Source organism: Streptomyces sp. NPDC088812, assembly GCF_044750285.1.
In the GTDB taxonomy this organism is placed as follows: Bacteria; Actinomycetota; Actinomycetes; order Streptomycetales; family Streptomycetaceae; genus Streptomyces.
Map to the genome: position 1 here is coordinate 144,175 of NZ_JBIVJP010000017.1, position 56,525 is coordinate 200,699.

The following is a 56,525-nucleotide window of genomic DNA, read 5'->3' on the forward strand; positions in this document are numbered from 1 at the left end:
GTGAGGTCACCGGCGGGCCCGGCGAGGGCGTACGGGCGGTGGTCCCGAGCTCTCCCGCACCACCAGCTCGGGTACCGGGGCGGGGTGCGGGGTGCGGGGCCCGGACTCCTCCATCAGGCCGTGCAGCCGGGCGAAGGCGGCCCGTCCGAGACCGGTGAAGTCCAGGCGCACGGTCGTCAGCGACGGGGTCAGGCAGGCGGAGTGCGGCGCGTCGTCGAAGCCGGCCACGCTGACCTCGCCGGGTACGGACCGGCCGGACTCGTGCAGGGCGCGGAGCACGCCGAGCGCGAGGTCGTCGTTGCCGCACAGGACCGCCGTCACGGCCGGGTCCCGCGCAAGGCGCAGGCCCGCGGCGCGCCCGTCCGCCGGCCCCCAGCCGCCCCGCACCGGGCGGGGCTCGGGCGCTCCGGCCTCCCTGAGCGCCGCGCGCCAGCCGGCGGTGCGGGCGCCGGTGCGCCGGGTGCCGGAGGGGAGCGCCACGTAGTGGACGGTCTCGTGGCCGAGAGAGAGCAGATGGCGGGTGGCGAGGTGGGCGGCCTCGCGGTCGTCGGTCCACACCCGGCAGAGGCCGCCGGCCGGTGGACGCGCGGGGGTCTCGACCACGCCTACGGCCGGCAGGCCGGCGGGGAGGGCGGCGAGGGCCCGGATCCCGGCCGGGTCGTAGGCGATCACGATCAGTCCGCCGCCCGTGTCAGCGGCCCGCCGCACCGCGGAGGCGACGGCGGAGTCCTCCTCCGACGCGAGCACGGAGACGCCCACCGTGTAGGAAACGGCGCGGGCGGCCTCCTCGATGCCTTCGAGGAGCGAGGCGTGGCCGTAGGGGGTGGTGCGGGCGGTGAGGACGGTCACGGCCCGGCTGCGTCCGCTGGCCAGGGCGAGCGCGGTGGCGTTGCGCCGGAATCCGAGCGTGCCGATCGCCGCGGCGACCCGTTCCCGGGTGGCCGGGCTGACGCTGGGGTGGCCGTTGATCACCCGGGAGACGGTCTGGTAGGAGACACCGGCGGCGGCCGCGACGTCCCTGATGCTCGCCGGGCGCCTTGTGTGACCGGTCACATGCATGCCAGGATTGTGACCGGTCACATGGAGGGCCGTCAAGGCACATGACGGACGCGGGGGCCGCGGTCGGGAGTGGAGTTCCCGCGGCCGGCTTCGAGGGGGGACACGTTGACCGGTACGGCGGGCGGCGGAATCCGGAGCGAGGGGGACCAGGGCGGCGGGTCCGGCCGAGGCGCCGGCTCTCAGGGGGGCAGGCCCGCTCGGGGCGATCACTCCCCGGCGGCCGGTCCCGGCCAGGGACAGGGCTCCCGGGCGCCCGGCTTCCGCTGGGGCCACGACGCCCTGGAGGTGAGGTTCGCGACCGCCCCCGACGGCACGCTGCGCCTGACGCGGCTGGCCCGCCCCGGCGACGCGTCGGGGCCCGTCCCCCTCGAACAGTCACTCCCCCTGGTCGAGTTGACCGCGCTCGGCCATGGCAGCGGCTGGTCCGGGCCGCGTTTCACGGGCAGCGCCCTCGGTACCCGGTTGCGTCACCGGGGTCACCGCGCCGCCCGGCACGCGGACCGGGACCGGCTGACCGTCGAACTCCACGACTCCGGCACCGGGTTGACCGCGTTCGTCGAGCTGACGTCCCCCCGCGGGCTGCCCGTGCTGCGCTCCCGCGTCCGGCTCCGCAACGACGGGACCCAGCCCCTGGTCGTCCAGTCCGTCAGCAGCCTGCTGCTCGGCGGCCTGCCCTCCCCCGGCGCCCTGGACCTGCTGCTGGCCCGCAACGACTGGCTCGCGGAGGCGCGTTGGCGCACCGAGCCGCTGCGCTCCGCCGTCGCCGGCATCGGCGCCGACGCCCACCAGCACGACAGCCGGGCCGCCCGTGTCCTCACCGGCCGCGGCAGCTGGCCCACCGACGGCCATCTGCCGATGGGGGCGCTGACCGAGCGGGGCGGCGGCCGGACGTGGCTGTGGCAGGTCGAGTCGCCGGCCGGCTGGCGCTGGGACCTGGGCGAACGCGCCCACGGCACGTACCTGGCGCTGAACGGTCCCACGGACGCGGAGCACCAGTGGCGCGTCCGGCTCACACCGGGCGCGGAGTTCACCACGGTGTCCGGCGTCCTGGCCCTCGGCTCCGGCTTCGACGGGGCGATGGCCGCGCTGACCGCGTACCGCCGGGCCGTCCGCCGCCCGCACCCGGACCACACGGCGCTCCCCGTCGTCTTCAACGACTACATGAACACGCTGATGGGCGATCCGACGACGGCGAAGCTGCTGCCGCTGGTCGACGCGGCGGCCGGGGCGGGCGCGGAGTACTTCTGCGTGGACGCCGGCTGGTACGACGACTCGGCGGACGGCGGCTGGTGGGACGCCGTCGGCGAGTGGCTGCCCTCGCGGCGCCGCTTCCCCGGCGGACTCGGGGTCGTCCTGGACCGGATCCGGGAGCGGGGCATGGTTCCCGGACTGTGGCTGGAGCCGGAGGTCGTCGGCGTGCGCAGTCCGGTCGCGTCCGCGCTGCCGGCGGACGCCTTCTTCCAGCGGGACGGGGTCCGCCTCGTCGAGCAGGGCCGTCACCAGCTGGACCTGCGGCACCCGGCGGCCCGCGCCCACCTCGACCGGACGGTGGACCGGATCGTCGGCGACTGGGGCGTGGGCTACCTCAAGCTGGACTACAACATCGTGGTCGACCCGGGCACCTGCGCCCCGGGCGACCTCTCCCCGGGCGCCGGACTGCTGGGCCATGCCCGCGCGTACCTGGACTGGCTGTCCCACGTGCTGGACCGCCATCCCGGGCTGGTGGTCGAGAACTGCGCCTCGGGCGGACTGCGCATGGACGGCGCCACCCTGGCCGTCGCCCAGCTCCAGTCCACCAGCGACCAGCAGGACCCCTTGCGCTACCCGGCCGTCGCCGCCGCCGCGCCGACCGCGGTCCCGCCCGAGCAGGGCGCCGTCTGGGCCTACCCGCAGCCCGAGTACGACGACGACCTGATCGCCTTCACGCTGGGTGGCGCCCTGCTCGGCCGCGTCCACCTGTCGGGCCGTCTGGACCGGATGTCGGAACGTCAGCTCACGCTGGTCCGGGACGCGGTGAGCACGTACAAGGCGATCCGCGGCGATCTGGCCCACGCCGTGCCCTTCTGGCCGCTCGGTCTGCCGGGCTGGACGGACCCCTGGCCGGTCCTGGGGATGCGCGGGGCCGACGGCCGCACGTCGTACGTGTCGGTGTGGCGCCGCGGCGGGGGGACCGCCCGGCGGATCCCTGTCCGGCACCTGGCGGGCCGGCAGGTCCGCGTGGAGGTGCTGCACCCGTGCACCACGACCGCCGGTTCGGCGGTCTGGGACGGGGAGGCACTACGGGTGTCACTGCCGCGCACCCCCGCCGTGCTGCTGGTGCGCCTCACCGCGGAGACTTAGGGAACTCCTGGCGGATCTCCGCGGCGAACCGGCGGCCGTCGCCCGCTCAGGCCCAGGCCGTCACCGGCACGAACGAGCTGTCCTGCCGGAACAGGTCCGTGCCGTCCGCCCGTTCCACCCGCAGCTGGTAGTCGTAGTGGCGCAGGTAGTGGCCGGGGTAGTTGTACGACTCGAAGCGCACGGAGCCGCTCGCGGTGCCCGTGCGGGCGACGAACGTGGCGTCCTGGGCGAAGGTGGTCGTGCCGTCGTGGGCGTCGAAGCGGGCGCGGAAGGCGTAGTGGCGCAGGTAGTTGCCGGCCGCGTCGCGGAAGGAGCAGCCGTTCGCGTCGGCCAGGCCGGGCACGACGGTGAAGGTGGCGTTCTGCTTCTCGGCGGCCGTGCTGGAGGCGCTCACGACCGGCAGGTTGAGCAGGGCGGACTGCGCCTGCCAGTAGCGGGTGGTGTAGTTGGCCGACCGGAAGGAGCGGGTGACGTTCTTCGTGACGCTCACCCCGCCGGACACCGTCTCCTTGAGGACGGTGAAGTGGCGTGCGGTGCCCGAGACGGCCGGCAGGGCCTCGGGGGTGCTCCAGGTGGCGAAGGTGTCGTAGCTGTCGCTGTAGTAGTAGGTGCCGTCGCCGTAGCCGTCGAAGAAGATCCGCCAGGCTCCGTTGTCGAGCTGGACGAGCGCGGGGCCCTCGCGGTAGCTGCCCCAGCCCGCCCAGTCGCCTGTGCGGGAGATCGTGTAGGGGCCGGTGAGGCCGGCGGCGGTGGCGTACTCGATGTACTTGGTCGTCTCGTTCTTGGTGAAGGCGTGGTACGTCGAGCCGATCCGCACGACGTAGGTGTCGATGTGGTTCTCGCCGATGCCGGCCAGGGCGACCGGCGCGCTCCACGCGGTGAGGGCGGAGTCGGTGGCCCTCAGCAGGTACGGGGTGAAGATCCACTCGTCGTCGGTGGTCGAGCAGGACACGATGACGTTGACGCTGCCGTCGCCGTCGACGAACCACTCCGGCGCCCAGGCACGGGAGAGGCCGGCGATCGGCACGGTGTGGTCGTACAGGAACGTCCACGTGACCCGGTCGGTGCTGCGGGCGAAGCCGATGGTGGTGCTGACGTCCTGCCAGGTGTGGGTGGTGTAGGTGAGGTAGTAGGCGCCGTCGGTGTGCTTGAGGACGCTGGCGTCCCGGATGCGGTTGGCCGGCGGGGTGTAGGCGGAGGACTTCACGAGCCGGAAGTCGGTGGCGTCGTCGGACTGGTAGACGTTCACGGTGCCGTCGTCGCTGTCGAGGAACGGCACGATGGTGTAGCGGGTGGCCGAGCCGCCGGGCGGGGCCGCGGCGAGGGCGGTGCCGAGCAGGCCGGGCGTCTCGCCCAGGACGAGCGCGGTGGCGGGCACGGCGGCCATCGCGCGCAGCAGGGTGCGGCGGGACGGAGCGGGCGGAGGGGTGGTCATGGACGGCTCTCCCAACGGCTCGTGAGTTCGACATGCCGAACCAAGTTCGGAAAATCGGTCAGAAGGTAGGGGTGAGGACCCCACCCGTCAATGCCTTGCGCAGGAACACGCGGGCGTCCCGCGAAAGGCCCGCCCCGCCACCGGACCCGACACCCTCCAGGGCCGCCCCGCCACCGAACCCGGCACCGCGGCCGCCCCGCCACCGAACCCGGCACCGCCCGAAGGTCGCCGCGCCACCGACCCGGCACCGCTCACGGACGGCTCCCGCCACCGTCCGACGGCCGCCCCGCCACCGAACCCGGCACCACCCGAAGGCCGCCGCGCCGCCGACCCGGCACCGCTCACGGACGGCTCCCGCCACCGTCCGACGGCCGCCGCGCCACCGAACCCGACACCCTCCAGGGCCGCCCCGCAACCGAACCCGGCACCGCCCGAAGGCCGCCGCGCCGTCGAACCCGCCGCCACCCGAAGGCCGCCGCGCCGTCGAACCCGCCGCCGCCCGAGGGTCGTTCCGTCGGCCGCCGCCAGAGGTTACCGTTCGGTAGACGACGTGCTCCCGGAGGTGTCCCGCATGACGCTCGGCCGTTCCGCAGGTCTTACGGACACCGCCCGTGCGCTGGCCGACAGGGAGGTGTCGGCCCGCGACCTGGCCGAACGGGCCCTGGCGCGGATCGAGGCGACCCAGGACGTCCTCAACGCCTTCCGCGTCGTACGGACCGAGGCCGCGCTCGCCGAGGCCGACGCGGCGGACCGGGAGCTGGCCGCGGGAGCGCGCAGGCCCCTGCTGGGCGTGCCGGTCGCCGTCAAGGACGACATGGACGTCGCGGGCGAGCCGACCGCCTTCGGCTGCCGGGGCACCCACCCGGTGGTCGCCGAGGACGGCGAGGCCGTCCGCCGGCTGCGCGCGGCCGGTGCCGTGATCGTCGGCAAGACCAACACCTGCGAACTCGGCCAGTGGCCGTTCACCGAGGGCCCGGCCTTCGGCGCGACCCGCAACCCCTGGAGCACGGATCACACCCCCGGCGGTTCCTCCGGCGGCTCGGCGGCCGCGGTCGCGGCGGGTCTGGTGCCGGCGGCGCTCGGCTCCGACGGCGCCGGTTCGGTGCGCATCCCGGCCTCCTGGACCCACCTCGTCGGCGTCAAACCGCAGCGCGGCCGCATCTCGACCTGGCCGCGCGGCGAGTCCTTCCAGGGCATCACCGTCAACGGCACGCTCGCCCGCACGGTGGCCGACGCGGCCCTGCTGCTGGACGCCGCAAGCGGCAACCACGCGCTCGATCCGCACCGGCCGCCCGCCGTGGAGGCCTCGGCCGCCGTCGGCCGCGACCCCGGCCGGCTGCGGATCGCCCTAGCCCTGAAGCCCCCGTTCACCGGCGTCCCCGCCCGGCTGCGGCCCGAGGTGCGTGCCCGGATCGTCGAGCTCGCCGACCGGCTGGCCGGTCTCGGGCACGCCGTCGAGGAGGCCGACCCGCCGTACGGGCGGATCGGGCTGACGTTCGTGCCCCGGGCGACCGCAGGTATCGCCGAGTGGGTCGCCGAGGCGCCCTTCCCCGCGCTGCTCGATCGGCGCACCCACGGCGCGGCCCGGCTGGGCCGACTCCTGGGCGGGGCCCCGCTGCGGGCGGCCCGGCGCGCGGAGGCGGCCCTGCACGGCCGTATCGGAGCGTTCTTCGGGACGTACGACGTGGTCCTCGCGCCGACCACGGCCGCTCCCCCGCCCCGGATCGGGGCCATGCTGCAGCTCGGCGGGTTCGCCACCGACCGCGCGATGATCGCCGCGTGCCCGTACGCCTGGCCGTGGAACGTCCTCGGGTGGCCCGGTGTCAACGTGCCCGCCGGCTTCGCGCCCGGCGGACTGCCGGTGGGGGCGCAGTTGCTCGGACCGGCGCACAGCGAGCCGCTGCTCCTGTCCCTCGCCGCACAACTGGAGGCGGAGCTGCGCTGGCACGAGCTGTGGCCGCCGCAGCCGGAACCGGAGCGAGTCACGACGGCCGGATGAGCGCGGGCGGCGCGCGTGGGGCGCGCGGGCGGCCTGGGCGTGCACCGAGGCGACCGTGACGCGCCGTCACCGTCCAGGAACCGTCACCGTCGAGGGCCCGTGTCCTCCCGGACGCCGTCACCATTCCGGTGCCCTCTAAGGTGCCACCGTGACCGCGTTTACCGAAGAGAACGTCCCGGGCCGTTCCGGCCCCTCCGCCACCGCCGAGGCCGACCCTCGTGAGATCGGCCGGGTGCGCACGGAGTACTCCCCCGCGCACGACGGGGACCCCGACCCCGGTGAGATCGTCTGGACCTGGGTGCCCTTCGAGGAGAACGACGGGCGGGGCAAGGACCGCCCGGTGCTCGTCGTCGCCCGGGAGGCGGCCGGGACCTTCCTGGCCGTCCAGCTGTCCAGCAAGCGGCACGACGGCAGCCGCGACTGGGTGCCGATCGGCAGCGGCCCCTGGGACCGGTCCGGACGGGACTCCTGGGTGGACGTCGACCGGGTGCTGCGGCTGCACGAGGACGGAATGCGCCGGGAGGCCTGCGCCCTGGACCGCATGCGGTTCAACCTGGTCCGCCACCGCCTGCACGAACGCTACGGCTGGACCTGACGGACTACGGCCGGCCTGACGGACTACGGCCGGCCCTGACGGAACTACGGCCGGCCCTGACGGAACTACGGCTGAAGCCGACACCTACAGCTGAGGCTGGCACGCCACGGCCGGCCCTGACACGCTACGGCCGGCCCTCGAAGGCCCCCTCGAAGGCCCTTTCGAAGGCGCCTCGCACGACAGCGCCCGGGGTCCGGTCCAGCACGCCGAACACCACGTGCGCGAACGTCCGGCCGAACCGCCCGCCCGGCCCCAGCAGTGCCCGGAACGCCCCCGCCACCTGCGCCGGGTCGTTGCGGAACACCCCGCAGCCCCAGGCACCCAGCACCAGCCGCCGGTAGCCGTGCGCGGCGGCCGCCTCCAGCACGCGCTCGGCGCGCACGGCCAGGGCGCGCGGCAGCTCCGCGGCGCGTTCCGGCGCCGTCCGCAGCACCACCCCGGCGTTCGGCGCGGCCGCCGTCAGGAAGCCGGCGGGGAACGGCTCGTCGAGGAAGCGGCCCCGGTCGTCGCGGAAGACGGGCACGGCCGGCGCGTGGATCACCCGATCGGAGTAGAACGGGTCCCGGTGGGCGCGGTGGTGGTCGTAGAAGGCGCGGGCCTCGACCAGGCACGTGTACAGCGCGGAGGCCCGGCACAGGGCCTCCTCCTGCGCCTGGGCGCCGTTGAGGTAGCCGCCGCCCGGGTTCCGGGCGGAGGCGAAGTTCAGCACCGCGACCGGGCCGTCCGGCGCGAGCCGGCGGGCCGCCTCGGTGCTGCTCTCACCGGTGACCTCGACGAACGGGTCCACGTCGGGGGCACCGGGCACCGGGACCGGGTCCGGCCCCAGCATCCGCGTCCCGGCGCGGGCCGCAGCGACCGCCGCCGCCAGGGACACCTCGCGCCCGTCCGGCGCGCGGTACCCGCCCGCCGCGACGATCCGCTCGTTCTCGCGGGCGACACCGCGCAGGCGCGCGCTCACGGCGCCACCCCCGTGGGCGCCGTGAGCCCGCGCCGTGCGGCCTCCCCCGTGCCGTGCGTCGCGCCCGTCGTCCGCGGGTGCGACTCCCCCGTCGTGCTCATGGACGCATCGTGAGTGATGCTGGTCGTACGGCGCAACGGAGTTTCCCCGCTGCGCCGACGGCGCGGAACCGGCGCTTCCCGGTCCCGATCGTGCCGTTGTGCACCCTTGTGTGAATCCGGCAGAGAGGCTTGGGTGGGACGAACGATGCCGGTCCGGCCCCACCGACGCCGGACCGGTGACATGGTGGAATCTCAGGAGGATCCCGACATGTCCGACACTTCAAGCGATCCGTCCGCGGGTGGCTGTACGGACCCCCGTACAGCCCTCACCGAAGCCGAGGTGGAGGCCCTGGTCAGGGGCATCTGCTTCAAGACCGGCCCGCCGCGCACCGTCGGGGCCGAACTGGAATGGCTCGTCCACGAGCTGCGTGCGCCGCAGCTCCCCGTGACACCCGAACGACTCGAGGCGGCCTACGCCGCCCTGCGGAACGTCCCCCTGAGGTCGGCCCTCACCGTCGAACCCGGTGGCCAGCTGGAGCTCAGCTCGCCGCCCGCCGCCTCCCTGATGGAGTGCGTCGACACCCTCTCCGCCGACTTGGACGCCGTCCGCCCGGTCCTGCGCGAGGCGGGACTCGCCCTCTCCGGGCTGGGAACCGACCCCTGGCACGCGCCCCGCCGGTTCCTGCGCGAACCCCGCTACGACGCCATGGAGACGTGCCTCGACCGGACCGGACCGGCCGGGCGGGCCATGATGTGCACCTCGGCCTCCGTGCAGGTCTGCCTGGACGCCGGTTACGAGGAGCCCGGCCCGCTGGGGCTGGGCCGCCGCTGGTGGCTGGCGCACACCCTGGGCGCGGTGCTCGTCGCCGCCTTCGCCAACTCCCCGCTGCTGCGGGGCGCCCCGACCGGCTGGCGCTCCACCCGGCAGCTGCTGTGGATGGAGATAGGCGCCGGGCGGGCGGGCGCGCCCGCCCCGGACACCGAGCCCCGCGGGGCCTGGGCCCGGCACGTCCTGGACGCGCCGGTGATGTGCGTACGGCGCGAGGAGGGGCCCTGGGAGGTGCCCGACGAGATGACGTTCCGGGAGTGGACCCGGACCGGATCGCCCACCCGGGCCGACCTCGACTACCACGTCTCCACGCTGTTCCCGCCGGTCAGACCGCGCGGCCACCTGGAGCTGCGCATGATCGACGCGCAGCCCGGCGACCACGGCTGGATCGTGCCGGTCGCCGTGACGACGGCGCTGTTCGACGACCCGCAGGCCGCCGAGAGCGCCTACCGCACGGTCAAGCCGCTGGCGGAACGGGCGCTGTCCCGGCCCGCCCCGCACAATCCGCTGTGGCTCGACGCGGCCCGCTCCGGGCTGACCGACGGCGAGCTGCACGAGGCGGCCCTCGCCTGCTTCGCGGCGGCCCTGGAGGCCCTGCCCCGGATCGGCGCGACCACCGCCGTCACGGAGGCCGTCACCGCCTTCCGGGACCGCTACGTCCTGCCGGGCCGCTGCCCCGCCGACGACCAGCTGGACCGCCCGCGCGGCACGGACCTCGCCGGGTCCGGGCCCGGCCCGGCCGGGGAAGCCACCACCGCGCACGGGAAGGACATCCGCTCATGACCGACACCGCCCTGGACGGGACCGGCCACGGTCCCGTCCACGACGCCGCCGCGCTCCGCGACCGGGCGCTCACCTCGCTCACCGCGGCCCGTGCCCGCACCACACTGCTGACCAGCTGCGTCGAGGACCCCGACCTCACCGCCCAGCACTCCCCGCTGATGTCCCCACTGGTGTGGGACCTCGCGCACATCGGCAACCAGGAGGAGCTGTGGCTCCTGCGCGCGGTGGCCGGCCGCGAGGCGATGCGCCCCGAGATCGACGGCCTGTACGACGCGTTCGAGCACCCGCGCGCCGAACGGCCCTCGCTGCCGCTGCTGCCGCCCGACGAGGCCCGCCGGTACGCGGCGGAGGTGCGGGGGCGTGCCCTGGACGTCCTGGAGTCGGCCGACTTCCACGGCACCCGGCTGACGGAGGCCGGCTTCGCCTTCGGCATGATCGCCCAGCACGAACAGCAGCACGACGAGACCATGCTGATCACCCATCAGCTGCGCCGGGGTCCGCAGGCCCTCACCGCCCCCGACCCGGCCCCGGCCCCGCTGTTCACCGGCCCGTCCGAAGTCCTCGTCCCCGGCGGCCCGTTCACCATGGGAACGTCCGAGGAGCCGTGGGCGCTGGACAACGAACGCCCGGCCCACGCCCGTGAGGTCGCGCCCTTCTTCATCGACACCGTCCCGGTGACGAACGCCGCCTACCAGGCGTTCATCGACGACGGCGGGTACCACGACGCACGCTGGTGGACCCGGGAGGGGTGGGCGCACGTGCGCCGGTACTCCCTGGAGGCCCCGCTGTTCTGGCGGCGTGACGGCGGGCAGTGGCTGCGCCGCCGCTTCGGCGTCACCGAGGCCGTACCGCCCGACGAACCGGTGCTGCACGTGTGCTGGTACGAGGCCGACGCCTACGCCCGCTGGGCGGGGCGGCGGCTGCCCACCGAGGCCGAGTGGGAGAAGGCGGCCCGGTACGACCCGGTGACCGGCCGCTCGACGCGCTACCCGTGGGGCGACGCCGATCCCGCGCCCGAGCACGCCAACCTGGGCCAGCGGCACCTGCGTCCGGCCCCCGCCGGCAGCTACCCGGCCGGTGCGTCGCCGCTGGGGGTGCGGCAGCTGATCGGCGACGTGTGGGAGTGGACCGCGAGCGACTTCCTGCCCTACCCGGGTTTCCGGGCGTTCCCGTACAAGGAGTACTCGGAGGTGTTCTTCGGGTCCGACCACAAGGTGCTGCGCGGCGGTTCGTTCGCGGTGGACCCGGTGGCCTGCCGGGGCACCTTCCGCAACTGGGACCACCCGGTCCGGCGGCAGATATTCTCCGGTTTCCGCACCGCCCGGTCGGGGGGCGTCTGATGTGCCGTCATGTGGCGTGCGTGGGCCCCGTGGAGCCGCTCGGCCGGCTCCTCGTGGAGCCCCCGCACGCCCTGTACCGCCAGTCGTGGGCGCCCCGGCGGCAGCGGCACGGCACCGTCAACGCCGACGGGTTCGGGGTCGGCTGGTACGCCGAGGGCGATCCGGCGCCGGCCCGCTACCGCCGGGCCGGCCCCATCTGGGCGGACCTGTCCTTCGCCGACCTGACCCGCGCCGTGCGCTCCGGCGCGCTGCTGGCCGCCGTCCGGGACGCGACGCTGGCCGGAGCGGACGCCGAGGCCGCGGCGGCGCCGTTCGCCGCGGGGCCCTGGCTGTTCAGCCACAACGGGGCGGTCCCGGGATGGCCCGGCTCCCTCACCCCCCTGGTCCGGGGCCTGTCCGCGGCCGACGTGCTGTCGATGGAGGCGCGCAACGACTCGGCGTTCGTGTGGGCGCTGGTCCTCGCCCGGCTGCGCGCCGGGGACACCGAGGGGCAGGCGCTGGCGGACACCGTGCAGGAGGTCGCCGCGGCGGCCCCCGGCTCCCGCCTCAACCTGCTGCTCACCAACGGCACGACGATCACGGCCACGGCCTGGGGCGACAGCCTCTGGTACCTGGCCGGGTCCGGCCGCGCGGTCGTGGCCTCCGAGCCCCATGACGACGATCCCCGCTGGCAGGAGGTCCCCGACCGCACCCTGCTCACCGCGAGCCGCACCGAGGTCCTGCTCACCCCGCTCAAGGACCCGGACACGGACGCGGCGCCCTCCCCCACCCCCGGCTCCGCTCGACCGGGGGGACCCCCATCACCGGAGGAGACCTGCCCGTGAGCCCGTTCCAGATCACCCGCACCCTCCCCGAGGACGCCACCGGCGCCGCGCTGCGCGCCGATGTCCGCGACGGCCTCACCGCCACCCCGAAGACCCTGCCGCCGAAGTGGTTCTACGACGCGCGCGGCAGCGAACTGTTCGAGCGGATCACCGAGTTGCCCGAGTACTACCCGACGCGGGCCGAGCGCGAGATCCTCGTCGACCGCTCGGCCGAGATCGCCGCGGCGGCCGACGCCCGCACCCTCGTCGAACTGGGCTCGGGCTCCTCGGAGAAGACCCGCCATCTGATCGCCGCACTGGACGGCCTGCACACGTACGTTCCCGTCGACGTCAGCGAGAGCGCCCTCGGCCGGGCCGGACACGCCCTGATCGCCGAACGGCCCGGCCTCGGGGTGCACGCCCTCATCGCCGACTTCACCGCCCCGCTGACGCTGCCCGCCACACCGGGCCCGCGTCTGCTGGCGTTCCTCGGCGGCACCATCGGCAACCTGCCGCCCGGCGAACGGGCGGTCTTCCTCACCTCGGTCCGCGCCCTGCTGGCACCGGGCGACGCGCTGCTGCTCGGTACCGACCTGGTGAAGGACGAGCGGGTGCTGGTGCGGGCCTACGACGACGCGGCCGGGGTGACGGCCGAGTTCAACAAGAACGTCCTGGCCGTGGTCAACCGCGAACTGGGCGCCGACTTCGACCCCGATGCCTTCGACCACGTCGCCCTCTGGGACGCCGGGAACGAGTGGATCGAGATGCGGCTGCGGGCCCGTACCGCGCAGACCGTCAAGGTCCCCGCGCTCGACCTCGCCGTCGACTTCGCCGCGGGCGAGGAACTGCGCACCGAGGTGTCGGCCAAGTTCCGGAAGGAGGGAGTGCGGGCCGAACTGCTCGCCGCGGGGCTGGAGTTGACCCACTGGTGGACGGACGGCGCGGGGCGCTTCGCGCTGTCGCTCAGCGTGGTGCGCTGAGGGTGCTCCGCCGGCCGGGCGGCACCGGACACGTACGCTCCGGTGGCCGCCAGGCCTTCCCGACCCGCCTGGCCCGGACCGCCGGGTCCGCCCGCCCCTCCCGGCCCTCCCGGCCCTCCCGGCCCTCCCGGACCGCCGGGTTCGCCCGACCCGCCTGCCCGGACCGCCGGGTCCGCCTGGCCCTCCCGATCCTCCCGACCCTCCCGACCCTCCCGACCCTCCCGACCAGCCTGGCCGCCGTGGCCCGCCGACCCTCCGAACCCACCCAGCCCTCCCGGCCCGCCCCGCCCGGAAGACCGTCGAGGCGTTCCGGCCGGGGCGCGGGGGCCGCGGGCCCCGGGCACGAATGCCTCGGGTCCCGGGGTGTTCATCGGCGGGTGGCGGGCCGGGAAGCCGTACGACGCCGGATGCGCGGAGATCTTCGGCAGCCGCAGGGGTTCGGGGTGGCGGATCAGTTCACCGAGGATGCCGTGGCCCTCCGGATAGTGGCCGATCCCGGCGATCTGCTCGTCGGTGACGCCGACGGTGAGGAACTCCGACAGCCGCCTGCCGTCCGGCGTGATCACGCCCAGCGCCGCGTACTCGGCGTCGACCAGCGCCGCCGCGGCCTGGACGATGCCGCGCAGGGCCTGTTCGAGGTCGAGCTCACGTCCGACCGAGAGCACCGCCTCCAACAGGCTGTGCACCCGGTCGCGGGTGCCGCGCGCGGCGTCCAGGCCCTGTTCTCCCGACGCTGCCACGAAGTGACAAGTAACTCAGCGTGTCGTTAGGGCCTTGGCTGCTGTGCGGGGTTCAGGAACTTCGCTGCCGGTGAGGGCGGTGAAGTCGGCGTGGGCCTGCTCGACGGCTTCGGGGTACGCCTCGCGTTTGGCGTACTCGGCCAGCGCCCGGTAGATGCTGGCCACCGAGGGGTTCTGTCCCTTGCGCTTGCCGGTGGGGATGATCAGGTCGGGCTGGATCTGCTCGACGGACTCGCCGCCCGCGCGGCGCCGCAGCACGGTGTGGAGCATGTCGTCGGTGATGACCGGCGGCCGGCCGCCGTGCTTGCCCTTGCGGGCCGCGGTGTCGAGCCCCTCCAGGGTCGACTCGCGGATGTTCTCCCGCTCGGTCTCCGCCATCGCGGCGAAGAACGCGAACAGCAGCTTCCCCGGCCCGGTCGGGTCGTAGATGCCAGGCAGCGGACCGGCGAGCATCTCCAGGACCAGGCCGTGCGCGGTGAGGTGGTCGGCGAGCGCGGTGAGCTCGGCGGCGTCGCGGCCCAGCCGCTTCATCTCGTACACGGTGAAGATGACCCGGCAGTGCGGGGCGTGTGCCTTGACCTCCCGCGCCGTCCGCAGCGCCTCCTCGAACTTGGGCCGCACGCGGACCCGGGTGCTGATCTTCTCGCTGAAGATCTTGTCCCTCGGGATGCCGTGGTTGCTGAGCGCGTCGAGCTGGGAGTCGAGTTCCTGCCCGAGCGTTGAGCAGCGGGCGTATCCGATGCGGATGTCCGCGCTCGGCAGGTCCGGGTCGATGGGAGCCGGGGGCGGGGTGCCCGGGCGCCACGGCCGGCCCGGGCCGCGGTCGGCCGGGGTGGGCACCCGCAGTACCTTCTTCAGCCGGGGCACCATCGTGAAGCGGCGAGTGTGGTACGCGGCGGCGACCGCGCCGCCGCGCGAGCGGCACGGCGAGCCGGGCTGCGCGTCACACTTCGGACAGGCGTGCTGTTCGACGTCGTCGGCGTCTGACCGGTCGGCCGGGGCGAGCTGCTGAGGGTCTGTCATGGGCCCGGATTTTCGCACAATGCAAATCTCAGAAGGGGGTCCGTCCCACTTTTGAATGAGAACGGGTTCTGGGAACGGAACGGGGGCCGGACGGGCTCCGACAGTCAATTGTTGATCTTGCTCGCGCAAAGGACCGTTTATGCGAGATCAGGCTGTCCATGAACGGTCTGGAACGTCCCCGCCGCAGTGAACGCGTTGGTGATCGGCGCGATGAGCGAGGTGAAGCGGCGGGCACCCGCGGTGCCGATCGGCGCCCATAGCGCGGCGCAGTGCTCGTCCGTTTCCACTTCGATGCGCTCGCGTGCCGCACTGCCGGCGTCGGTGACAACGCCGTGGGAATCGAGCCAGCCGCGCGCAACGAGGCGTGCCGTCGCCGCGCTCCACTCCTCGTCGTCCCACTGACGGGTCGCTCGCGCGAGAGCTGTCGGGAGGCGGCCGGTCGCGGTGTGCAGAACGAGGCAGTCGCATGGCCCGAGGCCGTTGTCGGCGAGTACGACGAGATGGGCGTCGCCGCGCCACTCGCGCGCCACCGTGATCTGCTGCCACAGTGCGACAAGAGGATCGGATGGAAGCGCGACCGAGGCGTTCGCGGCGGCGAGCACCTTGCCAGCGTAGTCGGCACCGGCGATGACCGGATCGATCAGCGAGCGCGCCTCGGCGAGGTGGTCGTCCGTGAGATGTACGTTGACACGCCGCATCGCCCGTCCGGCGGCCAGGAAGCGGGCGGCCTGCCACCGCTCTGGCGGCGCGGCGTCCCACACGCCCGCCATGGCCCGCACCGCCCGTGGGCTGAAGTTGTAGAAGGCCGCGAGCGTGACGTGCCACGGGACCGCGCCCATCGCGGCCGACCGGAAGGCCAGATATGCCGGCCCGCGGTCGGTCACGCCGAGCCCGGCCGCCTCCTCGGCGCTCTCGGGGGCAAGGTAGATGAACAGGTGGGCGGCGCTGACGGCGCGGCTGACGTCACGGACGGCGCTCAGGTCCATTGGGCCGTCGCCGGTGCGGGCGGAGTCGGGAAGGGCGTCGAGGTGCATCACGGTGGTGCCTTTCGGGAGTCGGGCGGCGCTGTCAGGCGGGTGTTTCGGCAGTGGCGATCAACACGGCGCGTCCGAGGGTGTGACCGGCCATGGTGAAGCCGAGGACGGCCGGTGTGGCGTCGGCCGGAACGCCTGTGGCGGGGATGTCGAGGGCGTGTACCACGATGAAGTAACGGTGTGGGCCGTGTCCGGCTGGCGGGGCGGCGCCGATGTAGTGGGCCACGCGGGCATCGTTGGGCAACTGGTAGGCGCCCTCGGGGAGCTGTGAGCCGGTATCGTCGCCGGTGCCCTCGGGGAGCTCGGTGACGTTGGCGGGGATGTCGGCGACCGCCCAGTGCCAGAACCCGGACCCAGTGGGGGCGTCGGGGTCGTAGACGGTGACGGCATAGCTCTTGGTGCCGTCCGGGGCGCCGCTCCAGGACAGCTGCGGGGATATGTCCTTCCCGCCGGGCAGGCCGGAGGAGTACTGCTCGGCCGGCCACGCGGCGCCGTCGGTGACGGTAGTGCTGGTGACGGTGACGGAGGCCGCCCGGGGGAGGCGGGCGAAGGGGTCGTTGGCAGGCACAGCGGTAGTCCTTTCCGGACGAGAACGTCTTCATCGACTACTGATCGACCGTAACACAGATAATCGATTATCTAGGGGATCGTCTAGGATGGGCACATGACTCAGATGGCGCACTCCTCGACCCCGCCGGGGAAGCAGATGCTTTCCGAGCAGGTCTACGCACACCTGCGGGACGCGATCATGCGCGGGGACCACTCCCCTGGCGCCCCCCTCAAGCCGCAGGATCTTGCCAAGGAGCAGGGCGTGAGCCTGGCCGTGGTGCGCGAGGCGCTTGTGCGGGTGGTCGGCGAGGGGCTCGCCGACCGGCTGCCCAACCGCGGTTTCGCAGTCCCGTCCTTCTCCGACCGCCGCTGGCAGGAGATCGCGGAAGCCCGCCGGACCGTCGAACCGGTCGTACTGCGCATGTCCATCGAGCGCGGCGATGTCGACTGGGAGGCCCGTGTGCGGGCCGCTCACCATCGTCTGGTGCGCACTCCGGCGTACGAACCGGAGGCGGGCGAGTACTACACCGCCGCCTGGGCCGAGGCACACCGGGTTTTCCACCGGACGCTGCTGGAGGGCTGCGGCAACCCCGTGCTGCTGGACACCTTCGACCGGATGTGGACCGCGAGCGAACTGGCGCGCCGCTGGTCGGCGCACCGCAATCCGGGCCGGGACGGCGTCGAGGAGCACCGCCGACTGGAGGAGGCGGTGCTGGCCCGCGACGCCGAAACCGCAGCCGCGGTCCTGGTCCAGCACCTCACCTTGACCGCGGCTGCTCTGGCCGGCGATTCAGGTCAGGCCACCTAGGCTTACGCCACAACAGCGAGGTCGAGGTGGGAATCCATGTCCAGCTCGAACCGGCCGTAGGGGTTCACATGCGTCCAGAACAACGGTGACAGGGCCCGCCGGTCGGCGTCGGTGAGCCGCCTCTGCCACCTCTCCTCGCTCAGGATGTCCTGGAGGAGCAGGGTGTTGACGTGCACCAGCGCGGACTGGAGCAGGTGCAGGGCGAGCATGGAGACCTCCTGGGACTCCTTGTCGGAGCCGGTCAGGTCGCCGTCCTTGCCGTAGAAGAGGTCATGGTTGGCGGAGTTCCAGTTCTCCACGACCTGGAGCCCGTCGTTGATCTCACGCCGCAGCACCGCGTCGGCGAGATAGTCGCAGATGAACGCCGTACGTACCGCGCGGCCCAGTTCCTCGATCGCCCGGTACGTCGGATGCTTGGGCCCGCCGCGGGTGAAGCGCCGCAGGACCTGCTCGGCCTCTGCGGTGCCCAGGCGCAGGGCGGTGGTGTACTTCACGATCTGGTCGTACTGCTGGCGGATCAGGTCCCAGCAGTCGATCGTCTTGGTCGACAGCACCGGCGCCAGGTTCGGCCACTTCTCGTCTTGTCCGGCCGCCGGCCGGTACAGGCGTGCCGAGCCGACGTTCTTCAGCCTGGGGAGCAGGTTGAAGCCGAGCATGTGGGCGAAGGCGAAGGCGACGATGGAGGCGCCGTGCGTGTCGGTGTACTGCCGGTCGATCTCCACGTCCGTGCAGTGCCGCAGCACGCCCTCGATCATCGCGGCGACCTCGGAGGCCGAGCAGGACTTGAGCTGGCTGTAGACGCACAGCGACTTCTTCTCGACGTGCCAGTAGATCATCACGCCGGGACCGCGGTAGCGCTGGTGCCACTCGGTCATGAAGTTCGTGGACCGGGAGCCGAACTTCTTGGAGTCGCTGGCACAGGCGGTGCCCTCGCCCCACCACGCCTGATCGCGGGCGGCGAAGGTGGCGTTGACCAGCCGTACCAGCGCCGCGCGCAGGTTGGTCCGGTTGACGAACAGGTGCCGCACGCGGCGCAGGACGGCCTCGCTCTCGCCGTGCTTGCCGGTGACCGCGACCCGCTTGATGCCCATGTTCGTGCCCAGCGCGAACAGCACCAGCAGCAGCCGGCGCCGCAGCACCGCCTTCGGGACCGCCTCCCTGGTGGCGACCGAGCTGAACTCGCCGGTGAAGCCGGTGGCGAACTCGGCCTCCTTGAGGATGTCGATCAGGTCGATGGTGCCCCAGCGGCGCTCGATCTCCGCCTTCAGCGCGACAAGGTTCTCCGGCTCCTCCTGCTTGCCCAGCGGCGAGACCTTGATCCACGGCTCGCCGTGCCGCTTGACGATGTCCACCCCGCCCGTGGTGCACAGCTCCAGCGCCGCATCGAAGCGGGTCAGGGCCTCCCGCAGCCGCTTCTGGAGGGCCTCGATGAACTTCTCCGGGCCCTGCGGCTGGCGGATCGCGTCGTAGTGCACATCGCGGTTGTCCTCGAAGTCCGGCGGCAGATCGTCCTCCGGGTTCCGCCACCGGTCCGCCACCGGCACCCAGATCTCCCGCCGCCGCAGCGCGTCCCGCAGCGCCACGAGCACGCACAGCTCGTACGGGATGCGCTCGACCCGGCCGCGCTCGTCCACCACCGCCTTGCGCCACTCCTCGCGCACCACCCCGCCCAGCGGAATCTTCTCCGCCTCGTCGAAGAAAGCGCCCTCCTTGGCGATGGGCTGATCCAGGTACCGCTTGAGCAGGTCGATCGCGTCCATCACCGGCCGGTAGGCGGTGTTGTTGCACTTCAGATCCAGGGCCTTCAGCAGCGGCGAGAGCATCCGCCGCCAGTGGCCCGAGTACGACGACCGCAGCACCGTACGCACCCGGGCCCGGTAACGCGCCTCGTTCGCCGCGGCCTCCGCCGCCAGCGCCTTCAGCGTGGATTCCCCGGCCACCGGATAGATCACCTTTCGGACCGTGCCGCCCGGCTCCGCGACCGCCGCCTCCGCCAGCCGCAGCAGGATGCCCTCCTTGCCGCGGACCCGCTTGAGCTCCTTGTTGAACTCGCCCTCGACCTTCTTCTCCGCCCGTGTGTTGATCTTCTGGACGAGCTGAATGAACAGCTCCACCAGCGAGTCGGTGATCTCCGTCTCCCTCACATGGCACAGCGTGGCCAGCAGCGTGTAGCGCACCGGGCCGGCCGCCGCCCGCAGGTCCGAGGGGTACTCCTTCGATGCCCGTGCCCGCCAGGCGGCCACCAGTTTCTCCGACACGTCCCCGAACAGCTCCGACGGCAACTCCAGCGCCCGCACCCGCTGGAGCTTGTTCACCTCCGCCAGCAGGCTGTCCAGCCCCAGCGCACCCGGGTCCGCTTTCAGCTCGGTGAAGAACGTGCCCCCGCCGCCCGCGCTCTCGTCCGTGCCGGCGTCCTCGGCGATCAGGTCGTCCAGCCGCGAGCGGGTCGCCGCCGACAGCCGGCCCACGGTGGCGGCGCAGAACCGCTCCCGGTCGTCATGACCGGACCAACCTCCCCGAGCAGGCCCCTCGATGAGCCCAGAAGATCCAAAATTCTGACAAGCAGACCTCGGATCCGCTACAAAGAGCTACTTGTCACTTCGTGGCAGCTTCGGGAGAACAAGGCCGTCCAGGCGGGCCTGGAGCTCCCCCAGCAACTCGTCCAGTCTCAGCTGCGGCAGCCGCACGCGTGCCGTCCGGGACTCGTCGGAGCGTGTCACTGGTCGTCCTCCACGTCCCGTTCGCCGTGCGTGCCGACGGCCGGCCGTCCCGTCCACGCGCCGCGGTGACGGTCCACGGGAGGAGGCGGTGCGACCGGAGACCGGCCGGCCCCAACCGTGGCCGCGGTCGGCGTCCGGATCCGGGGAGACGGCCTGCCGGGGGGGCGGCGGTCGGTGGGTGCAGCCCCCTCCGTTGTCGTACCGGCCGCCGCCCGCGGCCAGATCGCCGTTCGCCCGACGATGGAACGCCCCTCCTCGATCGGTCAGGCCGCCGGGACGGCCAGCACGTCGTGCCGTTCCTCGCCCAGCACCACCTTGAGGGCGCCGGTCTCGGCGGCACGGGCGAAGACGTCGTAGGCCTCCTCCATCCGGTCCAGGGGGAAGGTGTGGGTGACCAGCTCCGGGGTGGGCAGCCGGCCGGCGGCCGCCAGCCGCAGCAGGGTGGGCGTCGAGGACGTGTCGACGAGTCCGGTGGTGATCGTCACGTTCTTGATCCACAGGTCTTCGAGGTGCAGGGTGACGGGCTTGCCGTGGACGCCCACGTTGGCCACGCGGCCACCGGGCCGCACCATGCGCGTGCACGTCTCGAAGCTCTCCGGCACTCCCACGGCCTCGACGACCACGTCGGCGCCCAGGCCATCGGTGAGGTCGGCGACGAGTTGCTCCGGGTCGTCGCGGACGGCCACGACGGCGTCGGCGCCGAGGCGCCTGGCGGCGTCGAGCCGGGAGTCGGCGAGGTCCACGGCGATGATCCGTTCCGGCGTGTACAGCCGTGCGGTGAGGATCGCGGCGAGTCCGACGGGGCCCGCCCCGACGACGGCGACCGTGTCCCCCGGCCGGACGCCCCCGTTGATCACACCCACTTCGTAGGCGGTCGGGAAGATGTCGGCGAACAGCACCGCGTCCTCGCTCCCCAGCGTGCCGGGGAGCCGGTGCACGGACAGGTCGGCGTACGGCACGCGCACGTACTCGGCCTGTGTGCCGTCGATCCGGTGGCCCAGGATCCAGCCCCCGCCGCCCCGGCACTGGCCGTACGCCCCCTGCGTGCAGAAGCGGCAGCGGCCGCAGGCGGTGATGCAGGAGACCAGGACCCGGTCCCCGGGCCGTACGGTGCGCACGTCGCCGCCGGCCTCGACGATCTCGCCGACCGCTTCATGGCCCAGCACGGTCCCCGGGCGCACCTCGGGCACGTCGCCTTTGAGGATGTGCAGGTCGGTGCCGCAGATGGTGACGGCGTCGACCCGCACCACGGCGTCGGTGGGTTCCTCGATGCCGGGGTCCGGGATCTCCTCCCAGGCGGATCGTCCGGTGCCGTGGAAAACGAAGCCCTTCATGACCGTTCCTCCTTCGGTCTCCGGCTCTTCGGCTCTTCGGCTCTTCGGCATGGCGTCGACCGGCGCGCCGAGGCGCGCTCGGCGCGCCGGACAGCCCCCCTGTTGTCAGCTTGGGCCACCGTGGGGGCATCCGCATGGGCCGGTCGGCCCCGTTCGCGGTGGGGCCGGGGCCGGCTCGCCCCCGATGGGGCCGAAGGGCCCAGGACAGGGACCGGGCGGCCCGTGGTGCCGCGCGCCGTAACGGAACAGGCTGGTGGCAGGGGTCGAACGGCAGCTAGAAGGAGACGGAAACGATGACCACCACCACCCTGTCCACGGCCCTGCCGGCCGAGCACCGCGAACGGCTGATGCGCGTCGCCCGCGAGGTTTCCATCGTGTCCGGGGAGCGCCTGTTCGAGGAAGGCCGGCGGGCCGACCGGTTCTGGATCGTCCGGACCGGAACCGTCGTCCTCGACCTGCACGTGCCCGGCCGCCGCGCCGTCACCCTCGAGTCGCCGGGCCACGGCGAACTGGTCGGCTGGTCCTGGCACTTCCCGCCGTACAGGTGGCAGCTGGGGGCCGAGGCGCTCAGCCCGGTGCGGGCCTGGGAGTTCGATGCGGAGGCCGTACGGTCCCTGTGCGCGCAGGACCCCGACCTCGGCCGGGTGATCGCGACCTGGGTGGGCCGGGTCGTGGCCCACCGGCTGCACGCCTCCCGCGTCCGCCTGCTGGACCTGTACGCGCCGTACGGCAGCGGGAGCCCGGTGTGAACGGCACTGCCGGCATGGGCGGTGGCGGCCGGGGCGTTCACGGGGCCCGCGGTCCTCACCTGCGGCCTCGGCCGGGTCGGACAGGCGGCGCGACCGCGTGACGTGGTGGCGTCGCCGTCGCGGAACTTCTCCTCGGGCACGCGTCCCCGGCCGCGGCCGGCCTCATCAGGTTCCCGGCGCCGGGTCGAGCGGCTGTCCGTTCGGCGCCGCGGCGCAGGTCGCGGCAGCCCGCGGGGCACGGCCCGGCGGCCGGTCCCGACTCCGACCCGCAGCAGGCCCCACGACGGGGCCGGCAGCGCTCGGCCGGGGAGCCGGGCCTCGTCCTGCCGGGCGTCCGGCGCGCCCGTGGGACCGCGAAGGCACCTGGTCGAGGGCGGCCCGTCGGAGGCGCTGGTGCCGGCCCCGGCCCGAACGGCGCAGGGCGCGGCCCGGCGGCCGGTCCCGACTCCGACCCGCAGCAGGCCCCACGACGGGGCCGGCAGCGCTCGGCCGGGGAGCCGGGCGTCGTCCTGCCGGGCGTCCGGCGCGCCCGTGGGACCGCGAAGGCACCTGGTCGAGGGCGGCCCGTCGGAGGCGCCGGTGCCGGCCCCGGCCCGAACGCGCTCATCCCGGCCCCGGCCGGCACCGGCCTCCTCCTGGTGGGGCGCAGGGAGCGGGAGCCGGTGCGGGGAGCGTTCAGGCGTCGTCGTCGGCCGGGGTGATGCGGCGCCCCGACAGGCGGTCGATGTCCATCGCCACCCACAGCGTGCGCGGGCCTCCCGCCCAGGGCTCGGTGTGCGCCCGCTCGTCGAGCCGGCGCACCGCGTCGGGGTCGGTGACGGCCCGGGCCCGTCCCACGGCCAGGACGCTCCAGCCCCGGCTCATGGCCTCGTCGACGCGGTCGACCTCGAAGGCCACCTCGTGGCCGACCGCCGCGGCGGGGACCGCGCCGGGCGCGGTGCGGAAGGCGATGGCCTCGTCGACCACCTCGTAGTTGACGGGCACCACGGCGGGACCGTCCGGTGCGGTCAGCGAGACGCGGCCCACCCCGTGCGTCGAGAGCAGGGCCCGGCACTCCCGCTCGTCGAGGTCCCGCAGGCGGGGGTGGCGCAGCGCCCTGCCCTGGCCGGGGGGCCGATCGCGGCCGCCGCCCTTGAGTTCGAAGAGCGTGGTCCCCAGTGCGTCGGCCAGACGCAGGAGGGTCCCGAGGCTGGGGTCGGACGCCTGCGTCTCGAGGTAGTCGAGGTACTGCGGTGAGATCCGGGCGCGGCGTGCGGTCTCCGCCAGGTCCAGGCCCCGCCGTCGCCGTGCGGCGGCCACGCGCCGGCCGATGTCACCGGGCTGGTCGGCGACGGCCCCGACGGCGTCCGCCGGCTCCGGTCCGCGTCCGCCCGTCGCCGGCTCCTCCGGGCCGCCGCCGGGGTGGACATGGGCGTCCGGTCCGGGGAAGACCAGCGTGACGTCGCCGGTGTCCGACCAGCGCACGTCGTACGGCGGTGTCCCGTCGTCGTGGTGGAGGCCGACGATCTCCCCGTCGCGCCGGACGACACCGGTGGACGGGCTCTCGACGACCAGCCGGTCGCCGAGGTGGGCGCGCATCACCATGCCCTCTCCTTCCGTCGACGTCCCCCTCCAGCATCACCCGGGAACGGTGACCGCACCACGGGACCGGGGTCCCGCCGGACCGGGCCGGCCGGCCCCCTCGCCCTGGCACCCGCCGGCCAGCCCCCTCGCCCGGCACCCGGCCGTGGAATATCTCGCGCCCGGCCGGCGCGGCGAACAGGGCCGACCGGCCCTAGCGCACGGGGGCACGTCGGGCGTGTGCTCGGAGCATGTCCGAGAACCACGACGGGTCCGCGCACCACCCCACGGAACGTGTCGTCGGCGGCACGACCGTGGTGGAACTGCGCGGCGAGATCGATCTCCTCACGGCGTCGCCGCTCTCCGCGCGCCTCGACGCCCTGGCCTCGCGCCCGCGCCCCGACCTCGTGCTGGACCTTCGTCCGGTGTCCTTCATCGACTGCAGCGGGCTGAGCGTGCTGTGCCGGGTGAGGAACCGGATCCTGGCCGGACACGGCCGTCTGCGCCTGGTCGTGGACAGCGACCGTCTGTTGCGCGTTCTGCGGTTGGCGCGCCTGGCCGACGTCTTCGAGGTCCTGCCCCACCTGCCCGGGCCCCTCGTCCGCGTGCCGGAGGCGGACGTCGTGCCCTCCGGGAGGGACTGACCGGGCGGGCCGGGTGGCCTGCCCCGGCCCGCCCGGCCCGCCCGGCCCGCCCGGCCCGCCCGGCCCGCCCGGCCTGCCCTCGGCGCCTCTCAGCCGGACGGGACCGGACCGGGCACGGGCGTCTGTGCGGGGCGCGGGGTCACGCCCGCCGGCGGCCCCGGACTCGCGGGGGAAGCCGGGGCCGGGGCGGCGGGCGGGGCCGGCGCGGGCGCGCGGTCGTCGCCGGATCCGTCCAGGCAGTCGACGAGGCTGACGAAGCCGGCGCGTGCGCCGCCCTCGGTGACCACGAAGTCGCCGGCCGTGTGACTGCGCAGCAGGCACATGTCGTAGCGGACGACGGCCGGGATGTCGTCCGGGGCGGCCTCCGTCCGGTATCCGTGGCGGCCCACCAGCTGGCAGGAGTCGTAGCGGATCAGCGGGCCGCGCGGGCCCACCGCGTAGCGGTGCGGGACCACCTCGGCGGAGAAGTCCTTGAAGGCCAGGCCGGTGTCGTCGCAGTCGCTGAAGTGGACCGTGCCGCTCTTCCACGCGCAGTCGATGACCCGCACGTTCGGGTCGCGCACCTCGAACCGGATGTCCTGGGCGTGGAACCGCTGCACCGAATCGTGGTGCTGGGCGACGGGGAAGCGGAAGAAGGTGCTGGTGATGCCGTACTCCTCGGTCGGCCGGGGCCGGGTGCCGGTGATGATGTACGAGCCGCCCCGGCAGGTGATGGAGCCGCCGTAGGGGAACTCCAGGAAGTTGCCCCACTCGTACTCGACCTTCATGTCGGTGAACCAGTAGTTGAGGAACTGGTCCTGGTCGTTGGGGTCGGCCTGCCGGCGTCGGGACAGGCCCGAGTAGAGGAACGCCTTGCGGTAGCTGCCGCCTACGCGGCACGCCTCCCAGCGCATCTCCGAGTTGGTGTCCGTGCCGTCCAGGGCGAGCCCGAACTCCCACTCGCCCATCCACTCGCACTCCGAGAACCGGTAGTCCTGCGCCTGGCCGGTCGAGTACGAGCCGAAGAAGGAGGCGCCCGGTGTGGCCGAGCGGAACTGCATGCGCTCGAAGGACAGGTTCGACCAGACGTCCTCGTTGCGGCAGAGGAAGGAGCCCGGGCCGCGGGCCGGGCGGAAGACGAGGGTGGTCATGCGTTTGCCCGCCCCGCTGAAGCGCAGGCCGTTGGCCGCGCGCAGCGGGGCTACGCCGTTGAGCAGCGCGTGCGGACGGGTGATGAGGAACTCGCCGGCCGGGATCTCGATCACCGTGCGCCCGACCCCGCGGGTGACCCGGGAGGCGGCGAGCGCGTAGGCGATCTCGAACGCCGTGGTGTCGTCGGTCCGCCCGTTGCCCACGGCGCCGAGGTCGGCCACGTTGATCACGAGCGGCAGCCGGGCGGCGGAGCGGCCCCGCCCGGGGGCCGCGGGGTCCGGGGGCACTTCGGGAACGCGTTCCGGTCCGACGGCCGCAGACGCGTTGTGCGCGGTCAGGGCCGTCGCGGTGAGCACCGACACCCCGCCACGCAGAAGTTGACGACGGCTGACACGAGACATCCCGGCTTCCCGTTCTGCCATAATTGCCTTCTTTCCAACCTTTTTCTTACCGAAGGAGGGGTATGACCGAGTTTGCCGAGACTCTCAGGTATCTGTCGGCGGCACAGAAGCCTGCGAAAGGGGTCTCGCTCTACACCCTGTTCATCAACCGCCCGGCCGGCCGGTTCCTGGCCGCGGTGGCCTACCGCGTGGGGGCGACGCCCAATCAGCTGACCGTCCTGAGCTCCCTGTTCACCTTCCCGGCCCTGGCGGCGGTGGCGCTGCTGCCGCCCGGGCCGGGGATGGCGGTCTGCGTCGGCACGACCTTGGCCGTGGGGTTCGCGCTGGACTCGGCGGACGGTCAGCTGGCGCGCGGTCAGCGCTCGGGCAGCCCGTCGGGCGAGTGGCTCGACCACGTCCTGGACTGCGTCAAGATCGTCGCCCTCCATCTGGTGGTGCTGGTGTCGCTCTACCGGTTCTTCACCCTGCCGAGCCCGCTGCTGCTGCTCGCGCCGATGGTCTTCCAGCTCGCCGCCGTGGTGATCTTCTTCGCCGGGATCCTGACGGAGAAGCTGAAGGGGCGGGCACCGGGTGCGGCTCCGGCCGGGTCGGCCCCTGCGCTGCGGTCCGTGCTCCTCCTGCCCGTCGACTACGGCGTGACCTGCGTCGCCTTCCTATTCCTGGGGAGCCAGCACGCCTTCCTCACGGTGTACTGCGCTCTGCTGCTGGCCCACGTTGTGTTCATGGGCGCCTTCCTCGTGAAGTGGTTCCGCGAGCTGCGCTGAGGGGATCTCCGGCGACTGGCGGGTGGAGAGCAGTTCCAGGGCGCCGCGCAGCAGGGTGCTGGAGGTGTGCATGGTGTAGGGGAAGTACACGACCTCGACGCCCACCTGCGCGAAGCGCCGTTCGAACTCCTCCCACTTGGGGGTGCCCCGCCAGTCGTCCCCCTTGAAGATGACGTGGAAGCCGATCCGCTTCCACGTCTTCAGCTTGTCGACCTCCGACTCCACGGCGACCTCGTCGACGTAGCGCACACTGCGGACGATCTCCAGGCGCTCGGCGAGCGGGACGACCGGCACCCGGCCCTTCAGCTGCGCGGTCAGGTCGTCGGAGGTGACGCCGGCCACCAGCCGGTCGCAGTGCCGGCGCGCCTCGCGCAGGATGTTGAGGTGCCCGATGTGGAACAGGTCGTAGACACCGGGCGCGAATCCGATGCGTGTCACTTGGGTTCACCCTCCACTTGCTTCTTGGCCGCCTTCGCCGGCGCGGTCTGCGCGGGCACGGTCTTCGCGGGCACCGTCACGGTCACGGCGTTCGACTTGGCCGAGGTGTTCGTCCCGTCCGTCACCTCGAGCGTGTACTGGTGGCTGCCGGCCGCCACCGCGTCGGTGTGGGTCATCTTCGGCAGCTTCCAGTAGGTGGACTCCTGCGTCTTCGTCGCCACGGCCTTGCCGTCGCGGTAGACGCGGTACGTCAGGGAGGCGTCGTCCCGGTCCCAGGTGGCGCGCCAGGTGAGGGTGACGCTGCCGGGGTCGGTGTCGGACACCGCCAGGACGGGCACCTCCGGCGCCCCGGTGTCCCGGCTCCCGAAGCGGGTCAGGCCCTGCTGCGGCACGTCGTTGACCCGGGTGAACTCACCTCCCGCCCACAGCACGCCCTTCGAGACCGCCAGGGCACGGGGGCCCACGTGCTCCCCGATCCCGTCGTTGGTGTCGGGGAACCAGTGCAGGATCCTGCGGTCCTCGAGGGACTGGACCAGCAGGTGCTGCCGGTCGCCGCGGTCGGGGAACCCGCCGGGCGTCTCGTTGCAGTTGTGCGCGTGCGACGCGCTGTAGAGGAGGTTCTTGTACGGCAGGATGGCCTGGGTCGCCCCGAAGCAGGTGTCCTTCCACACCATGCTGCCGTTGGTGAGACGGCCCGCGATCCGGCCGTCGAAGATGCCGGGGCCGTGGCCCTCCGCGCCCACGTAGAAGCGGTCCTTGTAGCGCGCGATCGTCTTCACCGACGACTGCGGCGGGAACCACCCCGGGTAGGCGAGCACCGTCTTGCCGCTGCCGGGGTTCAGCGTGACGAGCGAGCGGGCCGCCTGCCCGTTGACCGACTCGAAGTCGCCGCCGACGAACAGCCGGCCGTGCGAGGTGGCGGCCGACAGGGCCCGCACCGGCTGGTCGACCTCCGCCTGGAAGGGCAGCAGGGCGCCCTTGGCGGTGACGGCGGCGACCCGCTTCCGGAGCTGTCCGCCGATCCGGCTGAAGTCGCCTCCCAGGTAGACGGTGTCGCCCGTCATCTCGATGGCCCGGACGGTGGCGGACACCGACGGCCGGAAGTCCTTGCGCAGGGTGCAGCCGGTGATGTCCAGGGCGACGGCGTTGGCGACGCGGGTCGAGCCGACGTGGTCGAAGGAACCGCCCACGTAGAGCACCCGCCCGTCGGGGGAGGCCTTGAGGGCGCGCACGGTGTGGTGGTGACCGGTGAACGTGGGCGCGCAGGGCAGGAGCTTGCCGGTCTCGGCGTCGAAGGCGGCGAAGTTGCGGCGGGCGACCTGCCGTTCGCCGGGGGCGGCTCCCGGCGGGCGGACGGTGTCGAAGGATCCTCCGACGTAGACGACCCCGTTCGCGGCGGCCAGCGACCAGACGATCCCGTCCGTCTGCCAGGTGGACAGCGGGTCGGCGGAGAAGGCGGGTGTGCCGTCGGCGGCCGCGGCGAAGGGGGCGTCGAGCAGGACGGTGGTGCAGCAGACGAGCGCTGTGGCAGCGACCCTGGCGACCGGCTTCGTACGGCGTTTTCTCAAATGCAAGGGAAACCCCGGTTGGCAGTGGTGTGAGGGGGGTGACGCCGGCGGGGTGGGCCCGGAGGAGGGGGCCGGGGCCGGGCTCATGCGGCGCGGCGACGCAGCACTCCGCCCAGGTCGCTCACCCTGAGCGACGTCCGATACCGCCACAAAGTAGTACCAAATACACACGATCCCAAAGCAATTCCGACGGCGAGTCCTGACGGTGTGTCACCTGCCGCCCGGCGGACCGCCGCCAGGACCGTCACGACCGCGCAGGCGATGGCGAGCGCCCTCGTGTAGCCCTCGCCCACGGTCGTGAAGCCGAGGCGGCAGCGCACGAGCACGGCCGCCGTGAGGTTCTCCACGACGATGGCCGCGCCCCAGGACACCGCGGCGCCGAGCACCCCCCAGACGGGCACGGCCAGCACGCCGACGACGAGCTGCACCGTGAACGCCGCCGCGGTGACGGCCAGGTGCCAGGAGCTCCGGCCGGCCATGAGCAGCACGGTCTGGGCGTTGCCTACGGCGATGTTGACCATGGCGGCCGCGCACAGCAGCACCAGGGCGAGCGCGCCGTCGGTGAACTCCGGTCCGAAGACGGCCAGGACGGTCGCGGGGAAGCAGGCGACGACACCGAACAGCGGCCAGGAGAACAGCACGGTCCAGCAGGTCGACACCCGGTGCAGGTCGTGTGCCTCGGCGGTCCGGTCGACGGCGAGCAGACGGCTGAGTTCCGGCGCCACGGCGAGCCGCACGGCGAGCTGGACCAGGGTGCCGGCGGTGACGACGCGGCCGATGGCCGTGTAGACCCCCGCCTCGGCGGCGGTGGCCAGCGCGGAGAGCAGGATGACGCCGACCCAGACGGCGCTGATGTCGAAGACGGAGGAGATCGCTCGGGGCGCGGCGAAACCCCAGAAGGCCCGCCGGTCCACGGGCCCGTCCCCGGCCGGCTGCGGTGCCGGGCGGCCGGCGCGGCAGCGGCGCAGGGAGAACCAGGCGGCCGCGGAACCGGCCAGCGTGGGCAGCAGCCAGGCCGCGGCCAGGGAGAGCAGTCCGGGCGTGTACCAGGCCACGGGGACGGCGATCAGCACCCGCAGCACCGGCTTGCCGATCTGCTCCACGCCGACGAACGGCACCACCGTGCCGTACCCCCGGGTGGCGCCGAGCAGGATCATGCCCACGGTGGCGGCGGGCAGGAAGAGCCCGAAGAGCCGGACCAGGGCGACGGCGTCCGCGGGCGGCAGATGGGGCAGCAGGGCGGTGGCCACCGCCGGGGAGAGCACCAGCGGCACGGCGGCCGCGGTGGCGGCCACCGTGGCGGGCAGGACGGCCGTGCGCAGCAGCGCGTCCACCGAGCGGCCGCCGTCGACGGCCAGGTCGCGCGGCACGAAACGCACGAGCCCGGTGTCGGCACCGAGCTTGCAGGTGTTGCTGAGGATGGTGAACAGGGCGACGCCGGTGAAGATCGCTCCCGCCCCCTGCGCCCCTACGGCCCGGGTGATCAGACCGACGAGGAGGAACGAGAAGACGGCGTTCGCGACGGAACCCGCCATCCCCCACCAGCCGCCCCGCGCGGTCGCGGCCACCCCACTGGGGGCGGCCGCCCCGGCGCGGGGGCGGGCGGTCGTCTCCGGGGCGGTCATCGGCGGGAAGCGCTGAACGTGCCGTCCTGCTGAGGGAGTTCCATGGACGCGGTGTCGGCGTGCGTCTCGGGGCCGTACTTCGGGCGGCGGCGCAGGACCCGCAGGCGGCGGCCCGGGCGGCCGGTGTCGAGGACGGCGCCGAGGAGGCGCCCGCCGGAGCAGGCGATCAGCTCCTGCACCTGGCGGAGGTCGTCGCGCCGGGTGCGGTCGAGGTGGGCGACCACGAGGACGCCGTCGACCCGCTGGGCGGCGGCCAGCGCGTCGGCCTGCGTGAGCAGCGGACCCGCGACGACGACGGTCGACGTCTCGTGATCGGCGAGGACCGACCGGTGCCGCCGGCCGGTACCGCCGTTGGAGGAGAAGGCGAAGCGGCCGGCGACGTCGGTGTCGACGAGGACGCTCCCGGCGGGCAGGAACGCCTCTTCCAGGGTGGGGGCCTCGTACGGCATCAGCGGCAGCCGCGTGGCGAGGTCGCTGGTGTCGGGGGTGGTGTCCACCAGCAGTACGTCGCTGCCGTCCTCGGCGAGGGCGGCGCCCAGGTTGGCGGCGACCTCCTCGGCGTCGCCGGTGGTGCGGGGGGCGACCACGAGCACGCGGCCGGGGCCGCCCGTGCGGTCGAGCTGCCGCATCCGGAACGCCAGCGCCCGGTAGGCCTCGCTGCGCGGGCTGCCGGTGCGGCCGACCGTCAGCAGCGCCTCGTCCCCCCCGTCGTCGGAGGACAGGATGCCGAGCACCGGCGCGCGCAGGGCGGCCTGGACCTCCCCCACCGAGCGGACCCGGTTGTCCAGGGCGGAGCGCACCCAGGCCAGCACGAGGCCGAGGAGCAGTCCGCACACCACCCCGAGGGCGAGCAGGGTCCGCAGGCCGGGTCCCACCGGCAGGGTGGGGACCGAGGCCCGGCGGACGACGTCACCGCCGTCGGTGTCCCGGGACTTGATGTCCAGGACGCGCTTCTGGAGGTTGTAGAGCTGGTTCTGCGCGGCGGGCTTGGCCGACGCGCGCTCCAGCTGGTCCTGCGCCAGCCGCTTGTTCAGTACGGCGATCTGCTGCTCCAGGGCATGGGTGGCCCGGTGCGCCGTGGCCTCGTTGCGGCTCTTGCGGTCGGCGAGGTACGCCTCGGCGAAGGCGTTGGCGCCCTGCGCCGCGCGCTGGGGGACGCCGGAGGTGTACTCGAAGCGGAGCACCTGGGACTTCTGCGGGTTGGTGACCCGTACCCGGGCCCCGAACGTGGTGGTCTGCTCGGCGGGCCGGCCCAGGATGCGCACCGCGCGCTGGGCGACGGTCGCGCTGGCGGCGATCCGCTGCTCGGTGCTCATGCTGACCTGGTTGTCGGCGGAGACGCCGACCGTGCCGAAGGGGTCGGTGGTGGAGCGTACGAGGACTTCGCTGGTCGCCGTGTAGGTGTGGGCGCGCTGCACGGAGAGGGCGAGTCCGCCGACCGCTCCCAGGCAGATGCCCAGGGCGATCAGGGATCGGTGGCGCAGGATGCGGCGCAGTTGGTCGCGTAGCTGGTCCGGCTCGTCGTACCGGTCGTCGAATGGGGTGGGGCCGGTCACGGGTGCCCTCCTGTTCCGGGGATCGATGCGTGACGGATGGGTGTGGGCTGCGCGGCCGGTGAGGGGAACCGGGATGCCCGGGCGGTACGGGTGCTGATGAGCAGGGGGACGGCCATCAGGAGCGTCAGCGGGCCGGCGATGGCGAGCAGGCTGCCGCGCAGGAAGACCATCTGGTAGAAGGCGAAGGCCGGAACCAGGAGCGCCGCGAGGGTGCCCGGCCGGCCGCGCAACAGGTGGCGTACGTCGTCGGCGCGCCGTCCGACCGCGCCCAGCAGGCAGAACACGACGACCACCGAGAACGGGCCGGCCCACAGGTAGGTCTCGATCCACAGCGGCGCGGACAGGTTGAGGAACTCGTAGCCCGCGTACCGGGCCAGGGCGATGCCGGTGTCCTCGGGTTTCTCCGGCCACATGGAGCGCGGCACCATGAACAGCGGGGGTCCGAGCGCGTCCTGGGGGGAGAAACCGTTCTCCCGCGCGTAGTCGATCCCCGTCTGCACCTGCTGGAAGGCGTCGTAGTCGCCGTTGGTGGTGAACTGGTCGGTGAGGGAGACGACGGTGACGTCCTCCCGTTCGCTGTAGCGGAAGTAGTCGCTGTAGGGGAAGACGACCAGGAGCGCGGCGATGAGCGCGGCCGCCGTGGCCCGGAAGGCCCGCGGCCGGCCCAGCCGGGGCACGGTGAAGACCAGGGTCAGCAGGACCGTGCCGATCCAGAACCTGGGCTTGCTGATGGGGTTGTTGACGACCGCGTTGAGCGCCAGGAACACCGGCAGCAGCAGCCAGCGCAGGCCGCGCAGCCAGCGGTCGCCGCGCGCCACCCGCGGTACGTGCAGCAGGCCGAGCAGCGCCCAGAACGCGGGCACGGACAGCGACCAGCTGAGCAGCACCTGGAGGAAGGCGCCCTGGGTGTCGGCCGTCGCACCGGCCTCGGTGATGGCCTGACGGCTGGTGAAGTACGCGCTGAGGCGGCCCGGTTGGCTGGAGATCAGCAGGACCGCGAAGGCCAGGGCCAGCCCGCAGAGCGCCACCAGGCGCCACGGGGCGATCCGGCGCGAGAGCAGTCGTTCCAGGAAGCCGGGCGGGGCGGAGCCGGCGCGGGTCTGCCGGCGGCGGGCGGCGAGGGCCGTTCCGGCGCTGTAGGCGAGGAGTCCGAGTTCCACGACGGCGACGGCCTCGAAGGCGTTGGCCTCGCGGGTCCGGTAGGGCCACGGGTAGGTGTCGGAGGCGAGCATCGCCAGGGGCGCCAGGCCGAGCCAGATATAGGCGAAGACCCAGAAGCCGAAGGCGACGAGCCGCACCGTGGGCGCGGTGAGCACCCGGGCGAGTGCGCCACCGGTGTGCGCCACGACGACGCCCTGGAGCGCGAGCGCGACCGACAGCCGCACGCCGTCCGACTGGAGGATCAGCCCCGGCAGCAGGACGGTGAGCACCACGGCCCAGAGGGAGACCGCAGCCGCACTGCGGACGCGAGCGTCCTGCATCCCGACCTCTCTGCTGAGCGAGTTTTCAGGCTGAAACATCACCGAAAGATATATAGCGCTCTTACCGCTCAAATCGTCCAAGGCGCGCACAAATCATTCACTTCGGCGCAGCGCTCACCAAAGAGGACCATCGGGTGATGTTCTTTTTCAGCAGCGTGCCTTTTACCCCAAATCATGACAAGTCTGCATAGCTTGTCGCGCAGGTCTCCGCAGGGCCCGGCGCCGGACGGCGCCGCCGGCGGCGGAGGACCGGCTGACCGCAGATCACATCTCCGGAGCACTCAGGGAGTCGCGCTATGAGCAAGCAGGTCGACGTCGTCGTCGCCGGTGGCGGGGGATTCATCGGAGGGCATCTCGTGGGCGACCTCCTCGCCCAGGGGCTGACCGTCCGCTCCATCGACATCAAGCCCCGGCACGAGTGGTACCAGGTCCACCAGGACGCCGAGAACGTGGTCGCCGACCTGTCGCTCCTGGACCGTGCGCGCGCCGGCGTCCGGGACGCCGGGCAGGTGTACATGCTGGCCGCCGACATGGGCGGCATGGGCTTCATCGAGAACAACAAGGCCGCCTGCATGATGTCGGTGCTGACCAGCACCCACATGCTCCAGGCCGCCCACGAGGCCGACGTGGAGCGCTACTTCTACTCCTCCTCCGCCTGCGTGTACGCCGCCGGCAAGCAGACCGACCCGAACCTCACCGCGCTCAAGGAGGAGGACGCCTACCCCGCGCAGCCGGAGGACGGCTACGGCTGGGAGAAGCTGTTCTCCGAGCGCATGTGCCGCCACTACGCCGAGGACTACGGGTTCGTCACCCGCGTCGCCCGCTACCACAACGTGTACGGCCCGCACGGGACATGGACCGGCGGCCGGGAGAAGGCCCCGGCCGCGGTGTGCCGCAAGGTGGCCGAGGCGGTCGTCTCCGGCGACCACCGGATCGAGATCTGGGGCGACGGCCGGCAGAGCCGCTCCTTCATGTACATCGACGACTGCCTCCACGGCAGCCAGATGATCATGAACGGGAACAGCGGCGTCCCGGTCAACCTCGGCTCCTCGGAGCTGGTCACCATCAACCAGCTCGTCGACATCGTCGAGCAGATCGCGGGCGTCCGCTGCGAGCGCAGCCACCGGCTCGACGCCCCGCAGGGCGTGCGCGGCCGCAACTCGGACAACACCCTGATCCGCGAGATCCACGGCTGGGAACCGTCCGTCACCCTGCTCGACGGCCTGGAGCAGACCTACGCCTGGGTCTACGACCAGGTCAAGCGCTCCCAGCAGTGAGACCCGACCGAGTACGCCGCGCACCAGGACCTGGAGGGCCGATGAGGATCCTCGTCCACGACTACAGCGGCCACCCGTTCCAGGCGCAGCTGAGCCGGGAACTGGCGCGCCGCGGCCACGACGTCGTCCACTCGACGTGCACGGCCTACGTCTCCGGCAAGGGCAACCTCGCCGGAGACGCCCCGGGCCTGCGCTTCGCCACCATCGGGGACGGCACCGCGCTCCGGAAGGAGGCCTACTTCCACCGGCTCCGCCAGGAGAGCCTGCTGGGCCTGGAGCTGGCCCGGCAGGTACGGCGGGAGAAGCCCGACGTGGCGATGCTCTCCAACCTGCCCATCCCGGTGCTGGTGGTGGCGGCGGCCGTGCTGCGGCGGTTGCGCATCCCCTGGGTGCTGTGGCACCAGGACGTGACCGCCGTCGCGCTGGAGAGCTTCGCCGCGGCCGACGTGGCGAAGACGATGGGCGTGGCCGCCAAGGTCTTCGGGGCGGGCGAGAAGTGGTCGGCGCGCCGGGCGGCGGCCATCGTGGTGATCGCCGAGTCCTTCGTGCGCATCCACCGCAGGTGGGGCACCGCGGACAAGGTCACCGTCATCCCCAACTGGGCGCCGCTCGACGAGATCGTCCCGGTGGACCGGGCCAACGCCTGGTCGGCCGAGCAGGGTCTGGACGGGGTACGGACGGTGCTGTACTCCGGCACGCTGGGCCTGAAGCACCACCCGGTCCTGCTGGTGCAGCTGGCCGAGCGGCTGCGGGACCGGGGCACACCGGTCCGGCTCGTCGTCGTCAACGACGGCCCGGCGGTACCGGTGCTCCGGCAGGCCGCGGCCGCGCGCGGGGTGGACCTGACCCTGCTGCCCTTCCAGCCCTACGAGCGGCTGCCCGAGGTGCTGGGCGCCGGCGACCTCCTCGTCGTCCTCCTGGCGGCGGACGCCGGTGAGTTCTCCGTACCGTCCAAGACACTGTCGTACCTGTGCGCGGGGCGCCCGGTCCTCGGGCTGATGCCCGCCGGCAACCTGGCCGCGCACCTGCTCCGCCAGGCGGGGTCCGCGGTCTTCCCGCCGGAGGAGTCCGCCCTCGACGACGCCTGCGCCTGGGTCCAGGAGGTGCTGTCCGACCCGGCGCGCGCCGAGTCGCTGGGCAAGGAGAGCCGCGCCCTGGCCGAGCGGGAGTTCTCCCTGGAGGACTGCGCCTCCCGCTTCGAGGACATCCTCCGCACGGTCGGCCGCGCCCCGGCGCGCTGACGGCCCGGCGTGCCGCCGGCCACCGCGGGCCAGCCGTTGCGACGGCGGGCCCGCGGTGGCCGGCGCCGCGCTTCCCGGGGTGTCTCCTCGGCGCGGGGCCGTCCGTGCGGTGGGTGCTACCGGTGTGCTCCGGGGGCGGGGCGGTCCCGGTAGACGTCCTCGAGGCGGTCCGCGACCGCGCGGATCGAGAAGACCTCGTCGATCGCGCGCCGGCCGGCCGCGGCCAGCCGTGCGCGCAGGTCCTCGTCGGCGAGGAGCAGGCACACCGCGTCGGCCAGGGCCTCCGGGCTGCCGTCGGTGACCAGCGCCGCGTCCCGGCGCGCCAGTTCGGCGGCGATGCCGCTGCTGTCCGTGCACACCACCGGCGTGCCCTCGGCCAGCGCCTCCAGGACCGTCATCGGGAACGGCTCCCGCACGCTCGGCAGGACGTAGACGGCGGCCCTGCGGTAGGCCTCCAGCGCCGCGGAGTGCTCCAGCGCGCCGCCGTAGGTGACCACGTCGGTCAGCCCGCGGTCCGCGACGAGCCGCCGCACCGCCGGCAGGGAGCCCTCGTCCGCGCCGTAGAGCGTGAAGCGCGCCTCGGACATCTCCTTGTGGACCAGGGCGGCCATCTCGACGAAGGCCTCGGGGCGTTTGCGCGGGTGGAGGCGGGCCAGGAAGATCACCTCGTGGTCGTCGCGCCGCCGGGCGCCCGTGTCCGCACCGCCCGGGCGCAGCCCGTTGGGCAGGGACACCAGTGCGGGTCCGGCCGGGCCCAGCACCTCGGTCAGCGCCCGCCGCTCCCGCTCGGTGAGCACCAGGCAGCACCGCGCCCGGCGCAGCAGGGGCACGTACAGACGGTCGAAGACCCGCGCGACGGTTCCGGTGCGGGGCTCGACCATGCCGTGCGTCTGGGTGACGAAGGGGGTGCGCCGCAGCCGGGCGACGGCGAGCGCGGCGAGGGAGACGAGGTCGCGTCCCGCGTGCACGTGGACGGCGTCGGCGCGTCCCATGGCCCGCCACAGGTCCCGCAGCAGCAGGGGGTGCATGAGACCGAGGCAGCCCTGGCCGGGCACGAAGCGCCAGGCCGGACGGGAGACGAACCGGACGGCGCCGATGCGCCGTGCGGCGGGCGCCCTGCCCCGCCACAGCGACACCAGCGTCACGTCGTGGCCGCGGGCGGCGCACTCCTCGAGCTGGGCGACGGCCACGCTCGTCGGTCCGCCGAACGCGCCGTCGTCGCTGACGAGCGTGACCACGTGGACCAGTCTCATGCCGTGGCTCCCTTCGCCCCGGGGGTGGACACGGCGGACCCGCCGGGCGCGCCGGACCCGGACGGGTCCGTTCCGGGCGTCCCGCCCGCCGTCAGGACCGCGCCCGGTGCGAGGTCCCGGTGGGCGACGGCTCCGGCGCCGACCACGGCGCCGGGGCCGACGGTGACGCCCCGCAGCACGACCGCGCGGGCCGCGACCCAGCTGCCCGGCTCCAGCCGGATGGGGCCGTTGTCGAACTCGAACGTGGCGGAACGGCGGCGGTGGCTGCCCGTGCACAGCAGCGCGCCCTGCGAGACGCAGCAGTCGCTGCCGATGGTGACCGGTTCGAGGTTGAGGATCCAGGCGTCCTCGCCGATCCACACGTCGTCGCCGACGTCCAGCTTCCAGGGCCAGTGAACGCGCACTCCGCGCCGGATCAGCACCCGCTGTCCGACGCGGGCGCCGAACGCGCGCAGCAGGGCCGGCCGCCAGCGGGCCGGGAACCACCACTTGACGAACAGCAGGTGGAGGGCGGCGAACCAGGCGGCCTGGACCGGCAGCGGGCGCCCCTTGTCGTATCCGGCGCCGGTGAAGCCGCGCAGCGACCACGTCACCGTCGACCGGTGGCCGGTGGCTCCGGCCCCGTCCGGGGGCGGGGCCGGTGCGCGCTGTGCGGCGGTGGGGTGTGCGGCTGAGGTCTGTGCCATGGCGGTGTCCCTTCCCGAGGGCCAAGACGTCCCCGTCGCCGCGATCCTTCACGTCGCCCGGGGCTGATCCGCCGTGTTCACCGCGTGTTGGACGCAGACGTGCCCGGATGGCGGATGCGGTCCGGGAAGGGGACCGCATCCGTCCTCAGTAGGCGCCCTGCCCGTCCAGGACGACGCGCAGGGTGCGGGCCATGACGTTCATGTCGCCGGCCAGCGACCAGTTGTCGACGTAGCGCAGGTCGAGGGCGACCGTCTCGCGCCACGACAGGTCCGACCGCCCGCTCACCTGCCACAGGCCGGTCAGGCCCGGCTTGATGCTGAGCCGGCGCATCTCGACGCCGTTGTACTTGGCGACCTCCTCGGGCAGCGGGGGGCGTGGACCGACCAGGGACATGTGACCGAACAGGATGTTGAACAGCTGGGGCAGCTCGTCCAGCGAGTAGCGGCGCAGGACGCGTCCCACGCCGGTGACCCTCGGGTCCTGGCGCATCTTGAACATGTGCCCGTCGTTCTCGTTCTGCGCCTCCAGCCCGCTCTTCATCCGGTCGGCGCCGACCACCATCGTGCGGAACTTCCACATGGGGAACGGCTCCCCGTTGCGGCCGACCCGGGTCTGGCGGTACAGGATCGGACCGGGCGAACCGAGCCGGACGGCGAGGGCGAGCAGGAACAGCAGCGGCGAGAACAGGGCGATCAGCGCCAGCGCGCCCAACCGGTCCACGAGGGACTTCGCCACGGTGTGCGCACCGCGCTGCAGCGGTGGTGCGATGTGCAGCAGGGTCAGGCCGGCCGCCGTGGTCAGCCGCACCCGGCGGCGCGACACCTCGACGATGCCGGGCAGCACCATGAGCGAGCGGCCCTGGTCGTGCAGCGCCCAGGACAGCCGGCGCACCCGCTCACCGGACAGGTGCGGGCCGGGCGCCACGAACACCAGGTCGGCCGCGAGTTCGTCGGCCGCCCCGAGTACGGCCGTGGCGTCCTCCTCGGGCAGGTCGGGCGCCGTGCGGGGCAGCCGGACGCACTCCGGCACCCCGGAGCGGACGTCGCCGTCGCCCACCGGGCAGGCGCCCACGACCACGTACTCGTGGTCGGTGCGCTGGGCGAGCTGCTCGACCACGGCGTCGACGGTGGAGGCCTCGCCGACGACCAGCACGTGGCGCAGGGCACGGGCGTCCCGGCGGGCGGCCAGCAGATGACGGTGGATCAGCTTCTGGCTGACGCCCGTCAGGACCAGCGCGGGGATCAGCGCCGTGAACGCCTCGGCGGGAACGCTGTCCAGCCCGCAGACCACGCGGAGCGTCGCCAGGGCGCCGACCAGGACGAGCCAGTCCCGTATCACCGCCCTCAGGCCGCCTCCGTCACCCCAGTTCTGGTGGGTGTACCGCTTGCTCACCGCCCCGATGAGGGGCCACAGCAGGGCGGCGGCGGCCGCGTAGCGCAGCGGGTGGAGTTCGTGGACCTCCACGAACGCCGCCGCGACCGGCAGGGCCGCGGCGAGGAGATCGACACCCACCGCGACGGGGGCGTACCAACGGGCCCTCGTCTCCTCGCGGTGGATGGGGTGGCGCGCCACGGGGACCGGCGCCTGTCGGGACATCGCGTTTCTTAACCGCCGCATGGTCTCCTTCAAACCCCCAATCACGGATCGCGGGCGCGGCTGTTGGAGCTTCGACGCAGACAGCCACACCCCCAGCAACATGATCCTTATATCATCAGATAGATAGGAATATCCCCTTTGACGCCTCGCGTTCTGTCGTGCCGTGGGGCACGGTGGAGTGACGCGGTGACGCGTGACCTGCGCGACACGAGCACGGCCGCGGAGAGGAGTCCCGTATGTCGAACCACACCTACCGGGTCACGGAGATCGTCGGCACCTCGCCGGACGGCGTCGACCAGGCGATCCGCAACGGCATCACCCGCGCCTCGCAGACCCTGCGCAACCTGGACTGGTTCGAGGTGACCCAGGTGCGCGGCCAGATCGAGGACGGCGGGATCGCCCACTGGCAGGTGGGCCTGAAGGTCGGTTTCCGCCTGGAGGAGTCGGAGTGAAGCCGGGGGTGACGGGCCTCGGGCGGTCCCCTCGGCGCCGCACGACGCTCAGGTGCGGCCCTCCCGCTCCTGAGCCACCCGCAGGGTGACCGAGGGCGGCGTCCAGCGCGCCCGGACCACCCGGAAACCGGCCTGTTCGGCGTCGTCGCAGACCAGGTCGTCGTCGTCCACGAGGACCCGCACCTCCCGGTCGCGGGCCAGCCGGCGCAGTGTCTCCAGTTTGGTGCGGCGGGCCGGCCGGCGGTCGTCGTCGCGCCGCATGTACACCCGCCCGGCGGGCAGCCCGTGCCGCTCCAGCCACTCCAGCGTGTCCCGCCGGCAGCGCTCGGGGCGCCCGGTCAGGTAGACGACCTCGCATTCCCCCGCGCTCTCCACAGCCATCGCCACGCCCTCGGGGATCGGCGGGTCCTGCGGCGCGGCCGCGAAGAAGGCGTCCCACTGCCGTGGCCTGCGTTCCAGGAAGCGCTGTCGATGGGTGGTGTCGGCGAGGGTGTTGTCCAGGTCGAACACGGCGATCGGCCGCCTGCGGGTGTCGGTCACACCCCCACCCTAGGGATCTCCCGCCGCGGGCGACGCCCGACCGACCGGCGACGCCCGACCGACCCGACCGGCAACCGGCGCGGCCCGCTCCCCCTCCCTCCGGGAGACCGGCCAGGGGCCCGGCCGGGAATCCCGCGGGCCGCGCGCTGTTGAACCCTTCATGACCTCCGCGCTCGCCTCGGCCCGTTTCTCCGTCCTCGACCGCTCCCGCGTCCGTGAGGGGCACACCGGCGCCGAGGCGTTGCGGGACACCGTGCGGCTGGCGCGGGAGGCGGAACGGCTGGGCTACCACCGTTTCTGGGTGGCGGAGCACCACGGCGTGCCCGGGGTCGCCGGATCCGCGCCGACGGTCCTGGCCGCCGCGGTGGCCGGCGCGACGCGCGCCATCAGGATCGGCACCGGCGGAGTGATGCTGCCCAACCACCGGCCGCTGGTCGTGGCCGAGCAGTTCGGCGTCCTGGAGTCCCTGTTCCCGGGGCGGATCGACATGGGTTTGGGCCGCTCGGTGGGCTTCACCGACGGCGTGCGCAGGGCCCTGGGGCGCGACAAGGACGACGCGGACGACTTCGCCGGGCAACTTCAGGAGCTGCTGGGCTGGTTCCGGGGCACGTCCCCGACCGGCGTGCACGCCCGGCCCGCCGAGGGCCTGACGGTGCCGCCGTTCGTGCTGGCCATGGGTGAGGGCGCCCGGATCGCGGCGGAGGCGGGCCTGCCGATGGTCATCGGGGACCTCCGCGACCGCGACAGGATGCGGCGCGGCATCGACCGCTACCGCGCCCGTTTCCGGCCCTCCCCCTGGGCGGCGGAACCGTACGTCGTCGTCTCGGGCACGATCGCGGTGGCCGGCACCCCCGGGGAGGCCCGCCGGCTGCTGCTCCCCGAGGCCTGGTCGATGGCGTACGCACGCACCCACGGCACCTTTCCGCCGCTGGCGCCCGCCGAGGAGGTCGAGGCCCGCGCCATGACCGCGAAGCAGCGCGGTCTCTTCGAAGCGGGTCTGGCCGGCCACATCGCGGGCACCGAGGAGGAGGTGGCCCACGCGCTGGAAACCCTCCTGGCGGAGACCGGCGCGCAGGAGGTCCTCGTCACCACCAGCACCCACGACCGCGGGGCCCTGCTGGACTCCTACCGGCGCCTGGCCGGGATCGTGCGCCCGGGGAATGCCGTGGCGGACACGGGCGAGCACCCGGGGAATGCCGTGGCGGACACGGGCGAGCACCCGGGAAAGACCGCGTCGGACGCAGGCGAGCACCCGGGAAAGACCGCCACCGACACGAGCGGGCTCCCGAGGAGGACCGCCACCGACACAGGCGGGCTCCCAGGAGGAGCCGTGGCGGACACAGGCGAGCACCCGGGAAGGACCGCCACCGACACGAGCGGGCTCCCGAGGAGGACCGCCACCGACACAGGCGGGCTCCCGGGAGGGGCCGTGGCGGACACGGGCGAGCGCCCGGGGAGGGCCGTCGCCGACACGGCGGCGCCCCTCGCCTGACCGCGCCGCGACGGCCGCCACGCGGTGCGCCGACGGCCACCACACGGGGCGAGCCGACGGCCCCTGTCAGCGCGCCGGCGGCCCCTGTCACGCAGTGCGGTGGAGGGCGCCGGACCGTGCCGCTCGGTGCCCGGCGTGTGAGGTGGCCGTGGTGCGCGGCCCCAGCACCTGCGCCTCGGCGGCGGCCGCGAGCCCCTTGCGGTCCGGGTGGGCCTCCGGCCCGATCGACGGCAGCACCTCCACCTCGGCCACCAGTGCCCGCGCCGTCGCCACCCGCCAGAGCGAGGCGAGCAGGGAGTCGTCGCCGACGAAGGCGGGCGCCGTGCTGGCCCCGCCCCCGTCCGCCCGGTACCGGATGCGCACCGGTTGGACGGGGACCCGAGCGTCCAGCGCCGCCTGGAACACGGCCCGCCGGAAGTGCCCCTGGGCCCGGCCGCACCAGGTGCTGCCCTCGGGGAACACCGCGACGGCCCGTCCGGCGCGGAGCGTCCCGGCGATCCGGTCGACCGTGCCGGGCAGGGCGCGCAACCGGTCGCGGTCGATGAACAGGACACCGGCCCGGTCGGCGATCGCCCCCGCCACCGGCCACCGCCGGATCTCGGTCTTGGCGAGCATCCGGGCCGGGCGGACGGCGGCCAGCAGGGGGATGTCCAGCCAGGAGATGTGGTTGGCCACCAGCAGCAGCCCGCCGTCGGGCGCGGCGGCGCCGGTCGTACGGACCCGGACGCCCGCCGCCCGCACGACCGCCCGGCTCCACCGCCGTACCGCACCGGCCGGGACGCTCCCCCACAGTCGGGGGAACGCCCGGCCGAGCGCCGACAGCAGGATGCCGGTGAGGACGAGCAGCACCACCGCCACGAGCCGCGGCACGGCCCGCGGGACGGCGGCGGGGGACCCCGTCGTCTCCACGCACGCCCGCGGGGTGCAGGGCGCACCGGGCAGCCAGCCGCTCATCAGGCCGGGACGAGGGAGAGGAAGTGCCGCAGGTAGCGGGGGTTGACCCGGCGCATCGACAGCAGCACGTACAGGTCGGCGACCCCGAAGTCGGGGTCGTGGGCGGGCTCGGCGCACACCCAGGCGCCGAGGCGGAGGTAGCCGCGCAGGAGGGCGGGCAGTTCGGTGCGGGCGGGCGGTGCGGCGTCCGCCGGCGGCGTCCACGGCAGCAGCGGCCGTACGCGGAACTCCTCCGGCGCCAGGTGCTTGTCGCGCACCCGGTCCCAGGTGCCGGCCGCGAGGGTGCCGCCGTCGGCGAGCGGGACGGAGCAGCAGCCGGCCAGCCACTCGTGGCCGCGGTCCACCATGTAGCGGGCGATGCCGGCCCAGATCAGCCCGATGACCGCGCCGTCGCGGTGGTCGGGGTGCACGCAGGAGCGGCCGACCTCGACGAGCCCCGGCCGGATGCCGTCCAGTGCGCTCAGGTCGAACTCGCCCTCGGAGTACAGGCGTCCGGCGACCGCGGCACGCTCGGGCGGCAGCAGCCGGTAGGTGCCGACGACCTGTCCGGTGCCGGTGTCGCGCACCAGCAGGTGGTCGCAGTAGGCGTCGAAGGGGTCCACGTCGAGGCCGGGCTGCGCGGAGGTGAGCAGGGCGCCCATCTCGCCGGCGAAGACGTCGTGCCGCAGCCGCTGCGCGGCCCGTACGTCGGCTTCGTCGCGGGCCAGGGTGACGGTGTAGCGGGCCGGCGCGGTGCTCTGCGGGGGACGGTCGAGGGTGGAAATCCCGGTCATGGCACTCTCCTGGTCACGGGCCGGAAATGGGGACGGCACCCGGTGGGCCGGGGGGATCCGGCCCACCGCCCCTGTTCTTCCGATGCCGATTGGCGTGTACGTGACCTGTGTCAGGAGAGTGGATGTGCGGATGCTGAACGGCACGGACGCGTTCCGGGCGTCCATGTTCCGGTGCCCGGACCGTCAGCCGGAACCCGCGGCGCCGTTCACCCGGACGCCAGACGGGGCCGGGGATGAGCACCACTCCCGGCCCCGCCCGTCCACCGTCCTGTCCGGCGAACGTCTTCCGCGCCCGTGCCGACGCCCTGCCGGCGCGCTCTACCGCGTCGCTGCCGGCGCTCTACCGCGTCGCTGTCAGCGCTTGGCCTTGCGGGTGGCCCGCAGCCATTCCTTGTTCATGCCGGTGATGGAGACCAGCGGGATGCCCTTGGGGCAGGCGGTCGCGCACTCACCGGCGAGCGTGCAGCCGCCGAAGCCCTCGGCGTCCATCTGCGCCACCATGTCCAGCACCCGGGTCTCCCGCTCGGGCGCGCCCTGCGGCAGGACGTTCAGGTGGTTCACCTTGGCGGAGGTGAAGAGCATCGCCGCGCCGTTCGGGCAGGCGGCCACGCATGCCCCGCACCCGATGCACTCCGCGTGCTCGAAGGCGAGGTCGGCGTCCGGCTTGGGCACCGGCGTGGCGTGCGCCTCGGGGGCGGCACCCGTCGGCGCGGTGATGTAGCCGCCCGCCTGGATGATCCGGTCGAAGGCCGACCGGTCCACGACCAGGTCCTTGACCACCGGGAACGCCGACGCCCGCCACGGCTCGACGTCGATCGTGTCGCCGTCCCGGAAGGAGCGCATGTGCAGCTGGCAGGTGGTGGTGCGCTCGGGGCCGTGGGCGTCGCCGTTGATGACGAGGGAGCAGGCGCCGCAGATGCCCTCGCGGCAGTCGTGGTCGAAGGCGACCGGATCCTCACCGCGCAGGATGAGTTCCTCGTTGAGGGTGTCGAGCATCTCCAGGAAGGACATGTCGGGCGAGATGCCGTCCACCTCGTACGTGGACATGGCGCCGTCGGCGTCGGCGTTCTTCTGCCGCCAGACGCGCAGGGTGAGCTTCATGCGTAGCTCCGCTGAGTGGGGTGGACGTACTCGAAGACCAGGTCTTCCTTGTGCAGGACGGGCGCCTCGCCGGTGCCGGTGAACTCCCAGGCGGCCGCGTAGGCGAACTCGTCGTCCTTGCGGGCGGCCTCGCCGTCCGCGGTCTGCGACTCCTCACGGAAGTGGCCGCCGCAGGACTCGGCGCGGTGCAGGGCGTCGAGGCACATCAGCTCGGCGAGCTCCAGGTAGTCGACGACGCGGTTGGCCTTCTCCAGGGACTGGTTGAACTCCTCGCCGGTACCGGGGACCTTGATGCGCCGCCAGAACTCCTCGCGGATCTGCGGGATGCGCTCCAGTGCCTTGCGCAGTCCGGCGTCCGTGCGGGCCATGCCGCAGAACTCCCACATCAGCTCGCCCACCTCGCGGTGGAAGGAGTCGGGCGTGCGGTCGCCGTCCACGGACAGCAGCAGGTTGAGGCGGTCCTGGGTCTCGGCCAGCACCTCCTGCACGGCCGGGTGCCCGTCGGTGACCTCACCCTGGTGCGGGTTGCGGGCGAGGTAGTCGTTGATGGTCGCCGGCAGCACGAAGTACCCGTCGGCCAGGCCCTGCATCAGCGCGGACGCGCCGAGCCGGTTGGCGCCGTGGTCGGAGAAGTTCGCCTCGCCGATCGCGAACAGGCCGGGCACGGTGGTCTGGAGGTCGTAGTCGACCCACAGGCCGCCCATCGTGTAGTGCACGGCCGGGTAGATGCGCATCGGCACCCGGTACGGATCCTCGTCGGTGATCCGGTGGTACATGTCGAAGAGGTTGCCGTACTTGGCCTCCACGGCCTTGCGGCCCATGCGCTGGATCGCGTCGGCGAAGTCCAGGTAGACGCCCTGGCCGCCGGGGCCGACGCCGCGGCCCTCGTCGCAGACGTTCTTCGCGGCGCGGGAGGCGATGTCGCGCGGGACCAGGTTGCCGAAGGACGGGTAGATGCGCTCCAGGTAGTAGTCGCGCTCGTCCTCGGGGATCTTGTTCGCGGGCCGGTCGTCGCCCTTGGCCTTCGGCACCCAGATACGGCCGTCGTTGCGCAGCGACTCGCTCATCAGGGTGAGCTTGGACTGGTGGTCGCCGGTGCGCGGGATGCAGGTGGGGTGGATCTGGGTGAAGCAGGGGTTGGCGAAGTGGGCGCCGCGCCGGTGCGCCCGCCACACGGCGGTGGCGTTGGAGTTCATGGCGTTCGTCGACAGGTAGAAGACGTTGCCGTAGCCGCCGCTGGCGAGGACGACCGCGTCCGCGTAGTACGTGTCGATCTTCCCGGTGATCAGGTCGCGCGCCACGATGCCGCGGGCCCGTCCGTCGATCACGATCAGGTCGAGCATCTCGGTGCGCGGGTGCAGCTCGATGTTCCCGGCCGCAACCTGCCGGGACAGCGCCTGGTAGGCGCCGAGCAGCAGCTGCTGGCCCGTCTGGCCGCGGGCGTAGAACGTGCGGGACACCTGGACTCCGCCGAAGGAGCGGGTGTCCAGCAGGCCGCCGTACTCGCGGGCGAAGGGCACGCCCTGCGCCACGCACTGGTCGATGATCTCGACGGAGATCTGCGCGAGGCGGTGCACGTTGGACTCGCGCGCCCGGAAGTCGCCGCCCTTGACGGTGTCGTAGAACAGCCGGTGGACGGAGTCGCCGTCGTTGCGGTAGTTCTTCGCGGCGTTGATGCCGCCCTGCGCGGCGATGGAGTGGGCGCGCCGCGGGGAGTCCTGGTAGCAGAACTGGACCACGTGGTAGCCCTGTTCGGCGAGGGTGGCCCCGGCGGAGCCGCCGGCCAGGCCGGTGCCGACGACGATGACGGTGTGCTTGCGCCGGTTGGCGGGGTTGACCAGCTTGGCCTCGAAGCGGCGCTTGTCCCAGCGTTCGCCGATCGGCCCGGAGGGGGCCTTGGTGTCGGCGACGGGCTCGCCGGTCAGGTAGTCGGTGTACGAGGTCATGTCAGCTCACCACTCCGGTCATGACAGCCACGGGGACGGCGATGAAACCGGCCGTGAGCACCAGCGCGAGGACGTCGGCGACGGTCTTGAGGGCACGGTCGCGGGTGCGGCTGCCGGCGCCGAGGGTCTGGGCTGCGCTCCAGAAGCCGTGCCGGACGTGCAGGCCGAGGGCGAGCATCGCGACGATGTAGATCACGTTGCCGTACCAGGTGGAGAAGGTGTCCACGACGTTCTGGTACGGACGGCCCTCCTGGAAGCCGCCGGAGTGCACGGTCCCGGTCGTGAGGTCCAGGAGGTGCCAGACGATGAACAGGGCGAGGATGATCCCGCCCCAGCGCATGGTGCGGGTGGCGTAGCTCGCCCGCGGCTTCTTGTGGACGTACTTGGTCGGGCGCGCCTTGATGTCGCGGCGGCTGAGCTGGTACGCGGAGACGGCGTGGGCGACCACCGCGACGACCAGCACCACGCGGACCAGCCACAGGGTCCACTCGTAGTGCATGAACGGTTCGCCGACCGTGCGCAGCCAGTGCGCGTAGTGGTTGAACTCGCCCGCTCCGAAGAAGATCTTCAGGTTGCCGATCATGTGGACGACCAGGTACAGCAGCATGATCAGACCGCTGACGGCCATCACCGTCTTCTTGCCGACGGAGGAGTCCCACACGGTGCGTGCCATGGACGGCCGTCGGTCCGTCCGCGTTGCCAGAGCCATGACCGAGACGCTAGGGCCGAACGACCCCATCGGTCCAAGACATGGTCCACCTCGTTTCCATAGCCGATGCCTATCGAAGCCGTATGCTGGCGGGATGCAGTTCCAGCAGCTCCAGTACTTCGTGGCGGTGGCCGAGACCCGGCACTTCACCCGCGCCGCCGACCTCGTGCACGTCGCGCAGCCCTCGCTGTCGCAGCAGATCAAGGCGCTGGAGCGGGAGTTGGGAGCCGATCTGTTCCTGCGGGCGCGCGGCAACATCACCCTCACCGACGCGGGCGAGGCGCTGCTGCCGCTGGCCCGGCGGATCCTGGCGGACGCGGAGACGGCCCGGTACGAGGTGCAGGAGCTGGTGCAGCTGCGCGGCGGCCGCGTACGGCTCGGCGCGACCCCGAGTCTGTGCACGGGCCTGCTGCCGGACGTGCTGCGCGCCTTCCACGACCGCTACCCGGGCATCCGTCTGCTGATCGAGGAGGGCGGCTCGCACGACCTGGTCCGCGGGCTGGCCCGCGGCGCCCTGGATCTCGCCCTGGTCGTCCTGCCCCTGCCGACGCCCTCCCCCGCCCTGACGACGGTGGAGCTGCTGCGCGAGGACCTCGTGGTGGTCTCCTCCCCGGAGGCACCGCGGCCGGGCGACGGCCGGCGCACGGTCCGCGTGGCCGACCTGGAGGGCGAACGCCTGGTGATGTTCCGCCACGGCTACGACCTGCGGGAGCTGACCGTCGCCGCCTGCCGCGCGGAGGGCTTCGAGCCGGACTTCGCGGTGGAGGGCGGGGAGATGGACGCGGTGCTGGGCTTCGTGCGGGCGGGGCTGGGCGTGGCGGTCGTCCCGCGCATGGTGGCGGCCCGGTCGGGGCGCGGACTGCGCGTGACCCCGCTGGCCCGTCCCGGGCTGAACCGGACGATCGCGCTGGCCCACCGCAGCGATGTGGCCCCGCCGCGGGCGGCCCGGGAACTCCAGCGGATGCTGCTGGAGCGGTGAGCCGCCGGGCACCGCCGCGGGGCGGAGACGCCGCCGTCCGGTCGGGCACCGGTGCGCGGGCGCGCCGCCGGCCGGGGCGCTGCGGCCGGGCCGGCACGCGGATGCGCCGCCCGCCGCGACGCCACTGCCGGACCAGCACGCGGATGTGCCGCCCGCCGCGGCGCTACGGCCGACACGATGCGCGGACGCGCCGCCCGCCGCGGCGCTACGGCCGGCACGATGCGCGGACGCGCCACCCGCCGCGGCGGTGCGGCTGGCACGGAGCACGGACGCGCCGCCCGCCGCGGTGCGCGGCCTGGGCCACCCGCCGAGCCGCTGCGGCCGGGCGAGCGGGCGTCGGGCCGCCTTGCCGAGGGGAACCCCGGGGGTCCTGCGGGCCCCGGCGCCCCGGCATCACCCCGTGGCGTCCACCAGGGCCAGGTCGTGCAGCCGCTCGGGCGGGCCCGGGCGGGCGTAGTACCAGCCCTGGGCGGTGTCGCAGCCCAGTATCCGCAGCTGTTCGGCCTGGGCTCCGGTCTCCACGCCCTCGACGGTCACCGCGAGGTCCAGGCTGTGCGCCAGGGAGACGATCCCCTCGACGATCTTGAGGTCGACGGGGTCGGCCGGGAACTGCTGCATGCTCTGGGTGAAGGACCGGTCCAGTTTGAGCACGCTCACCGGCAGCCGGCGCAGGTTGGCGAGGTTGGAGTAGCCGGTGCCGAAGTCGTCCAGGGCGATGTCGACGCCCATCTCGGCGAGCCGGCGCAGCGGCTTGAGCAGATCGTCGTCGGCGCCGATCAGGGCGGACTCGGTGACCTCCAGGCACAGGGCCTCGGGCTCGACGCCCGCGCGCTCCAGGATGTCGACGGTGTCCTGCACCAGTCCGGGGTGGGTGAGCTGGCACGGGGAGAGGTTGACGTTGATGCGCAGGGAGCTGGTGTCCCCGTTGCGTTCGCGCCACGCGCGGGCCTGGCGCACCGACTGCTCCAGGACCCAGCGGCCCAGCGGCACGATCAGCCCGGTGTGCTCGGCGAGCGGGATGAACCGGTCGGGGCCGAGCACGCCGTGCTGCGGGTGCAGCCAGCGCACCAGGGCCTCCGCGCCGCGCACGCTGCTGTCCCCGAGGTGGACCAGGGGCTGGTACTCGATGAAGAACTCGCCCCGCTCCAGGGCGACCGGGAGGGAGGTGGTCAGACCGTGCCGGGTGATCGCGCGGGCGTCGGCCTCGGGGTCGGCGAGCTCGAAGCGGTTGCCCCCCGCCGACTTGGCCCGGTACATGGTGATGTCGGCGCTGCGCAGCACCTCGGCGGGGCTGCGCTCCCCCGCCGGGCCCTCCACGATGCCGATGCTGCCGCGCACGGTCAGTTCCCGGCCGTCGATGCGCACGGGCGCCACCAGGACGTGCATGATGCGCGCGGCGAGCTCGTCGACCTCACGGCGGGTGTCGGGGCCGGTGGTCAGCGCCACGAACTCGTCGCCGCCGAGCCGGGCGACCATCTCGCCCGGCGCGGTCGCGCAGGACTGGAGCCGGTCGGCGACCTCGACGAGCAGCCGGTCGCCGGCCGCGTGGCCGAGGCTGTCGTTGATGGTCTTGAAACCGTCCAGGTCCAGGTAGCACAGGCCGAAGCGCTGGCCCTCCCCGGCGGCCAGCGCCTTCTCCAGGCGTTCGAAGAACAGGGTGCGGTTGGGCAGGCCGGTGAGCGCGTCGTGGGTGGCCTCGTAGCGCAGCCGCAGGTTGAGCAGGCGGCGCTCGGTGGTGTCCTCCATGAGCGCCAGCTGGTACTGGGGGTCGCCGTCCGCGTCGCGCAGCAGGGAGACCGTCAGGTTGGTCCACAGGACCGTTCCGTCGGGGCGGTAGAACGCCTTCTCCACGTGGTAGTGCTCGCGTTCGCCGCGCACCAGTTCCTCGTAGAGCCGCCAGACCTGGGGCGCGTCCTCGGCGTGCGTCCACGCGCGGACGTTGCGGCCGCGCAGCGACTGCTCGCCGCCGCCGAACATGCGCAGCATCGCCCCGTTGACCTGGAGGACGTTGCCGTCCAGGTCGGCGATGCCGATCCCTATGGCGGCGCCCTCGAAGACGGCGCGGAAGCGGGCCTCGCTGGCGTGCAGCGCCTGCGCCACCACGCCCTGCGCCTGGAGCGCCGCCCGGGCGATGGCCTCCTGCTCGGCCAGGGTGCGCTCCCGCAGTGCCTGCGCGAACCCGGCGGCCATGGCGTGCTGGAGCCGGGAGCAGCGCGTGCGCAGGTCCTCCTGGGGGCCGTCCCCGCCGCAGTACAGCACCAGGTAGGCGTCCACGCAGTCCAGACTGTGGGCGAGTGCCTCCGGGTCGGTGCAGTGCGCGTCGACCAGCGCGGCGCCGATCGCCTTCGCGGTCTCTGCCTCGAACGTCCTGGCGCGCAGTGCCTCGCTCAACCGCCGGGCCAGTGGCAGCAGTTGCTCCTCGAACTCCGGCCGGGTCAGCGACGTCGAGGTCACCGGGTACACGGCCCGGCTCCAGATCGTCGCGAACCGCCGCAATCTGTCCTCCGGCCCGTCCGGCTCGGCGATCACGAAGTACGCCCCACGCCCGCGAATCCGGAGAAGGCGTACGGATCCTCGTCCTCCGGCGCTGTCTCCGGCCGCCAGCGCGGCATCGGCACCAGTCCCGGTTCCACCATCTCGTACCCCTCGAAGAACCGCGCGATGTCGTCGCGCGAGCGCATGATCAGCGGGTTGCGAATGTCCTGGTACACGTCCACCGCGCCGCCGGCCCGCTCGGGCGGCAGCGGTATGCCCTCGTACGAGGCGTGCGTGAGGACGAGCAGGCTGCCGGGCGCGAGCGCGTCGGTCAGCTCGGCCACCGCCGCGTACGGGTCGTCCTCGTCCTCCACGAAGTGCAGTATGGCAACGAGCAGCAGGGCCACCGGCCGGTTCAGGTCGAGCAGGTGCTCCACCTGGGGGCTGGTCAGGATCTCCCGCGGCTTGCGCAGGTCGGCGGCGACGACGTCCGCGTCCTCGTTGCCCGCCAGCACCGCCTGGCTGTGCGCGACGGCGACCGGGTCGTGGTCGACGTAGACGATCCGGGCACCGGGGCTGGCCTCCTGGGCCACCTCGTGGGCGTTGCCGAAGGTGGGGATGCCCGACCCGATGTCGAGGAACTGGGTGATGCCCTCGCCCGCCGCGTACCGCACCGCGCGGCGCATGAACGCCCGGTTCGCCTGCATGATCTTGGGGAGTCCCGGCAGGAACTCCATGGCCCTGCGGGCCGCTTCCCGGTCGACCTCGAAGTTGTGCGAACCGCCCAGGTAGTAGTCGTAGATCCGCGAGACACTGGGCACGGAGACGTCGATGCTCCGTGGAGCCCAGGCGGGTCGCTCCATCTGTCTCTCCAAGGCGTAGGCGATCCGGTGTTCGACCAGAGGCTACTGATCGCCCGCCAAACGGGCGAGCAGAAACGGAAATTGACCGTCCGTTCCCGGTCACTGCCTGCGGCACGTGCCGCGTCGCCCTCCCCGCAGGGACCCACGCAAAGTACCCGACCGGGGACGGCGCCGACAGCACAGCGGTCCGCCCCCTCCGTGCGGCGCGGAGGGGGCGGACCGGGGGTCGGACGGGCCGTGACAGGGTGCGGGGACCGGCCCTGGGGAGGCGGTCCCTACTGCTCCGGCGCGCCGACCAGCTCACCGTCGGGGGCCACGGCGTACCACGTGCCGCCGACCCCCTGGCCGTTGATGTCCCCGGGAGCCTTGTCACCGGAGAAGGTGTAGATCGGTGAGCAGTTGACCGTCATCTGCTTGATGCCGTCGGGCCGGGTGAAGCTCATCAGGCCCTTCTTCTGGACGCCTTCGGTGTCGTCGGTGGCGACCGGGGCGACGGCCGGCCACTTCTCCAGGCAGGTGCCCAGGCACTCGGTCACCGGTTCGGGCCACGCCTGGTCCTTCACGAAGCGGTAGACCGTCATGCCGTTCTTGTCGACGACGATCTCGCCGAGGTTGGGGTCCTCGCGGACGGACAGCCCGGGCAGGTCGGACACCTTGGCCTTCTTGCCGTCGGGGGCCAGGGCGAACCACTTGCCGCCCACGCCCTGGCCGTTGGTGTCCCCGGCGTTGGTGTCCTTGGCGTAGCGGTAGACCGGCCAGCCGTCGACGGTCAGCTGCTTGGTGCCGTCGGACCGGGTGACCTCCCCGAGCAGCGACTTGTCGATGCCGTCGCCCGCCGTGGCGTCGTCGGCGGGCACGGGCGGCCAGGTCGTCGCGCAGTCGCCGTCGCAGTTGGACTTGGGCGGTTCCGCGGTGTCCGCATCGAAGCGGTACAGGGTTATACCGTCGGCGTCGATGAGTACCTTGCCGAGCTCCGCGTTGGCGGAGACGGACAGCTCACCCGCGGTGCCCGTACCGGCGGCCGCTCCGGCGGCGCCCGCGGACGCCGAGGCGCTGGGGCTCGTGCCGGCGCCGACCCCGCCGTAGCCGCTGCCCACGCCCGCGATGACGCCGGCCTGAGCGGTGGCCCCCACGTTCTGGCTCGCGTTCGACGATCCGCTTTCCTGACCGCACGCCGTCGTCAGCGCCAGAACGGACACGGCGCCCGCCGCGAGTGCGGCGCTCCGCCAGGAGGTCTTCATCGTCAACAACTCCCCGATCATCACAAGGGTGTTGCAGCGCCCTGCTGCGCCGCCGCACGGCCATGGGTACGCATATCGGTGGTCGTTGTGTTCAACCGTGGCGCGAAATTCTTTCCGCCGTCCGTGACCGGGCCCGCTCACCGCCGACGCACTCGCACACGCGTACGGCGGGCCGGACACACGAGCGCGCTCCGGCCGGACCACCGGGGAGCGGGCGTCACCCGTTCGGGGCAATCATGTCCGCGCGCGGGCGTGCACGCGGGCGACCGGCCCCATGATCTCCGTCGTGCATGGACCCGAAACGACCCGATCCGCCCTCGTCGCCCGGGCGTTGGCCCTGACGACCGCGGCCTGGTTCCTGGCGGCCGCGCCGGCCGGTACGGCCGTGGCCGACGCCTGCGCGTACGCCTCGACGGGCCCGGACGGCACCGAGGCGGTCGCGGTCGCGGGGAAGCCCCCGTGGCCGACGTCACCGGTGTGCCCGGTCCCGACTCCGACGCCCACCCCGCCCAAGCCGAAGCCTCCGCCCGAGCCGACCCCTCCGCCTCCGCCCGAGCCGACGCCCCCACCGGAACCGACGCCTCCCCCGAAGCCGAGCCCGAGCCCGAAGCCGAGCCCGAGTCCGAGCCCGAAGCCGAAGCCGCCCGCGAAGCCCTCGCCGTCCCCGCGGCCGGCCCGTCCCCCCGCTCCCGCACCGCCGCGGCCGGCCCCGGCCGTCGTGCCACCGGCCCCCGCCCCGCCCCCGACACCCGCTCCGCCCCCGGAGCCGACACCGACACCGAAGCCCACGCCGCGCCCCTCGGTGGCTCCCGTGCACTACCCGGAGTACCACACGTCGCCGCGCCAGCGGCCCACCCGCCACGGCCCCTCGCCGGTCACCTACGTCCTGCTCATCACCGCGCCCGCGGTGGTCGCCGTCGCCGCGCTGCGGCCGCGTTAACGCCGACCCTGGAGGCATCTCTTGCCGGAATGGCTTGTTCTCACCCTCGCGATGCTCGCCGCCTGCGCGGTGGTGGTCGTCATCACCCTCGTGCGGCACCGCACGGCGTCGGAGGACGAGGACCCCTCGGAGACCCCTGACGTCATCGAGTACATGACGATGTGGATCGGCGTGGTGTACGCCATCGTCCTGGGCCTGGCCATCGCCGGGGTCTGGGAGGCCCGTGGCGTCGCGCAGGACCACGTGCAGACGGAGGCCCAGGCGCTGCACGAGATCTCGGAGCGGGTGCGGGTGTACCCGGCCGACGTCCGTGACCGCGTTCGGGAGGATGTCAACGCCTATGTCGGACACGTCGTCACCACCGAGTGGAAGGTGATGGCCGACAAGGGGGAGGTGACGCGGCACGGCGACGAACTGCTCGGGCGCCTGCGCGCGGACCTCACCGACTACCAGCCGCAGTCCGACTTCGAGGCGCAGGCCTACCAGCCCCTGCTGGACCAGATGGCCGTCGCGGACCAGGCGCGCAACTCCCGGGCGGGCTCGATGGATCCCACGATGCCCGGGGTGGTGTGGTTCGGCCTGGTCATCGGGGCCGTCATCACCATCGGCATGGTCTTCGCCCTCCAGATCCGGCGCACCATGCGCGAGCTGATCCTGGCGGGGCTCTTCTCGGCGCTGATCGCCTTCCTCCTCTTCCTGATCTGGGACTTCGACGCGCCCTACAGCCGGGGCATCACCGCGACCACCGAACCCTTCCTGGCCCTCTTCCCGGGCGCCGGGGGCTGAGGCCCCCCGGGCCGGAGTCCGACGCCGGCGGCATGACAGGCCTTCGCCCCGGATCCCGGGAGGGACCGGGGCGAAGGCCTGTGCCGCGCGCGGCCCACGGGGTGCCCCTGACGGCGCCGCTAGAGGCGCCGTTCGGCGCGGCGCCGCATCCAGAAGACTCCGCCGCCGACGACGGCCGCGGCGACGAGTCCGCCGCCGATGGCGATGTCGGCCGGGGTGGCACCGCTGGAGCTGCTGCCGCCCAGACCGCCGCGGACGCCGCCGATGACGGTGAAGGCGGCCGGGTTCGTCAGGGTGCGGCCGTTGCAGTTGACGGTGATGCTGTGCGAGCCCGGGCTCGCGTTGCTGTTCACCGTGGTGGTGCCCCGCGCCGTCCCGCCGGCGTTGTTGACCGGCGACAGGTTGGCACTGCGGAAGGCGTCCGAGCTCATGGTGCCGCCGTTGCGGCAGCCGTCGACCGTGACGGTCAGCTGGCCGCCCGGGGCCACGACGTTGGGCAGCGCGACGATGTTGCTCGGGCCCAGGCCGAAGTGGTTGTTGCCGTTGCCGCCGACGTTGCCGCCGTGGCCCCCGTTTCCGTTCCCGTTGTTCCCGTTGTTCCCGTTGTTGCCGTTCCCGCGCCCGTTCCCGTTGTTCCCGTTGTTCCCGTTGTTTCCGTTGTTCCCGTTCCCGGGCCTGTTCCCGTTCCCGTTGTTGCCGTTCCCGTTGTTGCCGCCGAAGTTGTTGTTGCCGTTCCCGTTGCCGCCGTTCCCGTTACCGCCGAAGTTGTTGCCGTTCCCAGGCCCGTTCCCGTTGTTGTTGCCGGAGTTGTTATTGCCGAAGTTGTTGTTGCCGTTACCGGGCCCGTTCCCGTTGTTGTTGCCGAAGTTGTTGTTGCCGAAGTTGTTGTTGCCGTTCCCGTTGTTCCCGCCGAAGTTGTTGTTGCCGTTCCCCCCGAAGTTGTTCCCGTTCCCGTTCCCATTGCCACCGCCGCCGCCCCCGTTCCCCCCATTCCCTCCGTTCCCGTTCCCGTTGTTCCCGTTTCCGTTGTTCCCGTTGCCGCCGAAGTTGTTGCCCGGGCGGCCGCCGTCGTTGCCGCCCACGCCGGCGAGGCCCGTGTCGATGTTCAGACTGCCCGGACTGGGGATGCCGTCCGCGACGGCCACGGGGGCGGCCAGCCCGAGGACGGCGGCCGCGGTGGCCGCGGCCACGAGGGCGCGTGTGTTTCTCATGTGATCCTCCGCGGAAGGCGCCCCGGGGACCGTCCCCGGCATGTCGGCGAGCGAACGCCTCCCGTCACGACCCTCAGTTGCTCCGCACGCGCCCGCATTTCGGGAATGGTCCGTCCTGGTGAGGGGACATGCCGGGCGCACACCGTGTGATCGATATCGCCGCAGGTCACGGACTGTCAGAAATTCTTCGTCGGCTGCGACTCGGATGGCGCACGCAAGGGCGGGGGGCCACCCGTTCGGTGCCGCCCCGTCGCCGGTTCCCGCTCCGGCACTTAGCGTTCTCGTATGCGCGGAGGGACGTGGCGACGGCCGCGTCGAAAGGGGATGGCGAATGGCTGGGTACGGGCTGTCCGGGATGGCGGAGGAAGAGGAGGTGCGGCCGAGGAAGCGCGCCCCCTGGGGAGTGATAGCGCTTGTTCTGCTGACCGGTCTCGCGCTCATCCGGAATGGTTCGGGGGAGTTCGACATCGGTCCGCCGCAGCCCGCCTCGGCGGCGGCCGCGGACGGCCGCACCGCCCAGGGCGCCGTCGGCGGGGCCCCGGCCCCGCTGTCGCACAGCGTGCCCGCCCGGATCCGGATCTCCGCCATCCAGGTGGACGCCCCGGTCATGGCGGTCGGGCTGGACACCGACGGCTGGGTCGGCGCTCCCCCGCCGGAGGACCCGAACCTGGCCGGCTGGTTCACCGGCGCGGTCACACCCGGCGAGAAGGGGACCGCGGTCG

General features: G+C 73.3%; 45 protein-coding genes and 4 pseudogenes (1 of these 49 running past the window's edge). 19 read left to right on the forward strand and 30 right to left on the reverse strand.

Annotation, left to right across the window (positions count from 1 at the left end):
• Positions 1–6: 6 nt before the first annotated feature.
• A complete protein-coding gene (locus ACIP67_RS27895) occupies positions 7–1,059 on the reverse strand; it encodes a LacI family DNA-binding transcriptional regulator (protein ID WP_401695600.1) in 1,053 nt (350 codons plus the stop codon).
• Positions 1,060–1,344: 285 nt separating this feature from the next.
• On the opposite strand from ACIP67_RS27895, the gene ACIP67_RS27900 reads away from it, so the two are divergent.
• Complete coding sequence (locus tag ACIP67_RS27900) at positions 1,345–3,399, forward strand: alpha-galactosidase (protein WP_401695601.1); 2,055 nt, start codon at positions 1,345–1,347, stop codon at positions 3,397–3,399.
• A 46-nt stretch (positions 3,400–3,445) separates the two neighbouring features.
• Here the strand turns inward: ACIP67_RS27900 and ACIP67_RS27905 are convergent, their stop codons facing one another.
• On the reverse strand, positions 3,446–4,834 hold the full coding sequence (locus ACIP67_RS27905) for a glycoside hydrolase family 43 protein (protein WP_401695602.1): 1,389 nt from the start codon (positions 4,832–4,834) through the stop codon (positions 3,446–3,448).
• Positions 4,835–5,405: 571 nt separating this feature from the next.
• Here ACIP67_RS27905 and ACIP67_RS27910 point away from each other — a divergent pair.
• Positions 5,406–6,833, forward strand: a complete 1,428-nt coding sequence (locus ACIP67_RS27910; RefSeq protein ID WP_401695603.1) for an amidase — start codon at positions 5,406–5,408, stop codon at positions 6,831–6,833.
• A gap of 148 nt (positions 6,834–6,981) precedes the next feature.
• Positions 6,982–7,428, forward strand: coding sequence for a type II toxin-antitoxin system PemK/MazF family toxin (locus tag ACIP67_RS27915; RefSeq protein ID WP_401695604.1), 447 nt, complete (start codon positions 6,982–6,984; stop codon positions 7,426–7,428).
• A gap of 124 nt (positions 7,429–7,552) precedes the next feature.
• Here ACIP67_RS27915 and ACIP67_RS27920 read toward each other — a convergent pair whose 3' ends face one another.
• Positions 7,553–8,386 (reverse strand): TIGR02452 family protein, encoded by an 834-nt coding sequence (locus tag ACIP67_RS27920; RefSeq protein WP_401695605.1) that lies wholly within the window; start codon positions 8,384–8,386, stop codon positions 7,553–7,555.
• Between the two features lie 309 nt (positions 8,387–8,695).
• Here ACIP67_RS27920 and egtA point away from each other — a divergent pair, with 309 nt between their 5' ends.
• Genes egtA through egtD form a run of 4 tightly spaced genes read left to right on the forward strand, consistent with a single transcriptional unit; the run spans position 8,696 to position 13,162 of the window.
• Positions 8,696–10,039: an ergothioneine biosynthesis glutamate--cysteine ligase EgtA gene (egtA, locus tag ACIP67_RS27925; protein WP_401695606.1), complete on the forward strand. Its 1,344-nt coding sequence runs from the start codon at positions 8,696–8,698 to the stop codon at positions 10,037–10,039.
• Positions 10,036–11,379, forward strand: coding sequence for an ergothioneine biosynthesis protein EgtB (gene egtB, locus ACIP67_RS27930; RefSeq protein ID WP_401695607.1), 1,344 nt, complete (start codon positions 10,036–10,038; stop codon positions 11,377–11,379). Before egtA ends, egtB begins: the two co-directional genes overlap by 4 nt.
• Positions 11,379–12,203 (forward strand): ergothioneine biosynthesis protein EgtC, encoded by an 825-nt coding sequence (gene egtC / locus ACIP67_RS27935; protein ID WP_401695608.1) that lies wholly within the window; start codon positions 11,379–11,381, stop codon positions 12,201–12,203. Before egtB ends, egtC begins: the two co-directional genes overlap by 1 nt.
• The gene (egtD, locus tag ACIP67_RS27940) at positions 12,200–13,162 is read left to right on the forward strand and encodes an L-histidine N(alpha)-methyltransferase (RefSeq protein ID WP_401695609.1); all 963 of its coding nucleotides are present in this window, start codon (positions 12,200–12,202) and stop codon (positions 13,160–13,162) included. Before egtC ends, egtD begins: the two co-directional genes overlap by 4 nt.
• A gap of 362 nt (positions 13,163–13,524) precedes the next feature.
• Here egtD and ACIP67_RS27945 read toward each other — a convergent pair.
• The 4 genes and pseudogenes from ACIP67_RS27945 to ACIP67_RS27960 form a co-directional block, all read right to left on the reverse strand.
• A pseudogene (locus ACIP67_RS27945) lies at positions 13,525–13,902 on the reverse strand (GAF domain-containing protein); the annotation flags it as partial.
• Between the two features lie 15 nt (positions 13,903–13,917).
• On the reverse strand, positions 13,918–14,925 hold the full coding sequence (locus ACIP67_RS27950; protein ID WP_401695610.1) for a recombinase family protein: 1,008 nt from the start codon (positions 14,923–14,925) through the stop codon (positions 13,918–13,920).
• A gap of 137 nt (positions 14,926–15,062) precedes the next feature.
• Positions 15,063–15,959 (reverse strand): hypothetical protein, encoded by an 897-nt coding sequence (locus ACIP67_RS27955; protein ID WP_401695671.1) that lies wholly within the window; start codon positions 15,957–15,959, stop codon positions 15,063–15,065.
• 34 nt (positions 15,960–15,993) lie between these two features.
• Positions 15,994–16,527, reverse strand: a complete 534-nt coding sequence (locus ACIP67_RS27960; RefSeq protein WP_401695611.1) for a YbhB/YbcL family Raf kinase inhibitor-like protein — start codon at positions 16,525–16,527, stop codon at positions 15,994–15,996.
• A gap of 96 nt (positions 16,528–16,623) precedes the next feature.
• On the opposite strand from ACIP67_RS27960, the gene ACIP67_RS27965 reads away from it, so the two are divergent.
• Complete coding sequence (locus tag ACIP67_RS27965; protein WP_355567860.1) at positions 16,624–17,316, forward strand: GntR family transcriptional regulator; 693 nt, start codon at positions 16,624–16,626, stop codon at positions 17,314–17,316.
• Positions 17,317–17,318: 2 nt separating this feature from the next.
• On the opposite strand, the gene ACIP67_RS27970 is transcribed toward ACIP67_RS27965, so the two are convergent.
• The 3 genes from ACIP67_RS27970 to ACIP67_RS27980 form a co-directional block, all read right to left on the reverse strand.
• Positions 17,319–19,850: a Tn3 family transposase gene (locus tag ACIP67_RS27970; protein ID WP_401695672.1), complete on the reverse strand. Its 2,532-nt coding sequence runs from the start codon at positions 19,848–19,850 to the stop codon at positions 17,319–17,321.
• A gap of 54 nt (positions 19,851–19,904) precedes the next feature.
• Positions 19,905–20,036, reverse strand: a complete 132-nt coding sequence (locus ACIP67_RS27975; RefSeq protein WP_401695612.1) for a hypothetical protein — start codon at positions 20,034–20,036, stop codon at positions 19,905–19,907.
• A gap of 263 nt (positions 20,037–20,299) precedes the next feature.
• On the reverse strand, positions 20,300–21,370 hold the full coding sequence (locus tag ACIP67_RS27980; RefSeq protein WP_401695613.1) for a zinc-dependent alcohol dehydrogenase family protein: 1,071 nt from the start codon (positions 21,368–21,370) through the stop codon (positions 20,300–20,302).
• A 293-nt stretch (positions 21,371–21,663) separates the two neighbouring features.
• Between ACIP67_RS27980 and ACIP67_RS27985 the strand changes: the two genes are divergently transcribed.
• Entirely contained in the window at positions 21,664–22,119 is a 456-nt protein-coding gene (locus tag ACIP67_RS27985; protein WP_401695614.1) for a Crp/Fnr family transcriptional regulator, read from the forward strand.
• 675 nt (positions 22,120–22,794) lie between these two features.
• Here the strand turns inward: ACIP67_RS27985 and ACIP67_RS27990 are convergent.
• A complete protein-coding gene (locus ACIP67_RS27990) occupies positions 22,795–23,697 on the reverse strand; it encodes a pyridoxamine 5'-phosphate oxidase family protein (protein WP_401695673.1) in 903 nt (300 codons plus the stop codon).
• Positions 23,698–23,930: 233 nt separating this feature from the next.
• Here ACIP67_RS27990 and ACIP67_RS27995 point away from each other — a divergent pair, with 233 nt between their 5' ends.
• On the forward strand, positions 23,931–24,323 hold the full coding sequence (locus ACIP67_RS27995; protein ID WP_401695615.1) for an STAS domain-containing protein: 393 nt from the start codon (positions 23,931–23,933) through the stop codon (positions 24,321–24,323).
• A gap of 89 nt (positions 24,324–24,412) precedes the next feature.
• Here ACIP67_RS27995 and ACIP67_RS28000 read toward each other — a convergent pair whose 3' ends face one another.
• Positions 24,413–25,855 (reverse strand): hypothetical protein, encoded by a 1,443-nt coding sequence (locus ACIP67_RS28000; protein WP_401695616.1) that lies wholly within the window; start codon positions 25,853–25,855, stop codon positions 24,413–24,415.
• A 62-nt stretch (positions 25,856–25,917) separates the two neighbouring features.
• On the opposite strand from ACIP67_RS28000, the gene ACIP67_RS28005 reads away from it, so the two are divergent.
• Positions 25,918–26,619 carry a CDP-alcohol phosphatidyltransferase family protein gene (locus ACIP67_RS28005; protein ID WP_401695617.1) on the forward strand — a complete coding sequence of 234 codons (702 nt, stop codon included), beginning with the start codon at positions 25,918–25,920 and terminating at the stop codon, positions 26,617–26,619.
• Positions 26,620–26,637: 18 nt separating this feature from the next.
• Here ACIP67_RS28005 and ACIP67_RS28010 read toward each other — a convergent pair.
• The 5 genes and pseudogenes from ACIP67_RS28010 to ACIP67_RS28030 form a co-directional block, all read right to left on the reverse strand.
• Positions 26,638–27,057 (reverse strand): annotated as a pseudogene (locus ACIP67_RS28010) (adenylyltransferase/cytidyltransferase family protein); the annotation flags it as partial.
• Positions 27,054–28,625, reverse strand: a complete 1,572-nt coding sequence (locus ACIP67_RS28015; RefSeq protein ID WP_401695618.1) for a fibronectin type III domain-containing protein — start codon at positions 28,623–28,625, stop codon at positions 27,054–27,056. The pseudogene ACIP67_RS28010 and the gene ACIP67_RS28015, both read right to left, overlap by 4 nt.
• 83 nt (positions 28,626–28,708) lie before the next feature.
• A complete protein-coding gene (locus ACIP67_RS28020) occupies positions 28,709–30,250 on the reverse strand; it encodes a lipopolysaccharide biosynthesis protein (protein ID WP_401695619.1) in 1,542 nt (513 codons plus the stop codon).
• Positions 30,247–31,806, reverse strand: coding sequence for a hypothetical protein (locus tag ACIP67_RS28025; protein ID WP_401695620.1), 1,560 nt, complete (start codon positions 31,804–31,806; stop codon positions 30,247–30,249). The genes ACIP67_RS28020 and ACIP67_RS28025 overlap by 4 nt, the downstream gene beginning before the upstream one ends.
• Positions 31,803–33,326, reverse strand: a complete 1,524-nt coding sequence (locus tag ACIP67_RS28030) for a hypothetical protein (protein WP_401695621.1) — start codon at positions 33,324–33,326, stop codon at positions 31,803–31,805. The genes ACIP67_RS28025 and ACIP67_RS28030 overlap by 4 nt, the downstream gene beginning before the upstream one ends.
• Before the next feature lie 257 nt (positions 33,327–33,583).
• On the opposite strand from ACIP67_RS28030, the gene ACIP67_RS28035 reads away from it, so the two are divergent.
• Together ACIP67_RS28035 and ACIP67_RS28040 are read left to right on the forward strand one after the other, a co-directional pair.
• Positions 33,584–34,564 carry an NAD-dependent epimerase/dehydratase family protein gene (locus ACIP67_RS28035; protein WP_401695622.1) on the forward strand — a complete coding sequence of 327 codons (981 nt, stop codon included), beginning with the start codon at positions 33,584–33,586 and terminating at the stop codon, positions 34,562–34,564.
• A gap of 41 nt (positions 34,565–34,605) precedes the next feature.
• Complete coding sequence (locus tag ACIP67_RS28040; RefSeq protein ID WP_401695623.1) at positions 34,606–35,805, forward strand: glycosyltransferase family 4 protein; 1,200 nt, start codon at positions 34,606–34,608, stop codon at positions 35,803–35,805.
• A 116-nt stretch (positions 35,806–35,921) separates the two neighbouring features.
• On the opposite strand, the gene ACIP67_RS28045 is transcribed toward ACIP67_RS28040, so the two are convergent.
• The 3 genes from ACIP67_RS28045 to ACIP67_RS28055 all read right to left on the reverse strand — a co-directional run bounded on the left by ACIP67_RS28045 (position 35,922) and on the right by ACIP67_RS28055 (position 39,341).
• Positions 35,922–37,058, reverse strand: coding sequence for a glycosyltransferase (locus ACIP67_RS28045; RefSeq protein ID WP_401695624.1), 1,137 nt, complete (start codon positions 37,056–37,058; stop codon positions 35,922–35,924).
• The gene (locus tag ACIP67_RS28050) at positions 37,055–37,744 is read right to left on the reverse strand and encodes a DapH/DapD/GlmU-related protein (RefSeq protein WP_401695625.1); all 690 of its coding nucleotides are present in this window, start codon (positions 37,742–37,744) and stop codon (positions 37,055–37,057) included. Before ACIP67_RS28050 ends, ACIP67_RS28045 begins: the two co-directional genes overlap by 4 nt.
• A 145-nt stretch (positions 37,745–37,889) precedes the next feature.
• A complete protein-coding gene (locus tag ACIP67_RS28055; RefSeq protein ID WP_401695626.1) occupies positions 37,890–39,341 on the reverse strand; it encodes a sugar transferase in 1,452 nt (483 codons plus the stop codon).
• A gap of 236 nt (positions 39,342–39,577) precedes the next feature.
• Between ACIP67_RS28055 and ACIP67_RS28060 the strand changes: the two genes are divergently transcribed.
• Positions 39,578–39,793: a dodecin gene (locus tag ACIP67_RS28060; protein WP_401695627.1), complete on the forward strand. Its 216-nt coding sequence runs from the start codon at positions 39,578–39,580 to the stop codon at positions 39,791–39,793.
• 48 nt (positions 39,794–39,841) lie between these two features.
• Here the strand turns inward: ACIP67_RS28060 and ACIP67_RS28065 are convergent, their stop codons facing one another.
• Positions 39,842–40,333 carry a hypothetical protein gene (locus ACIP67_RS28065; RefSeq protein ID WP_401695628.1) on the reverse strand — a complete coding sequence of 164 codons (492 nt, stop codon included), beginning with the start codon at positions 40,331–40,333 and terminating at the stop codon, positions 39,842–39,844.
• A gap of 160 nt (positions 40,334–40,493) precedes the next feature.
• On the opposite strand from ACIP67_RS28065, the pseudogene ACIP67_RS28070 reads away from it, so the two are divergent.
• A pseudogene (locus tag ACIP67_RS28070) lies at positions 40,494–41,492 on the forward strand (LLM class flavin-dependent oxidoreductase); the annotation flags it as partial.
• Positions 41,493–41,912: 420 nt separating this feature from the next.
• On the opposite strand, the gene ACIP67_RS28075 reads toward ACIP67_RS28070, so the two are convergent.
• The 5 genes from ACIP67_RS28075 to ACIP67_RS28095 form a co-directional block, all read right to left on the reverse strand.
• Complete coding sequence (locus tag ACIP67_RS28075; protein ID WP_401695629.1) at positions 41,913–42,779, reverse strand: lysophospholipid acyltransferase family protein; 867 nt, start codon at positions 42,777–42,779, stop codon at positions 41,913–41,915.
• Positions 42,779–43,552: a GNAT family N-acetyltransferase gene (locus tag ACIP67_RS28080; RefSeq protein ID WP_401695630.1), complete on the reverse strand. Its 774-nt coding sequence runs from the start codon at positions 43,550–43,552 to the stop codon at positions 42,779–42,781. Before ACIP67_RS28080 ends, ACIP67_RS28075 begins: the two co-directional genes overlap by 1 nt.
• 354 nt (positions 43,553–43,906) lie before the next feature.
• On the reverse strand, positions 43,907–44,653 hold the full coding sequence (locus ACIP67_RS28085; protein ID WP_385064991.1) for a succinate dehydrogenase/fumarate reductase iron-sulfur subunit: 747 nt from the start codon (positions 44,651–44,653) through the stop codon (positions 43,907–43,909).
• On the reverse strand, positions 44,650–46,599 hold the full coding sequence (locus ACIP67_RS28090; protein ID WP_401695631.1) for a fumarate reductase/succinate dehydrogenase flavoprotein subunit: 1,950 nt from the start codon (positions 46,597–46,599) through the stop codon (positions 44,650–44,652). Before ACIP67_RS28090 ends, ACIP67_RS28085 begins: the two co-directional genes overlap by 4 nt.
• Before the next feature lies 1 nt (position 46,600).
• Complete coding sequence (locus ACIP67_RS28095; protein WP_401695674.1) at positions 46,601–47,272, reverse strand: succinate dehydrogenase; 672 nt, start codon at positions 47,270–47,272, stop codon at positions 46,601–46,603.
• 130 nt (positions 47,273–47,402) lie between these two features.
• Between ACIP67_RS28095 and ACIP67_RS28100 the strand changes: the two genes are divergently transcribed.
• On the forward strand, positions 47,403–48,287 hold the full coding sequence (locus ACIP67_RS28100) for a LysR family transcriptional regulator (RefSeq protein ID WP_389517654.1): 885 nt from the start codon (positions 47,403–47,405) through the stop codon (positions 48,285–48,287).
• 393 nt (positions 48,288–48,680) lie between these two features.
• Here the strand turns inward: ACIP67_RS28100 and ACIP67_RS28105 are convergent, their stop codons facing one another.
• The 3 genes from ACIP67_RS28105 to ACIP67_RS28115 all read right to left on the reverse strand — a co-directional run bounded on the left by ACIP67_RS28105 (position 48,681) and on the right by ACIP67_RS28115 (position 52,866).
• Complete coding sequence (locus tag ACIP67_RS28105; protein ID WP_401695632.1) at positions 48,681–50,816, reverse strand: putative bifunctional diguanylate cyclase/phosphodiesterase; 2,136 nt, start codon at positions 50,814–50,816, stop codon at positions 48,681–48,683.
• Positions 50,813–51,625 carry an SAM-dependent methyltransferase gene (locus tag ACIP67_RS28110; RefSeq protein WP_401695633.1) on the reverse strand — a complete coding sequence of 271 codons (813 nt, stop codon included), beginning with the start codon at positions 51,623–51,625 and terminating at the stop codon, positions 50,813–50,815. The genes ACIP67_RS28105 and ACIP67_RS28110 overlap by 4 nt, the downstream gene beginning before the upstream one ends.
• 275 nt (positions 51,626–51,900) lie before the next feature.
• Positions 51,901–52,866, reverse strand: coding sequence for an SCO0930 family lipoprotein (locus tag ACIP67_RS28115; protein ID WP_401695634.1), 966 nt, complete (start codon positions 52,864–52,866; stop codon positions 51,901–51,903).
• A gap of 811 nt (positions 52,867–53,677) precedes the next feature.
• On the opposite strand from ACIP67_RS28115, the gene ACIP67_RS28120 reads away from it, so the two are divergent.
• Positions 53,678–53,806: a hypothetical protein gene (locus tag ACIP67_RS28120; RefSeq protein WP_401695635.1), complete on the forward strand. Its 129-nt coding sequence runs from the start codon at positions 53,678–53,680 to the stop codon at positions 53,804–53,806.
• Positions 53,807–53,827: 21 nt separating this feature from the next.
• Complete coding sequence (locus ACIP67_RS28125) at positions 53,828–54,592, forward strand: hypothetical protein (protein ID WP_401695636.1); 765 nt, start codon at positions 53,828–53,830, stop codon at positions 54,590–54,592.
• A 119-nt stretch (positions 54,593–54,711) separates the two neighbouring features.
• On the opposite strand, the pseudogene ACIP67_RS28130 reads toward ACIP67_RS28125, so the two are convergent.
• Positions 54,712–55,113 (reverse strand): annotated as a pseudogene (locus tag ACIP67_RS28130) (hypothetical protein); the annotation flags it as partial.
• Between the two features lie 1,021 nt (positions 55,114–56,134).
• On the opposite strand from ACIP67_RS28130, the gene ACIP67_RS28135 reads away from it, so the two are divergent.
• Positions 56,135–56,525: the 5' portion of a class F sortase gene (locus ACIP67_RS28135; protein WP_401695637.1), read on the forward strand. Its footprint extends 284 nt past the window's final position; the window shows 391 of its 675 coding nt (coding positions 1–391); its start codon is at positions 56,135–56,137; its stop codon lies off the right edge, out of view.

Bases quoted from the DNA above. Each gene is read 5' to 3' on its own strand.
- ACIP67_RS27985 (WP_401695614.1), top strand. From the start codon at position 21,664: ATGACCACCACCACCCTGTCCACGGCCCTGCCGGCCGAGCACCGCGAA.
- ACIP67_RS27955 (WP_401695671.1), bottom strand. From the start codon at position 15,959: ATGCACCTCGACGCCCTTCCCGACTCCGCCCGCACCGGCGACGGCCCA.
- ACIP67_RS28075 (WP_401695629.1), bottom strand. From the start codon at position 42,779: ATGAGCGGCTGGCTGCCCGGTGCGCCCTGCACCCCGCGGGCGTGCGTG.
- ACIP67_RS27910 (WP_401695603.1), top strand. From the start codon at position 5,406: ATGACGCTCGGCCGTTCCGCAGGTCTTACGGACACCGCCCGTGCGCTG.
- ACIP67_RS28060 (WP_401695627.1), top strand. From the start codon at position 39,578: ATGTCGAACCACACCTACCGGGTCACGGAGATCGTCGGCACCTCGCCG.
- ACIP67_RS27950 (WP_401695610.1), bottom strand. From the start codon at position 14,925: ATGACAGACCCTCAGCAGCTCGCCCCGGCCGACCGGTCAGACGCCGAC.
- ACIP67_RS28040 (WP_401695623.1), top strand. From the start codon at position 34,606: ATGAGGATCCTCGTCCACGACTACAGCGGCCACCCGTTCCAGGCGCAG.
- egtB (WP_401695607.1), top strand. From the start codon at position 10,036: ATGACCGACACCGCCCTGGACGGGACCGGCCACGGTCCCGTCCACGAC.
- ACIP67_RS28055 (WP_401695626.1), bottom strand. From the start codon at position 39,341: ATGTCCCGACAGGCGCCGGTCCCCGTGGCGCGCCACCCCATCCACCGC.
- ACIP67_RS28005 (WP_401695617.1), top strand. From the start codon at position 25,918: ATGACCGAGTTTGCCGAGACTCTCAGGTATCTGTCGGCGGCACAGAAG.
- ACIP67_RS28000 (WP_401695616.1), bottom strand. From the start codon at position 25,855: ATGTCTCGTGTCAGCCGTCGTCAACTTCTGCGTGGCGGGGTGTCGGTG.
- ACIP67_RS27965 (WP_355567860.1), top strand. From the start codon at position 16,624: ATGACTCAGATGGCGCACTCCTCGACCCCGCCGGGGAAGCAGATGCTT.
- egtC (WP_401695608.1), top strand. From the start codon at position 11,379: ATGTGCCGTCATGTGGCGTGCGTGGGCCCCGTGGAGCCGCTCGGCCGG.
- ACIP67_RS28115 (WP_401695634.1), bottom strand. From the start codon at position 52,866: ATGAAGACCTCCTGGCGGAGCGCCGCACTCGCGGCGGGCGCCGTGTCC.
- ACIP67_RS27990 (WP_401695673.1), bottom strand. From the start codon at position 23,697: ATGCGCGCCCACCTCGGCGACCGGCTGGTCGTCGAGAGCCCGTCCACC.
- ACIP67_RS28090 (WP_401695631.1), bottom strand. From the start codon at position 46,599: ATGACCTCGTACACCGACTACCTGACCGGCGAGCCCGTCGCCGACACC.
- ACIP67_RS28045 (WP_401695624.1), bottom strand. From the start codon at position 37,058: ATGAGACTGGTCCACGTGGTCACGCTCGTCAGCGACGACGGCGCGTTC.
- ACIP67_RS27995 (WP_401695615.1), top strand. From the start codon at position 23,931: ATGTCCGAGAACCACGACGGGTCCGCGCACCACCCCACGGAACGTGTC.
- ACIP67_RS27905 (WP_401695602.1), bottom strand. From the start codon at position 4,834: ATGACCACCCCTCCGCCCGCTCCGTCCCGCCGCACCCTGCTGCGCGCG.
- ACIP67_RS28030 (WP_401695621.1), bottom strand. From the start codon at position 33,326: ATGTTTCAGCCTGAAAACTCGCTCAGCAGAGAGGTCGGGATGCAGGAC.
- ACIP67_RS28050 (WP_401695625.1), bottom strand. From the start codon at position 37,744: ATGGCACAGACCTCAGCCGCACACCCCACCGCCGCACAGCGCGCACCG.
- ACIP67_RS27895 (WP_401695600.1), bottom strand. From the start codon at position 1,059: ATGCATGTGACCGGTCACACAAGGCGCCCGGCGAGCATCAGGGACGTC.
- ACIP67_RS28110 (WP_401695633.1), bottom strand. From the start codon at position 51,625: ATGGAGCGACCCGCCTGGGCTCCACGGAGCATCGACGTCTCCGTGCCC.
- ACIP67_RS28095 (WP_401695674.1), bottom strand. From the start codon at position 47,272: ATGGCACGCACCGTGTGGGACTCCTCCGTCGGCAAGAAGACGGTGATG.
- ACIP67_RS28085 (WP_385064991.1), bottom strand. From the start codon at position 44,653: ATGAAGCTCACCCTGCGCGTCTGGCGGCAGAAGAACGCCGACGCCGAC.
- egtA (WP_401695606.1), top strand. From the start codon at position 8,696: ATGTCCGACACTTCAAGCGATCCGTCCGCGGGTGGCTGTACGGACCCC.
- ACIP67_RS28035 (WP_401695622.1), top strand. From the start codon at position 33,584: ATGAGCAAGCAGGTCGACGTCGTCGTCGCCGGTGGCGGGGGATTCATC.
- ACIP67_RS28020 (WP_401695619.1), bottom strand. From the start codon at position 30,250: ATGACCGCCCCGGAGACGACCGCCCGCCCCCGCGCCGGGGCGGCCGCC.
- ACIP67_RS28100 (WP_389517654.1), top strand. From the start codon at position 47,403: ATGCAGTTCCAGCAGCTCCAGTACTTCGTGGCGGTGGCCGAGACCCGG.
- ACIP67_RS28080 (WP_401695630.1), bottom strand. From the start codon at position 43,552: ATGACCGGGATTTCCACCCTCGACCGTCCCCCGCAGAGCACCGCGCCG.
- ACIP67_RS27980 (WP_401695613.1), bottom strand. From the start codon at position 21,370: ATGAAGGGCTTCGTTTTCCACGGCACCGGACGATCCGCCTGGGAGGAG.